At 71.3% G+C, this 57,101-nt stretch carries 49 protein-coding genes (1 of these 49 running past the window's edge); 31 read left to right on the top strand and 18 right to left on the bottom strand.

Annotated elements, in window-relative coordinates; translation table 11 throughout:
- Positions 1–5: 5 nt before the first annotated feature.
- The 4 genes from GTY96_RS02235 to GTY96_RS02220 are packed head-to-tail and all read left to right on the top strand — an operon-like array spanning position 6 to position 1,862.
- Entirely contained in the window at positions 6–608 is a 603-nt protein-coding gene (locus GTY96_RS02235) for an RNA polymerase sigma factor (protein WP_143898039.1), read from the top strand.
- Complete coding sequence (locus tag GTY96_RS02230; protein ID WP_143898038.1) at positions 605–1,084, top strand: anti-sigma factor family protein; 480 nt, start codon at positions 605–607, stop codon at positions 1,082–1,084. The genes GTY96_RS02235 and GTY96_RS02230 overlap by 4 nt, the downstream gene beginning before the upstream one ends.
- Positions 1,084–1,587: a DUF3106 domain-containing protein gene (locus tag GTY96_RS02225; RefSeq protein WP_161663718.1), complete on the top strand. Its 504-nt coding sequence runs from the start codon at positions 1,084–1,086 to the stop codon at positions 1,585–1,587. Before GTY96_RS02230 ends, GTY96_RS02225 begins: the two co-directional genes overlap by 1 nt.
- Positions 1,584–1,862, top strand: a complete 279-nt coding sequence (locus tag GTY96_RS02220) for a hypothetical protein (protein ID WP_328700754.1) — start codon at positions 1,584–1,586, stop codon at positions 1,860–1,862. Before GTY96_RS02225 ends, GTY96_RS02220 begins: the two co-directional genes overlap by 4 nt.
- Positions 1,863–1,949: 87 nt before the next feature.
- On the opposite strand, the gene glmS is transcribed toward GTY96_RS02220, so the two are convergent.
- Positions 1,950–3,785, bottom strand: coding sequence for a glutamine--fructose-6-phosphate transaminase (isomerizing) (glmS, locus tag GTY96_RS02215; RefSeq protein ID WP_143898036.1), 1,836 nt, complete (start codon positions 3,783–3,785; stop codon positions 1,950–1,952).
- 105 nt (positions 3,786–3,890) lie between these two features.
- Complete coding sequence (gene glmU, locus GTY96_RS02210; protein ID WP_143898035.1) at positions 3,891–5,291, bottom strand: bifunctional UDP-N-acetylglucosamine diphosphorylase/glucosamine-1-phosphate N-acetyltransferase GlmU; 1,401 nt, start codon at positions 5,289–5,291, stop codon at positions 3,891–3,893.
- Positions 5,292–5,679: 388 nt separating this feature from the next.
- Here glmU and ggt point away from each other — a divergent pair, with 388 nt between their 5' ends.
- Both ggt and GTY96_RS02200 read left to right on the top strand, forming a co-directional pair.
- Positions 5,680–7,443: a gamma-glutamyltransferase gene (gene ggt / locus GTY96_RS02205; RefSeq protein ID WP_161664117.1), complete on the top strand. Its 1,764-nt coding sequence runs from the start codon at positions 5,680–5,682 to the stop codon at positions 7,441–7,443.
- 20 nt (positions 7,444–7,463) lie between these two features.
- Complete coding sequence (locus tag GTY96_RS02200) at positions 7,464–8,246, top strand: TatD family hydrolase (RefSeq protein WP_143898033.1); 783 nt, start codon at positions 7,464–7,466, stop codon at positions 8,244–8,246.
- Positions 8,247–8,401: 155 nt separating this feature from the next.
- Here the strand turns inward: GTY96_RS02200 and GTY96_RS02195 are convergent, their stop codons facing one another.
- Positions 8,402–8,677: a hypothetical protein gene (locus GTY96_RS02195; protein ID WP_143898032.1), complete on the bottom strand. Its 276-nt coding sequence runs from the start codon at positions 8,675–8,677 to the stop codon at positions 8,402–8,404.
- Positions 8,678–9,001: 324 nt separating this feature from the next.
- On the opposite strand from GTY96_RS02195, the gene GTY96_RS02190 reads away from it, so the two are divergent.
- The 5 genes from GTY96_RS02190 (at position 9,002) to GTY96_RS02170 (ending at position 13,283) form a co-directional block, all read left to right on the top strand.
- Positions 9,002–9,241: a hypothetical protein gene (locus GTY96_RS02190; protein WP_143898031.1), complete on the top strand. Its 240-nt coding sequence runs from the start codon at positions 9,002–9,004 to the stop codon at positions 9,239–9,241.
- 38 nt (positions 9,242–9,279) lie between these two features.
- Positions 9,280–10,230: an amidohydrolase family protein gene (locus GTY96_RS02185; RefSeq protein WP_161663717.1), complete on the top strand. Its 951-nt coding sequence runs from the start codon at positions 9,280–9,282 to the stop codon at positions 10,228–10,230.
- 102 nt (positions 10,231–10,332) lie between these two features.
- On the top strand, positions 10,333–10,713 hold the full coding sequence (locus GTY96_RS02180) for a response regulator (protein WP_014394116.1): 381 nt from the start codon (positions 10,333–10,335) through the stop codon (positions 10,711–10,713).
- An 84-nt stretch (positions 10,714–10,797) separates the two neighbouring features.
- The gene (locus GTY96_RS02175) at positions 10,798–11,631 is read left to right on the top strand and encodes an ABC transporter ATP-binding protein (protein ID WP_143898029.1); all 834 of its coding nucleotides are present in this window, start codon (positions 10,798–10,800) and stop codon (positions 11,629–11,631) included.
- Positions 11,628–13,283, top strand: coding sequence for a hypothetical protein (locus GTY96_RS02170; RefSeq protein ID WP_161663716.1), 1,656 nt, complete (start codon positions 11,628–11,630; stop codon positions 13,281–13,283). Before GTY96_RS02175 ends, GTY96_RS02170 begins: the two co-directional genes overlap by 4 nt.
- 49 nt (positions 13,284–13,332) lie before the next feature.
- On the opposite strand, the gene GTY96_RS02165 is transcribed toward GTY96_RS02170, so the two are convergent.
- A complete protein-coding gene (locus tag GTY96_RS02165; protein WP_201755759.1) occupies positions 13,333–14,751 on the bottom strand; it encodes a vWA domain-containing protein in 1,419 nt (472 codons plus the stop codon).
- Positions 14,752–14,879: 128 nt separating this feature from the next.
- On the opposite strand from GTY96_RS02165, the gene GTY96_RS02160 reads away from it, so the two are divergent.
- Both GTY96_RS02160 and GTY96_RS02155 read left to right on the top strand, forming a co-directional pair.
- Positions 14,880–15,779 (top strand): histone deacetylase family protein, encoded by a 900-nt coding sequence (locus GTY96_RS02160; protein ID WP_143898027.1) that lies wholly within the window; start codon positions 14,880–14,882, stop codon positions 15,777–15,779.
- An 83-nt stretch (positions 15,780–15,862) separates the two neighbouring features.
- Complete coding sequence (locus GTY96_RS02155) at positions 15,863–16,570, top strand: hypothetical protein (RefSeq protein ID WP_161663715.1); 708 nt, start codon at positions 15,863–15,865, stop codon at positions 16,568–16,570.
- A 17-nt stretch (positions 16,571–16,587) separates the two neighbouring features.
- On the opposite strand, the gene GTY96_RS02150 is transcribed toward GTY96_RS02155, so the two are convergent.
- Positions 16,588–17,283 carry a pirin family protein gene (locus GTY96_RS02150; protein WP_143898023.1) on the bottom strand — a complete coding sequence of 232 codons (696 nt, stop codon included), beginning with the start codon at positions 17,281–17,283 and terminating at the stop codon, positions 16,588–16,590.
- A 68-nt stretch (positions 17,284–17,351) separates the two neighbouring features.
- Positions 17,352–17,906 carry a YceI family protein gene (locus GTY96_RS02145; protein ID WP_143898021.1) on the bottom strand — a complete coding sequence of 185 codons (555 nt, stop codon included), beginning with the start codon at positions 17,904–17,906 and terminating at the stop codon, positions 17,352–17,354.
- 252 nt (positions 17,907–18,158) lie between these two features.
- Here GTY96_RS02145 and GTY96_RS02140 point away from each other — a divergent pair, with 252 nt between their 5' ends.
- The 6 genes from GTY96_RS02140 to GTY96_RS02115 all read left to right on the top strand — a co-directional run bounded on the left by GTY96_RS02140 (position 18,159) and on the right by GTY96_RS02115 (position 25,775).
- On the top strand, positions 18,159–18,548 hold the full coding sequence (locus GTY96_RS02140) for a peptide chain release factor-like protein (RefSeq protein WP_143898019.1): 390 nt from the start codon (positions 18,159–18,161) through the stop codon (positions 18,546–18,548).
- Positions 18,549–18,789: 241 nt separating this feature from the next.
- The gene (locus GTY96_RS02135; RefSeq protein WP_235685287.1) at positions 18,790–22,983 is read left to right on the top strand and encodes a pilus assembly protein; all 4,194 of its coding nucleotides are present in this window, start codon (positions 18,790–18,792) and stop codon (positions 22,981–22,983) included.
- Positions 22,980–23,579: a type IV pilus modification PilV family protein gene (locus GTY96_RS02130; RefSeq protein WP_143898015.1), complete on the top strand. Its 600-nt coding sequence runs from the start codon at positions 22,980–22,982 to the stop codon at positions 23,577–23,579. Before GTY96_RS02135 ends, GTY96_RS02130 begins: the two co-directional genes overlap by 4 nt.
- Positions 23,576–24,673: a PilW family protein gene (locus GTY96_RS02125; protein WP_143898012.1), complete on the top strand. Its 1,098-nt coding sequence runs from the start codon at positions 23,576–23,578 to the stop codon at positions 24,671–24,673. The genes GTY96_RS02130 and GTY96_RS02125 overlap by 4 nt, the downstream gene beginning before the upstream one ends.
- A gap of 8 nt (positions 24,674–24,681) precedes the next feature.
- The gene (locus tag GTY96_RS02120) at positions 24,682–25,308 is read left to right on the top strand and encodes a hypothetical protein (RefSeq protein WP_161663714.1); all 627 of its coding nucleotides are present in this window, start codon (positions 24,682–24,684) and stop codon (positions 25,306–25,308) included.
- Positions 25,309–25,343: 35 nt separating this feature from the next.
- Complete coding sequence (locus GTY96_RS02115; protein WP_143898008.1) at positions 25,344–25,775, top strand: HD domain-containing protein; 432 nt, start codon at positions 25,344–25,346, stop codon at positions 25,773–25,775.
- Between the two features lie 73 nt (positions 25,776–25,848).
- Here GTY96_RS02115 and acnA read toward each other — a convergent pair whose 3' ends face one another.
- The 5 genes from acnA to GTY96_RS02090 all read right to left on the bottom strand — a co-directional run bounded on the left by acnA (position 25,849) and on the right by GTY96_RS02090 (position 33,666).
- Positions 25,849–28,584, bottom strand: a complete 2,736-nt coding sequence (acnA, locus tag GTY96_RS02110; protein ID WP_143898006.1) for an aconitate hydratase AcnA — start codon at positions 28,582–28,584, stop codon at positions 25,849–25,851.
- A 128-nt stretch (positions 28,585–28,712) separates the two neighbouring features.
- Entirely contained in the window at positions 28,713–29,990 is a 1,278-nt protein-coding gene (locus tag GTY96_RS02105) for a phospholipase D-like domain-containing protein (RefSeq protein WP_143898004.1), read from the bottom strand.
- Positions 29,991–30,097: 107 nt separating this feature from the next.
- A complete protein-coding gene (locus GTY96_RS02100; protein WP_143898002.1) occupies positions 30,098–31,708 on the bottom strand; it encodes an FHA domain-containing protein in 1,611 nt (536 codons plus the stop codon).
- 6 nt (positions 31,709–31,714) lie between these two features.
- Positions 31,715–32,644, bottom strand: coding sequence for a helix-turn-helix transcriptional regulator (locus GTY96_RS02095; protein ID WP_143898000.1), 930 nt, complete (start codon positions 32,642–32,644; stop codon positions 31,715–31,717).
- The gene (locus GTY96_RS02090; RefSeq protein WP_143897999.1) at positions 32,641–33,666 is read right to left on the bottom strand and encodes a helix-turn-helix transcriptional regulator; all 1,026 of its coding nucleotides are present in this window, start codon (positions 33,664–33,666) and stop codon (positions 32,641–32,643) included. The genes GTY96_RS02095 and GTY96_RS02090 overlap by 4 nt, the downstream gene beginning before the upstream one ends.
- A gap of 360 nt (positions 33,667–34,026) precedes the next feature.
- Here GTY96_RS02090 and GTY96_RS02085 point away from each other — a divergent pair, with 360 nt between their 5' ends.
- Positions 34,027–34,500 (top strand): hypothetical protein, encoded by a 474-nt coding sequence (locus tag GTY96_RS02085; RefSeq protein ID WP_161663713.1) that lies wholly within the window; start codon positions 34,027–34,029, stop codon positions 34,498–34,500.
- Between the two features lie 20 nt (positions 34,501–34,520).
- Here the strand turns inward: GTY96_RS02085 and proB are convergent, their stop codons facing one another.
- The gene (gene proB / locus GTY96_RS02080; RefSeq protein ID WP_161663712.1) at positions 34,521–35,645 is read right to left on the bottom strand and encodes a glutamate 5-kinase; all 1,125 of its coding nucleotides are present in this window, start codon (positions 35,643–35,645) and stop codon (positions 34,521–34,523) included.
- Positions 35,646–35,812: 167 nt separating this feature from the next.
- On the opposite strand from proB, the gene hflX reads away from it, so the two are divergent.
- Both hflX and GTY96_RS02070 read left to right on the top strand, forming a co-directional pair.
- Positions 35,813–37,468 carry a GTPase HflX gene (gene hflX, locus GTY96_RS02075; RefSeq protein WP_143897994.1) on the top strand — a complete coding sequence of 552 codons (1,656 nt, stop codon included), beginning with the start codon at positions 35,813–35,815 and terminating at the stop codon, positions 37,466–37,468.
- 50 nt (positions 37,469–37,518) lie between these two features.
- Positions 37,519–37,980, top strand: a complete 462-nt coding sequence (locus GTY96_RS02070) for a hypothetical protein (RefSeq protein ID WP_235685285.1) — start codon at positions 37,519–37,521, stop codon at positions 37,978–37,980.
- Between the two features lie 15 nt (positions 37,981–37,995).
- Here GTY96_RS02070 and GTY96_RS02065 read toward each other — a convergent pair whose 3' ends face one another.
- Together GTY96_RS02065 and GTY96_RS02060 are read right to left on the bottom strand one after the other, a co-directional pair.
- Entirely contained in the window at positions 37,996–39,003 is a 1,008-nt protein-coding gene (locus GTY96_RS02065; RefSeq protein WP_161663711.1) for an NAD(P)H-dependent glycerol-3-phosphate dehydrogenase, read from the bottom strand.
- Positions 39,004–39,032: 29 nt separating this feature from the next.
- Complete coding sequence (locus GTY96_RS02060) at positions 39,033–40,109, bottom strand: hypothetical protein (RefSeq protein WP_161663710.1); 1,077 nt, start codon at positions 40,107–40,109, stop codon at positions 39,033–39,035.
- A 185-nt stretch (positions 40,110–40,294) separates the two neighbouring features.
- On the opposite strand from GTY96_RS02060, the gene GTY96_RS37090 reads away from it, so the two are divergent.
- Positions 40,295–41,221 carry a hypothetical protein gene (locus GTY96_RS37090; RefSeq protein ID WP_186001722.1) on the top strand — a complete coding sequence of 309 codons (927 nt, stop codon included), beginning with the start codon at positions 40,295–40,297 and terminating at the stop codon, positions 41,219–41,221.
- A gap of 126 nt (positions 41,222–41,347) precedes the next feature.
- Here GTY96_RS37090 and GTY96_RS02050 read toward each other — a convergent pair whose 3' ends face one another.
- On the bottom strand, positions 41,348–43,387 hold the full coding sequence (locus GTY96_RS02050) for a c-type cytochrome (protein WP_161663709.1): 2,040 nt from the start codon (positions 43,385–43,387) through the stop codon (positions 41,348–41,350).
- Positions 43,388–43,638: 251 nt separating this feature from the next.
- Here GTY96_RS02050 and GTY96_RS02045 point away from each other — a divergent pair, with 251 nt between their 5' ends.
- Positions 43,639–45,171, top strand: coding sequence for a sensor histidine kinase (locus GTY96_RS02045; RefSeq protein WP_143897986.1), 1,533 nt, complete (start codon positions 43,639–43,641; stop codon positions 45,169–45,171).
- A complete protein-coding gene (locus GTY96_RS02040) occupies positions 45,168–45,872 on the top strand; it encodes a response regulator transcription factor (RefSeq protein ID WP_143897985.1) in 705 nt (234 codons plus the stop codon). The genes GTY96_RS02045 and GTY96_RS02040 overlap by 4 nt, the downstream gene beginning before the upstream one ends.
- Positions 45,873–45,885: 13 nt before the next feature.
- Here the strand turns inward: GTY96_RS02040 and GTY96_RS02035 are convergent, their stop codons facing one another.
- Complete coding sequence (locus tag GTY96_RS02035) at positions 45,886–46,584, bottom strand: class I SAM-dependent methyltransferase (RefSeq protein WP_143897983.1); 699 nt, start codon at positions 46,582–46,584, stop codon at positions 45,886–45,888.
- 255 nt (positions 46,585–46,839) lie between these two features.
- On the opposite strand from GTY96_RS02035, the gene GTY96_RS02030 reads away from it, so the two are divergent.
- The 4 genes from GTY96_RS02030 (at position 46,840) to GTY96_RS02015 (ending at position 53,757) form a co-directional block, all read left to right on the top strand.
- On the top strand, positions 46,840–48,459 hold the full coding sequence (locus tag GTY96_RS02030; protein WP_235685284.1) for a ligand-binding sensor domain-containing protein: 1,620 nt from the start codon (positions 46,840–46,842) through the stop codon (positions 48,457–48,459).
- Positions 48,460–48,777: 318 nt separating this feature from the next.
- Entirely contained in the window at positions 48,778–51,597 is a 2,820-nt protein-coding gene (locus tag GTY96_RS02025; RefSeq protein ID WP_161663707.1) for a right-handed parallel beta-helix repeat-containing protein, read from the top strand.
- A 90-nt stretch (positions 51,598–51,687) separates the two neighbouring features.
- Positions 51,688–53,052, top strand: a complete 1,365-nt coding sequence (locus tag GTY96_RS02020; RefSeq protein WP_143897977.1) for a sigma 54-interacting transcriptional regulator — start codon at positions 51,688–51,690, stop codon at positions 53,050–53,052.
- Positions 53,053–53,160: 108 nt separating this feature from the next.
- Positions 53,161–53,757, top strand: coding sequence for a DUF3332 domain-containing protein (locus GTY96_RS02015; RefSeq protein ID WP_370456538.1), 597 nt, complete (start codon positions 53,161–53,163; stop codon positions 53,755–53,757).
- Positions 53,758–53,811: 54 nt separating this feature from the next.
- On the opposite strand, the gene GTY96_RS02010 is transcribed toward GTY96_RS02015, so the two are convergent.
- Together GTY96_RS02010 and GTY96_RS02005 are read right to left on the bottom strand one after the other, a co-directional pair.
- Positions 53,812–54,363, bottom strand: coding sequence for a hypothetical protein (locus tag GTY96_RS02010; RefSeq protein ID WP_161663706.1), 552 nt, complete (start codon positions 54,361–54,363; stop codon positions 53,812–53,814).
- Positions 54,360–55,676 carry a hypothetical protein gene (locus tag GTY96_RS02005; protein ID WP_143897971.1) on the bottom strand — a complete coding sequence of 439 codons (1,317 nt, stop codon included), beginning with the start codon at positions 55,674–55,676 and terminating at the stop codon, positions 54,360–54,362. Before GTY96_RS02005 ends, GTY96_RS02010 begins: the two co-directional genes overlap by 4 nt.
- A 187-nt stretch (positions 55,677–55,863) precedes the next feature.
- Between GTY96_RS02005 and GTY96_RS02000 the strand changes: the two genes are divergently transcribed.
- The gene (locus GTY96_RS02000; protein WP_161663705.1) at positions 55,864–56,511 is read left to right on the top strand and encodes a gluconate 2-dehydrogenase subunit 3 family protein; all 648 of its coding nucleotides are present in this window, start codon (positions 55,864–55,866) and stop codon (positions 56,509–56,511) included.
- Positions 56,508–57,101: the 5' end (the start) of a GMC family oxidoreductase gene (locus GTY96_RS01995; protein WP_143897967.1), read on the top strand. The gene runs 1,059 nt beyond the window's last position; only the first 594 of its 1,653 coding nucleotides appear in the window; it begins with the start codon at positions 56,508–56,510; its stop codon lies beyond the right edge, outside the window. The genes GTY96_RS02000 and GTY96_RS01995 overlap by 4 nt, the downstream gene beginning before the upstream one ends.

Genomic DNA, 57,101 nt, shown 5'->3' with positions numbered 1-57,101 from the left:
CTCGGATGGATTGGGACCCGGACACGCAGGCGATGCTGAAGGTGGCGGCGGGCGACAAGCAGGCGTTCGCCTGGCTCTTCGACCAGCACCACGCGAGCGTGGCGCGCTTCGCGTTCCGCTTCGTGGGGGACCGGGCGCGGGCGGAGGAGCTGACGCAGGACATCTTCGTGAAGCTCTACCGCCACGCGCGCTCCTACAAGCCCACGGCGAAGTTCAAGACCTTCCTCTTCCGGGTGGCCACCAACCACTGCCTCAATGAGATGCGGCGCGGCGAGTACCGCGTGGCGCGCCTCACGGCGGAGGCCCCGGCGGAGGACGACGCGGGAGCGGTGGAGATGCCAGGGCCCGACGGAGAGCGGCCCGACCAGGCGTTGAGCGGCCGGGAGTTGGAAGCGGCGGTGGGCGCGGCGCTGGGGGACTTGAGCGACCGCGAGCGCGCGGCCTTCACCATGTGCCGGTTCGAGGGCATGGCGTACCGGGACATCGCCGAGGCGCTGGAGGCGAGCGAGGCCGCCGTGAAGAGCCTCATCCACCGGGCCACCCTGGCGGTGGCGCGCAGGATTGAAGCGTTGCAGGCGGGCGCGGTACCCGCGAGGAGTCGGGCATGAGCTGTGCGTTCGAAGAAGACCTGACGGCCTACGTGGACGGGGAGCTGCCCCCCCCGCACCGCGCGCGGGTGGAGGCCCACCTGGGCACCTGCGCGGCGTGCCAGGGGACGGAGCGGCTGTTGCGCGTCACCGTGGCGCGGATGGCGGAGCTGCCCGCCTTCACGCCCTCGCCCTCCGCCCGCCGCGAGCTGCTGGCGCGGGTGGACGCGCTGCCGCCCACCTGGCGCGAGCGGCTGGCCCACCTGCTGAAGCCCGGCGTGCTGGTGCCCTCCGCGGGCCTGGCCACCGCGGCGGTGCTGGCGCTGCTCGTCGCCGGCCGCGCACGCGTGGAGGCCCCCGGGCTGGAGGAGTGGGACGCGGGCGCGCTGGAAGTGGCGGCGAACCTGGAGCTGGTCGAGGACTACGAAGTCCTGGGACTCGACAGCTCCGATGACCTGGAGGTCGTCGAGAACCTCCATGAACTGGGAGTGCAGTGATGCTGGGAAGAACGACCGTGGGGGCCCTGGCCCTGGCCGCGACGGTGGCCGTCCTCATGGGCACGCCCGCCCGCGCCGCCAACGCCCCCACGCCCACGGCGGCGGAGCGCTTCGAGAAGCTCCCTCCAGAGCAGAAGGAGGCGCTGCGCGCGAAGCTGCGCGAGTTCAAGGCCCTGTCTCCCGACGAGCAGGCCCGCGTGCGCGGCAACCTCCAGCGCTGGCGACAGCTGCCTCCGGAGGAGCGCGAACGGCTGCGCGGCAACCTGCGCGACTTCCAGCGCCTGTCCCCCCAGGAGCGGCAGGCGGTGCGCGAGCAGGTGCGCGAGCTGCGGGGCCTCACCCCGGAGCGCCGCGCGGAGCTGCGCCAGCGGATGCGGGCCTACCTCCGGGAGCACCCGGAGCGGCGCGAGCAGATGATGGAGAACATGCGCCGCTGGCGGCAGATGTCCGCCGAGCAGCGACAGGAGGCACGCGAGCGGCTGCGTGAGAGGCGGCGCAAGTGAGGCCCTTCCCCTCGTGGCTGCTGATGCTCGCGCTCGCCGGCGCCCTGCCCGCCGCGGCCCAGCAGCCCACGCCTCCCCGGGAGCCGCCGCCTCCTGCTCCCGCCTCCGTTGAATCCTCGCACCCGGAGGCCCGACCGCCGCCTCCCGACAGCCGCCGGGCCCCGCCGCAGCTCACCGACGAGGACCGGGAGGTGGTGGAGAACCTGGAGCTGCTCGAGTCGCTGGATGCCGCGGCGGACCTGGAGGTCCTGCTGGAGCTGTCGGACGAGAAGTAGCGCCGCGCCGTCATCGCCCCTGGAAACGAAGAAGCCCGGGCCCCCTCGGAAGGGGAGCCCGGGCGCTTGTGTCTCAGGCGCGCGGCGCTATTCGACGGTGACGCTCTTGGCCAGGTTGCGGGGCTGGTCCACGTCGTTCCCGCGCATCTCCGCCACGTGGTACGCGAGCAGCTGGAGCGGGATGGTGGCCACCACCGGCGCGAGCAGCGCGCAGGCCGCGGGGATGCGGATGACGTGGTCGGCCAGGCTGTCCGCCTGGGTGTCGTCCTCGTCGATGACGGCGATGACCTTGCCGCCGCGCGCACGGACCTCCTCGATGTTGCCGATGATCTTCTCGTACGCCACGTGCGGCTGCTTCGGCGCGATGACCACGACGGGCATCTTCTCGTCGATGAGCGCGATGGGGCCGTGCTTCATCTCACCGCCCGCGTAGCCCTCCGCGTGGATGTACGAGATCTCCTTCAGCTTCAGCGCGCCCTCCAGCGCCACCGGGTGCATGGGGCCGCGGCCCAGGAAGAGGAAGTCCTGCGCGTTCATGAACTCGCGCGCCACGCGCTTCACCTGCGGCTCGCACTTGAGCACGTCTTCAATCATCTTCGGAACCTGGGTCAGGTGCGTCAGGTGCTCCTGCGCGCCCTCCACCGACAGCGTGCCGCGCATGCGCCCCAGCTTCACCGCCAGCAGGTAGAGCGTCACGAGCTGCGTGGTGAACGCCTTGGTGGACGCGACGCCAATCTCCGGGCCCGCGTTGGTGAGGACGTGCAGGTTCGCCTCGCGCGTCATCGCGCTGCCAATGACGTTGCAGATGGCCATGGTGTGCGCGCCCAGCCGCTTGGCCTCCTTGAAGGCCGCGAGCGTGTCCGCCGTCTCACCCGACTGGCTGATGGCGATGACCAGGTGCGACGTCTCCACGATGGGGTCGCGGTAGCGGAACTCGCTGGCCAGCTCCACCTCCACCGGCAGCCGCGCCAGCGACTCAATCATGTGCTTGCCGGCCACGCCCGAGTGCCACGACGTGCCGCACGCCAGGATGGTGACCTTGGTGAAGGTCTTCACCTGCTCGGTGGACAGGTTCCACGTCTCGAAGTGGACGTCGCCCTCGGTGAGGAGCATCCGGCCGCGCAGCGTGTCCGCGATGGCGCGGGGCTGCTCCCAGATCTCCTTGTGCATGAAGTGCTTGTAGCCGCCCTTCTCCGCCATCATCGGCGTCCAGTCGATGCGGCGCGTGGGGCGGTTCACCAGCTGCCCCTGGCGGCTGAAGATGTCGATCTTCGCGGCGGTGATGACCGCGAGGTCGCCCTCCTCCATGTAGACGAAGTCGCGCGTGTGCTCGAGCAGCGCCGGCACGTCGCTGGCCACGAAGTTCTGGCCCTCGCCCAGGCCCAGCACCATGGGCGACGCGTCCTTCGTGCACACGATGCGGCCCGGGTCGTTGGCGCACACCACCACCAGGCCGTAGGTGCCCTTCACCTGCTTGATGGCCGCGCGGACGGCGTCCGGCAGGTCCACGCCGCGGTCCACCTCATCGGAGATGAGGTGCGCGAACACCTCCGAGTCCGTCTCCGACGCGAAGGCGTGGCCGCGCTTGCGCAGCTCCGCCTTCAGCGCCAGGTGGTTCTCGATGATGCCGTTGTGCACCACCGCCACGTTCTTGTACGTGTGCGGGTGGGCGTTCTCGTCGGAGGGGCGGCCGTGCGTCGCCCAGCGCGTGTGGCCGATGCCGGTGGTGCCCTTGGGCAGGTCCTGCACCACGCGGTTCTCCAGGTTGCGCAGCTTGCCCGTGGCGCGCACCACGTTCAGCTGGTTGCCGCTCACCACCGCGACGCCCGCGGAGTCGTACCCCCGGTACTCGAGCTTCTTCAGCCCCGACACCAGGATGGGAGCCGATTCCTTGTCACCGACGTAGCCAACAATCCCGCACATGTTCGTCCTGCCTCTTTCTCGTCCCGCGGCCGCCGGAGCAAACCACGGGAATCCCGTTCACGCCCAACCCCGCCCCGCCGTCCGAACAGCAGGCGAGCGCCACCCTCAGCCAGTCTTCGCCTTCGCCTGCCGCGCCTTCTTCGCCGCCACCCACCCCTCCTTCACCACCTGTGGCGCGCGTGACACAGCGAGGCTCCCAGGAGGCACATTTTTCGTCACCGTGGAGCCCGCCCCAACGTAGCCGCCATCCCCCACCTTCACCGGAGCCACCAGCTGCGAGTCCGAGCCGATGAAGACCCCGTCCCCCAGCTCCGTCAGGTGCTTGTTCACCCCGTCATAGTTACAGGTGATGGTGCCCGCGCCGATGTTGCACCCGGCGCCGATGTTCGCGTCCCCCAGGTACGTCAGGTGGTTGGCCTTGCTGCCCTTGCCGATGCGGGTCTTCTTCGTCTCCACGAAGTTCCCCAGATGCACTTCTTCTGCCAACTCCGTGGCGGGGCGCAGCCGGGAGAACGGGCCAATGATGCACCGCTCGCCCACACGCGCCTCCTCCAGCACGGAGTAGGGCTTGATGTGGGTGCCATCCGCCACATGGGAGGCGGTGAGCACGCTGCCCTGCCCGACGATGACGTTCTTCCCGATGACGGTGCCGGCCATGAGGGACACCATCGGGCCGATGTCCGTGTCGGCGCCAATGGTGATGCCCTCTTCGATGTACGCGGTGGCGGGGTCCTGGATGGACACGCCCGCGCGCATGTGGGCTTCGTTGATGCGCTGCTGGAGCACGCGCGCGCGCGCCGCCAGCTCCACCTTGTCGTTCACGCCCGCGGTCTCCGTGGCGTCCGCGTCCACCGCGGCCACGGGGCCGCGCTTCGCGGCCATCTCCACCAGGTCCGTGAGGTAGTACTCGCCCTGCGCGTTGACGGGCTTGATCTCCGCCAGCGCCTTCCAGAGGAAGGCCGCGTCCACGGAGTAGATGCCCGCGTTGCACTCCTTCACCGCGCGCTCTTCCGGGGTGCAGTCCTTGTGCTCCACGATGCGGGCCACCTTGCCGCCCTCGCGGATGACGCGGCCATAGCCGGTGGGGTCATCCAGCGTGGTGGAGACGAGCGCCAGCACCCCGCCCGCGGCGTCGTGCGCGGCGAGCAGCGACTGGAGCGTCTCCCGGCGCAGCAGCGGCACGTCCCCGTAGAGGATGAGCACGCGGCCGTCATGGCCCTTCAGCGCGTCCTGGGCCGCCTTCACCGCGTCCGCGGTGCCCCGCTGCTCCTTCTGGAGCGCGAAGCGCAGCGGCGCGTCCGGAAACTGGCTCCGGATGGACTTCTCCACGTCCGCGGCCTGGTGGCCCACCACCGGCACCACGGAGGTCGCACCCAGTTCCAGGGCTCGCTTCAAGGGATAGGCACACAGGGGCCGGCCGAGGATGGGGTGAAGGACCTTGGCCTTCTCCGACTTCATCCGCGTGCCCTTGCCCGCGCAAAGCACCACCGCCGCCAGAGCTGTCATATGCGGCGGAGAATTAGGGACCGCCGATCAACTCGTCAACCGCGTCCGGGCGTCAAAACCGGCCGGGGACCTTCCGGGGGGGGCCGGGCGCTGACTGCCACACACAACGTGTTGCATTGGACCGTGATGCCGAAGCGGGGCTTCAGGAACGTCGTCAGGCGCCCGCTCGACGACACCGGAGCCGACGCCGACGCCGGGCTTTCCACGGGGTTCGGAGGACTCATAGGCACCGCCAGTTGCCGCACATGGAGCAAGATTGCCCCGCTTACGCTCACAATCCAAGGAAAAAAATGCTGTCCTGTTGAAACCCTGGTCCAGGCGCGGCGCATGGTGCATTAGGGAACGGCCGGAAATCACAAGGAAAGGCGTCCAGGTGGGGCACACACACATTGGAGCAGCGGGACGGAGCCTGTTCCGCGCGGTAGGACTCTCGGTGTTGGTGGTGGCGGGGGCGGCGCAGGCGGCGCGCCCCTACCGGGGAGGTGCGGTGGCCACGGCGTATCCCGCCGCGAGCGAGGCCGCGCTCCAGATGTTGGAGAAGGGCGGCAACGCCGTGGACGCGGCGGTGGCGGCGGCGTTCGTGGCGGCGGTGGTGGGGCCCTACCACTCCGGTGTGGGCGGGGGCGGGTTCGCGCTGGTGCACGACGCGAAGTCCGGCGGCACGGAGGCGCTGGACTTCCGGGAGGTGGCGCCGAAGGCCGCCTCCCACGACATGTACTTGAAGGACGGCGCGCTGGTGCCGGGGCTGTCCACGGACGGGGCCCTGAGCGTGGCGGTGCCGGGCGCGGTGGCGGGCTATCTGGAGCTGCTGGGGCGGCACGGCAGGCTGAAGCCCGCCGTGGTGCTGGCCCCGGCCATCCGGCTGGCGAAGCAGGGCTTCTGGGTGACGCCCAAGTACCAGCAGATGGCGACGGGACGCACGAAGTGCCTGAACAAGGACCCGGAGGCCGCGCGCATCTTCCTGACGCCCAACGCCTCCGGCACCCCGGACGTGCCGCCCCTGGGCCACCTCATCCGGCAGCCGGACCTGGCCCGCACGCTGAGCCTCATCGCGAAGGGCGGCGCGAAGGCCTTCTACGCGGGCCCGGTGGCGCAGGCGCTGGTGAGGTCGGTGAAGGACGCGGGCGGGGTGCTCACGCAAGAGGACCTGGCGGCGTACCGGACGCGCCAGCCCGCGCCGCTGGAGACCACCTACCGCGGCCACCGCATCCTCACCATGCCGCCGCCCAGCGCGGGCGGGCTCGCGGTGGTCCAGGTGCTGGGCATGCTCCAGCAGCTGCGTCCGCAGGGCGTGCCGTACCGCGACCCGGACACGCTGCACCTCTATGTGGAGGCCGTGCGGCGCGCGTACGTGGACCGCGCGAAGTACCTGGGCGACCCGGCCTTCGTGCAGGTGCCGCTGGAGCGGCTGGCGTCTCCCGGCCATATCGCGGACCTAGCGGGCGGCATCGACCCCCAGAAGGCCACGCCCAGCGCGTCGCTGCTGGCGCCAGTGAAGGGCGGCCCCGCGTCCACGCTGCGGGAGGACGCGGGCCCCCTCACGCCGGAGCCGGAGCGCAAGAACACCACGCACATCTCCGTCATCGACAAGGACGGCAACGCGGTGGCGATGACGACCACGGTCAACTACAGCTTCGGCTCGTGCCTCGTCGCCAAGGGCACCGGCGTGCTCCTCAATGATCAGATGGACGACTTCGCCGCGCAGCCGGGCGTGCCCAACGCGTACGGGCTCGTCACCGGGGAGCCCAACGCCATCCAGCCCGGCAAGGTGCCCCTGTCCTCCATGTCGCCCACGCTGGTGTTCGCGAAGGACGACCCGAAGCGGGTGATGCTCGCGGTGGGCAGCCCCGGCGGCTCCACCATCCCCACCACCGTCATCCAGGCCATCAGCAACGTGGTGGACCAGGGCATGGACGTGGCGCGCGCGGTGGGCACTGGCCGGCTGCACCACCAGTACCTGCCGGACGAGGTGTGGGTGGACAAGTGGGGCCTGGAGCCGGCGACGTTGTCCACGCTGGAGGCGAAGGGCCACAAGATCCGCCGGATGGACGCCTGGGGCGACGCGGAAGCCGTCTACAGCGACCCGCGCACGAACCTGCGCTATTCCTCCAGTGACCCGCGCAACGAGGGCGCCGCGCTGGGCCAGGACTGACGCCAGGAGGACGAAAGCCCGTGCCCGAGCCGCTGCCGCTCTTCGACGCGCACCTCCACCCGGAGGCGCTCACCGACCAGGACCTGGAGTCCATGCGCTTCTTCGGCGTGGAGCAGGCCCTGGTGGTGGCGCATCACTTCCCGGAGCCCACCGCCAAGGCGCTGCGCCAGCACTTCGACCAGCTGGTCGAACGGCAGCTGCCGCGCCTGGAGCGGCTGGGCATCCGCGCGTGGGCCGCCCTGGGCGTGCACCCGCGCTGCATCCCAAGGCGGGGCCTGTCGGAGGTCCTGAGCCACCTGCCGGACTACTTCGAGGGCGGCCGCGTGGTGGCCCTGGGAGAGACGGGCCTGCACGCGGGCGGCGAGGAGGAGGAGGAGGCCTTCCTGGAGCAGCTCGCCCTGGCCCGCCAGCTCAAGCTGCGCGTGGTGGTCCACACGCCCCTCAAGGACAAGGAGCGCCACACCCGGCGCATCCTCACGCTGCTGCGCCAGTCCGGGCTGCTGCCCTCGCGCGCGCTGGTGGACCACGCCAACGCGCGCACGGTGCGCACCATCCTGGAGGTGGGCCACTGGGCGGGGCTCACCCTGCACCCAGAGGCCCTCCAGGCGGACCGGGCGGTGGCCCTGGTGCGGAGGCTGGGCAGCGAGCGGCTGGTGCTGGACTCGGACGCGGGCGACGGCGCGGGCGACATCCTGGGGCTCGCCCGCACGGCGAACCTGCTGGGCAAGGCGAAGCTGTCCGAGCGCATCGTGCGGCGTGTCACCCGGGACAACGCGGTGCGCTTCTTCCAGATCCACGACTGAGCGCGCCATTCGCGCGCCGTGCGGGTGGGCCGCGCCGCGTTGAAAAGCCGACGGGGTGGCCCAGAGGCAGGGGCTGTAAATGGAGCGGGCCCCGCGCGGTGAAGCGCGAGGCCCGGCGATTTACAACCCTTGGGAGGCAGGCCCCCGGGAGGGGGCTAGTTGACCGCGACGGAGGCCGGGGCTTCCGGGTGCAGGGTGAGGCCCCGCGCATCCGGCGCCAGCCGCACCTGCACGGGCACGCCCTGGGAGCGGTACTCCGCCAGGGAGTCCGCCGCCTCGTCGAGCAGCTGCTGGTAGCGCTCCTCCAGCTCCACCGCGATCAGCAGCATGGTCTCGCCGGCATCCGCCACGCCCGGCCGGTACACCTGGCACCGCTGGAACCGCGCCCAGCGACCATTCTGCATCTTCACAAGCTCGCCGTCGTAAGCCATGCGCAGCACCTCGTGAGTGAAATCCGACGGACGCAATCTAGAAGCGAAACGGCGCGCTGTCATCCCCCTGCTTGAAAATTCGTAAACCCTCCATGATTCCAATGACTTGGCGACACTCGAATGGACCTGCGGAGGGTCCCCGGGGGCCGGGCCGTCACAAAATGTAAAGTGGCGCACTGTCAACGCGGTTAATCCCGCGCCGGGGCGGATGCCGCGTCGCGCTGTCAACACTTCGTGGAGCGGGCGGCGCGCGAGGGGGCGGTCGGGGGCCGGGGCGGGACTGACGCGTGGCACCCGGTTGGGGCATCCCTTAGATTCCACGGGATGAAGTTGCCACTGCCGTTCCGACGCGACCGCCCCATCATTCCGTCCGCCAACGCGCAGGATCACGCGGAGCGGCTGATCGCCGAGTCCCTGCGCATGCTCGGGCAGGTGTGTTCGAAGGTCGCGGACGCCATCGAGGCGCAGCGGCTGGAGCGCAACGGTTACGCGCACAACAGCTACCTGCGGCGCATGGACGAGCCCGACACCGCGAAGAAGCCCGGGCCGGACACGGACGGATGACGCGGCCCGCGGCGTCTTGCGTGGCGCCCGAGCCCGTCATGGGCCCGGAAGACGACGCCCCGGCGCCCTGCCTGGCGTCGTCCCCCACGTGGCGGGAGCAGGGCATCGCCATGCCCATGCCCGCGCTGGCGGACGAGGAAGGGCCCCGCGTGGACCCCGGCCTGCCGCCCGTCGTCGACGCGCACGTGCACCTGTTCCCCGACCGCGTCTTCGAGGCGGTGTGGCGCTGGTTCGACCGGTACGGCTGGCCCATCCGCTACAAACTGCACACGCCCCGCGTGCTGTCGTTCCTGCTGTCCCGCGGGGTCGAGCGCGTGGTCGCCCTGCACTACGCCCACAAGCCGGGCATGGCGCGCGCCCTCAACGCCTACGTGGCGGAGATGGCCAGGGCCGAGCCCCGCGTCATCGGCCTGGGCACCGTGTTCCCGGGCGAGCCCGACGCCGTCGCCATCCTGGAGGAGGCCTTCGCCCTGGGCCTGAAGGGCGTGAAGCTGCACTGCCACGTCCAGTGCTTCGCCCCGGACGCGCCCGCGCTGCACGAAATCTACGAAGCGTGCGCCCGGGCGGGGAAGCCGCTCGTGATGCACTCAGGGCGGGAGCCGTCCAGTCCCCAGTACCCGTGTGATCCGCACTCGCTCTGCGCCGCGGAGCGGGTGGAGCGCGTGCTGAAGGACCACCCCACGCTGAAGCTGTGCGTGCCCCACCTGGGGGCGGATGAGTTCGACGCGTACGCGCGCCTGCTGGAGCGGTACGACACGCTCTGGCTGGACACCACCATGGCGGTGGGCGGCTACTTCCCCGTGCCCCTCCCCCGCAAGGCGCTGGAGGCGCGGCCCGAGCGCATCCTCTACGGGACGGACTTCCCCAACATCCCCTACGCCTGGGACCGGGAGCTGCGGGCGCTGGCGGGCCTGGGGCTGGACGAGGTCGTGCTCGCGGGGGTGCTGGGAGGCAACACACTGAGGCTCTACGACGCGGGAGGATGTTGAAAAGAAACGAAGGCCCTTCCGCAATGAGGGGGGCATTCCCATCTTCGTCCCCATAGAATCGCGGTCCCCAAGAAGACGCCGCCACTCCAGAGGCTCCTGCCCATGTCGAACTTCATCCTGGTCGTCGACGACGACGCGAGTCACCGCACGCTCATCTGCGATGCCCTCCAGGAGATGGGCTACGCCACCATCGAGGCCAAGAACGGCCGCGAGGCGTTGGATCTGCTGGAGGACGACATCCCGGGCGCCGTGCTGCTGGACCTGCGGATGCCCGTCATGAGCGGCTGGGGGCTGCTGGACGCGCTCAAGAAGATGCCGCGGGCGCGCAACCTGCCCATCATCATCATCTCCGGCTACGGCTTTGAGTGGGAGGCGGAGCTGGTGGGCGCCGCCGGCTACATCTCCAAGCCGGTGGACCTGGACAAGGTGCGCACCACCGTGCAGCAGATCGTCGGGCCGCCGGAGGTGGCCATGGTGCACTGAGCCGCGAGCAACCAGCGGAGCGAGGCATCCGTCAACCCGAGGATTGTCGGCGACCCCTGGGGACGTGGTGTGATGGCGTCCTTCATGACGCCCCCCTCTTCCGAACCCGCCGGCCCCGAGCTGGCCATCGACGCGCGCGGCCTGGTCAAGCGCTTCGGCACCTTCACCGCGCTGGATGGCCTGGAGCTGCGGATCCCCAAGGGCGCCTTCTACGCGTACCTGGGCCCCAACGGCGCCGGCAAGTCCACCTCCATCGCCCTGCTCACCGGCGTGTACGGGCCCGACCAGGGCACCATCCGCATGCTCGGCGTGGACGCGGTGGCCCGGCCGCTGGAGGTGAAGCAGCGCGTGGGCGTGGTGCCAGAGGAGCTGAGCCTCTTCGAGCGGCTCACCGGCCGGCAATACCTCACCTTCTGCGCGCGCATGTACGGACTGGACGGCGCGGAGGCCGCGGCGCGCGCGGTGGAGCTGCTGGAGCTGACGGAGCTCACGTACAAGGCCGGCGCGCTGGTGGCGGAGTACTCCAAGGGCATGCGCCGCCGGCTCGCCATCGCCGCGGCGCTCATCCACGCGCCGGAGCTGGTGCTGCTGGATGAGCCCTTCGAAGGCATCGACGTGCTCGCCGCGGGCGTGATCCGCGACCTGCTGCGGGAGCTGAGCCGCCGGGGCGTGACGCTGCTGCTGACCACGCACGTGCTGGAGATCGCGGAGCGGCTGGCCACGCACGCGGGCGTCATCCGGGGCGGACGGATGTTGGACCAGGGCCCGGTGGAGGAGCTGCGCCAGCGCCACGGCGCGCCCACGCTGGAGGCGGTGTTCGAGAAGCTGGTCGCCGTGCCGGCCGCGCGCAACGCGAAGCTGTCGTTCTACTCGGGGCCCACGGACAACGTGCTGCCGCTGCGCCGGGAGTCCGCGTGAGCCGCCCGAAGGTCCCCGGCTTCTTCCAGCACCTGCTGCTGCTCTGGGGCCTGCGTCTGCACCTGGGGCTCAACCAGGGCCCGGGCAAGAGCCGCCTGCTCGCGGTGGCGGCGTTCCTGGGCTCCAGCGCGCCGGGCGTGCTGCTGGGCCTGTCCTTCTTCAAGCTGATGCGCCTGCCGCTCATCGTGCACAGCAACGTGTGGCCCTACTTCATCCTCAACCTGCTGTGCTTCGTCACCGCGGCCACGTGGGTGACGTGGCCGCTGTTGTCCGCGGGCGTGGATGACCACTCGGAGCTGTCGCGCTACGCGGCGTTCCCCATCTCCCCGTTCCGGCTCTTGATGGGCTCCACGGTGGCGAGCCTCTTCGAGCCCCGAGCGCTCGTGTTCTACGCGCCCCTCACCGGCGCGGCGGTGGGCTATGCGTCGCGCCACCGGCTGGCGGCGCCGTGGCTGGCGGTGGTGCTCTATGTGCTGTTCGCGCTCCTGTGCGCGGCGTGGAGCCGGGTGGGCCTCTACACGGTCATCAACGTGCTCCGGGAGAAGCACAGCGCGCGCATCATGGGCGGCGGCATGGTGGCCTTCCTGGTGGCCGCGTCGTTCATCCCGCCCATCGACACGTCCTGGCTGACGAGCGTGGGCGACGCGGGCGTGAGCGCGCTGGACATGAGCCTCATCATCAACGCGGCGGTGGCGCTCAGCCAGGTGCCGCCGGGCTTCTTCGGGGATGGGCTGGGACAGCTGGCCCACGGGCGCGTGGGCATCGCGCTCCTGGAGGCCCTGGGCCTGCTGTTCTTCACCTGCGTGGGCATGGCGGTGGCGTACTCGCTGCTCCTGCGCTTCCACCGGCAGGCGGGCCGCTCCGGCGGCGCGCGGGCGGACGGCAGGGACGCGGATCCGTTCGCCACCACGGGCTCGCGCTTCGACACGCTGGTGCGGCGCGAGGTGCTGGACCTGTGGCGCAACCCGCGCGCGCGGCTGCTGGCGGCGGTGCCCTTCATCCTGGCCATCCTGCTGAAGCTGCTCTCCGGCCGGGACCTCTTCGTGTACCTGCTGGGCCACAGCGCGGACGCGTGGGTGATGGGCGGCCTGAGCATCTATGGCGCGGTGGTCATCGCCTCCACGTTCTCGCAGAACACCTTCGCGTATGACGGTCACGGCTTCGCGGTGTTCCTCGCGGCGCCCATGACCCTGGCGGACGTGCTGCGCGCGAAGAACCGGGTGCAGGGCGTGGCGGCGCTGGGGATGGCGGTGCTGGTGGGCGTCTTCTACCGGGTGTACTTCGGCGCGGGCACGTGGGTGGACTTCCTGTGCGCCATGGCCTCGGTGGCGGCGGTGGTGCCCATGCTGCTGGCCGCGGGCAACTTCCTGTCGCTGTACTTCCCGGTGAAGTTCCACGCGAGCCTCAAGCGGCGGGACAAGGTGCCGCTCACCGCGTCCATGCTGGGCATCCTCGCCGCCAGCGTGGGCTGCATGCCCTTTGGCCACGCGCTGAGGATGGCGGGGAAGGACGGGCCGGGCTGGCACTCGGTGGCCTTCATCGCCGCCTTCGCGGTGTTCAACTTCGGCGTCTACCGCCTCGCGCGGCCCCTGGCGATGCGCCTGTTGGACCAGCGCCGGGAGGTGGTGCTCCGGGCGGTGACGCGCGAATAGCGACGGAAGCGGGGCACGCACGGGCCCCGCTCCCGCCGCTGCGAGCCGCTCAGTAGGCGACGCCGAACTTCGCCGCCTGGGTCTTCACGCTCTTCATCACGTTGGCGTCGAAGGCGTCCTCCTTGGCGGGCGCGTTCTTCACGAGCCACTGGTCGCGTTCGGTGGCGAGCTTCGCGACCTTCTCCTCCAGCACCTTGCGCTCGGCGGACAGCTGCTTCACCTTCGCGGCCTGCTCCTCCTTCTTGAGGCCCTGCAGCTCCGTGGGCAGCTCGTCGTCCTTGAGGGTGTCGAGCGCGGCGGGCTTCTCCAGCAGGTCCACCGCGCCGCCCACCGCCATGGGCGCGCTGCTGACCGCCGCGGCGCTGGGGGCGCTCATGCCCACGCCCCGGCTCTTCTTCATGTAGCTGATGCGGTCCGCGACGGCCTCCGCGGCCATGCCCTTGGTGGCCTCCGCGCGGGCCCGGTTGGCGAGCTGCGCCTCCTTGCGCCCGCCGTAGAGCGTCTTCGACGCCAGCTCCGCGTTCACGCGGGACAGCTCCGCGTCATAGGGCGTGGCCACCGCCACCATGCCGCCCGACGCGTCGATGGAGTCGAACGTCCCGTCCGTCAGCTTCGCCACGTAGCGCCAGGACTCCTCGGTGCTGGAGTCCACTCCGCAGCGCACCGTGTTCACCACGATGTGGCGCTCCTTCGCGCGCTTGGACCACAGCTTGAAGTCCCAGGCGGCCTCGCGCTCCGCGGGGGGCGCGTCACCCACCAGGAAGATGACCTTCATCACCTCGCGGTTCTGGTTCCACTTGAGCAGCGACACCGCCTCGCCCAGCCCGCGGCCCACGTGCTCGGGGAAGTCCCCGCCCCCGTCCGCCTGGAGCTTGCGCAGCTCCGCGAACATGGAGTCCATGTCGTCGCTCAGGTCGAAGCGCTTCGTCACATAGGCGTCCCCCACGTCGCGGTAGGCCACCAGCGCCACCTTCAGGTGCGGCGTGGGCGTGCCCTTCGCGATGCGCGACGCGATGGAGAAGATCTTCTGCTTCGCGCCCTCCAGCAGGCCGCTCATGGACCCGGTGGTGTCCAGCACGAAGGCCACCTCGATTTCCGGCTGGGCCCCCTGCTGCGCTCCGCCTTGAGCCTGCGCGCCCTGGCCCGTGGGGGCCGCCGCCTGCGGAGGAGGCATCGCGGACGTCCCGGCTCCATCGGCCTTCGGGGGCGTCCCCTTTTCGGCGGGCTTCGCGGACGTCCCTTTTCCATCGGCCTTCGGGGGCGTCCCCTTTTCGGCGGGCTTCGAGAAGGCATCCGGCGCGACCGGCTTGGGGCCCGGCGTCACGGGGGCCGCGGACCGCGGCTCGGGGGGCGGGGGCACACTCTCGTGGACGGGGACGACGGGCGTGGAGGCCAGGGCGGAGGCAGCGGACAGACCGGTGGCGAGCGCGGCCGTCAAGACGGCCCGCGAGAGGGGCTTCAGGTTCATGGGTGGGCTCCAGGAAACGGGCGGCGGGGCGGGCATCGCGTGCCGCTTGTCCCTGTAACGAACGGGCCCGCCGGAAGATCTACGCGCCCGGTTGCACCCCTCCGGAACGGGCGTTACGCCCCGGGTCCGTGCGCGTCTTCCACCTGGACCGGTACAGCGTCCCCCTGCCTGAAGGGCACCGCTTTCCCATGGAGAAGTACCGCCTGCTGCGGGAGCTGCTGCTCGCGCGCGGCATCCTGTCCCCGGCCTCCCTCTTCGAGGCGCCCCGAGCGGAGCGGGCCGACCTGGAGCGCGTGCACACCCCGCGCTATCTGGACGCCTTCTTCGGCGGCACCCTCACCGACGCGGAGCTGCGCCGGCTGGGCTTTCCCTGGTCGCCCCTGCTCGTGGACAACGCCCGCGCCTCCGTGGGAGGCACGCTGGCCGCCGCCCGCGCCGCCCTGGAGGATGGCTTCGGCGCGCACCTGGCCGGCGGCACGCATCACGCCTTCCCCGACCACGGGGAGGGCTTCTGTGTCTTCAACGACATCGCCGTGGCCATCCGCGTCCTCCAGGCCGAGGGCGCCATCCGCCGCGCGGTGGTGGTGGACCTGGACGTGCACCAGGGCAACGGCACCGCGGCCACCTTCGCGGGGGACCCGTCCGTCTTCACCTTCTCCATGCACGGAGAGCACAACTTCCCCTTCCGCAAGCAGCCCTCGCACCTGGACCTGGGGCTGGAGGACGGCACGGGTGACGCGGAGTACCTGGCCACGCTCGACGCCCACCTGCCCCACGTCCTGGAGTCCGCGCACGCCGACCTGCTCTTCTTCCAGGCCGGAGTGGATCCCCTGGCGGAGGACACCCTGGGCCGGCTGTCCCTCACCCATGCCGGACTGCGCGAACGGGACCTGCGCGTCCTGGGCGCCGCGCGCGAGCGCGGCGTGCCGGTGGTCCTCACGCTGGGTGGGGGCTACTCGAGGCCGCTGACGCCATCGCTGGAGGCCCACGTCGGGACTTATCTGGCGGCCTGTTCGTTGTTTCGCTGACGCCGCCCTTCCCCCCGGCCGCTTGCGGGCACGCGTGCCCCGGCCCCATGCTCATCCCTGCCTCGCCACCCCTGGAGCCCTCCATGTCGCGTCCCCTCCCCCGTCTCGCCATCCTCGCCTGCGCGCTGGCCCTGGGCTGCGGCAGCGGGGGGCCGTACTACCGTCTGGACTGGGCGGGCCTGGACACCGTCACCGTGGCGCCCGGCGACAGCGTCCCCTATGAGATCGCCGTCCAGCGCATCGCGGACAACCTGGGGGAGGTGAAGATCCGCACGGCGGCCGCCCCCCAGGGCGTCACCTTTGGCCCGGACTTCTCCATTCCGGAGGGAGAGACCCTCGTCAGGACCACGGCCACCCTCACCGTGTCGCCCAGCACCCGGGACTACGGCGTGCGCGCGCTGCAGCTCGTCGCGGAGGACCCGGCCAACAACGTCACCGCCACCGGCGGCATCTCCGTGGCCCTCCTGGAGCCGCCCGAGCCCAATCCGGACTTCTCCATCGCCGTGGAGCCCCGCCAGGTGAACCTCATCCCGGGCCAGCGCGGCGTGACGACCGTGACCGTGACCCGCGCGGAGGGCTTCACCGGCCCGCTCGTCATCACGCTCGAGACGCCCAGCAAGCGCCTCACGGCCGACGCGCTCACCCTGGAGGAAGGTCAGACGACCGCGCAGATCCGCGTCCTGCCGGATCGCTCGCTCACCGGCCTGCCCTACATCGTGAAGTTCGTGGCCACCGCGCCGGACGGCCGCGTCGCCAAGACGGGCTTCACGTTCAACGTGAACCAGAGCTGAGCGCCTTCAAGCGGGCCTCACGCCAGGTCGAAGAGCAGCGCCTCCGTGGGCGCCTTCGCGGCGAAGGCCAGCGCCGTCTCCTCCGACACGGCGGCGCCGTCACCGGCCTGGAGCGCCACCCCGTTGAGGGTGGCCTCGCCCCGGATGATCTGGAGCCACGCGTGGCGGCCGGGCGCGAGCGCGTACTCCACGCGCTCGCCAGCCCCCAGCTCCGTGGCGGACAGCACCACGTCCTGGTGCACCGTGAGCGACCCCTCCCGCCCATCGCGCGACGCCACCACGCGGAAGCGGCCCCGCCGCTCCTCGGTCGCGAAGCGCTTCTGCTCGTAGCCGGGCGGCAGGCCCTGGCGCTCCGGCAGCAGCCAGATCTGCAGCAGATGCAGGGGCTCATCCAGCGGGTTCATCTCGCTGTGCAGCACGCCCGTGCCCGCGCTCATGCGCTGCACCTCGCCCGGCCGGATGACCGACTGCGTGCCCATGCTGTCGCGGTGCTCCACCGCGCCGCTCACCACGTACGTGAGGATCTCCATGTCCCGGTGCGGGTGCTTGCCAAAGCCCCGGCGCGCCGCGACGGTGTCCTCGTTGATGACGCGCAGCGAGCGGAACCCCATGAAGTCCGGGTCGTAGTAGTCCGCGAAGGAGAAGGTGTGGTGGGTGTCGAGCCAGCCGTGGTGGGCATGGCCCCGGGCTTCCGAGGTCCGGACGTAGATCATGGGTGTTCCCTCCTGCTTGTTTCACTGCACGCCGCGCGCTCCCGCCGCACGCATGGAGCGCGCCGCCGTCACGCCGCCTTGTCCGCCGGCTGCGTGGCGGGGACGGCCTGCACGTCCAGGTGGATGTCCACGCGCTCGCCCACCAGCACGCCGCCCGCCTCCATCGCCTGGTTCCAGGTGAGCCCGAACCGCTTGCGGTCCAGGTGTGTCGTCGCCTGGAACGCGATGCGCTCGGTGCCGAACGGGTCCTTCGCGCGGCCCAGCAGCTCCGCGTCCAACGTCACCTCGTGCGTCTGGTCGCGCACCGTCAGGTCGCCCACCACGCGGTAGTGGCCGTCCTTCACGGCCTCCACGCGCCGGCTGCGAAAGATGAGCTTCGGGAACGCCGCCACGTCGAAGAAGTCCGGCGAGCGCAGGTGGTTGTCACGCGCCTCCACGCCGGTGTCGATGCTCGCCGCATCCAGCTTCACCTCCACCGACGCCTTCGTGAAGTCGTCGCCGTTGAGCGTGAGCTTGCCCTCGAAGCGCGTGAAGCGGCCGTGCACCTTCGCGACCACCATGTGCCGCACCGTGAAGCCAACGGTGCTGTGGGTCGTGTCGAGCTGCCAGGTCTGGTAGGCCATGGGGAAGTCCTCCGGGAGGGGTCCAGCGAGTGGATACCCCCCTCCAGAGCAACCCTCAGGCCACCCGCAACCCACGGGAATTCCTGAAGCGAATCCCAGCTCCGGCGCCAAGCACTCTCAAATCGATAATCCTCCCACTCATTTGGAGAGGCCCCCGGACCACGCGCGGAGGGACCGGGGCGAGGTGTGGGCGCGCGGGTGTCAGGTGGGCGGTACCGGAGGCGTCCCCCGGGCGCTACCTTGAGGACTGCCATGACGCCGACCGCACCCATCGCTCCCGCACGACGCCAGGCCGCCCGGGCGGCCCTCGCCCTGGATGACGAGGCCCTGCTGAAGGTGTGCGACGTGGAGTTCTTCATCGCCTCCGGGCCCGGCGGCCAGCACCGCAACACCACGGCCAGCGGCGTGCGCCTCTCCCACCCGCCCACCGAGCTGTCCGTCACCGCCACCGAGCGCCGCAGCCAGTCCCAGAACAAGGACACCGCCGTGCGCCGCCTGCGCGCGGGACTCCAGGCCCTCACGTTCGTCCCCAAGGTGCGAAAGGCCACCCGTCCCACGCTGGGCTCCAAGCGGCGCCGCCTGGAGGAGAAGAAGCGCACCTCCGAGAAGAAGGCCGGCCGCGGCGGCAAGCTGGGCGACTAAGTAGTTCGCGCTATGCAGCCCGTGCGGACCCCGCAAGCTTTGCGTAGCCGCTGACGTCGCTTGCCCACAACGCCACGGTTTCTTTCCAGGTCTTCCCCTGGAGACGGACCTCTCCATGCCGGGGCACACCGTGTGCACACGCCATGGGGTGGCCCCTGACCCGAGGGGTCCACAGGCCCTCACCCCCGGTGGAACCTTGGCACCCTCCTCCCTTGGAGCCTCTTCGTCGCGTCGAGTCCTGTTGGGGCTGGCGTTGCTGGCATCCCTGCCCGCATCGGCGACGGACATCGTCACCTTCAGCCAGGGCGCGCTCATCATCCCGGAGCAGGCCACGTTCCAGCAGGGCTGCGGAACCCTGTCCGCCTACGGTCTGGTGTGGCGCCTGCTTCAGGCCAATGAAGCGGGCGGCTTCAACGCCAACCACCCGGTGACGGTGTACCTGGCCATCGACGACACGAAGCAGTCCCCCAACCGGTGCGTGCCCACCAACAAGCACCTGCCTCCCGCGCCGAACAACGGGCGGTGGGACGACCCCAGTTGGAATGACGGCTGCGACTTCCACATCTCGCGCGCGGACAGGGCGCCCGTCGTCCCGGTGCCGCCCCTCCAGCCGCTGCCCCCAGGGGGCCTGTTCCCGGAAGGGAGCCTGGACAACTTCACCACCACCACGAACGAGGCGCGGCCGAACTTCGCGAGCACGACGCTCAACACGGCCAGCAACTTCCGCGACGTCCAGTACATGGGCGGCGCGTTCATCATCGACGCGCAGGACGCGAAGAACGCGCTCGACTTCCTCAACTCCAGCGCCGGGCCGGACGCGCCGAACAAGTTCCGCACGACGTGCAGCTGCGACACCTTCCGCAACAACAGCGGCTGCTTCTACGTGCGCATGCACCAGGCCACCATTGAGTTCAACGCCCCCATTGGCCGGCGCCTCAACCGCGTGCCCCCGAAGATCGCCCTGCTGGACCGCCACGACCACGACGCCCGCGACAGCTCGTACGTGAAGGGCGGCATGCTGGACGACTACCTGCGCAACGCCGGCCTGGACTTCGAGGGCGCGGGCGGATGCCCCCAGGGCACCACCACCACGTGCAACCTCAACCGGGGACGGCCCGGCCTCATCTACGACGCGCTCCACGCCAACGCGGACCTCATCTCCACCGCGAGCTTCCCCCACGGCCTGCTCAACGCCGTGGACGCCACCACGCAGCGCCCGCGCTACCGCGTGTTCTGGGCGCCGCACTGGGAGATTGGCGACAGCACCCGCTCCGAGTACAGCCGCAACGGGGATGGCGCTACCAACCAGGCGGAGAACGTCCTCAACAACATCGCGTTCTTCACCAACCAGCGCGGCAACGGCCTCTTCGCGGAGTGCGCCAGCATCTGGTCCTACGAGCGCACCTACCGTCCGGACGGCGCCCTGGTGCAGTCCTCGCGCTTCCAGGGCGACGGCGTCTTCGAGAGGAACCTGCTCACCAATGGCGCGACCTGGAACGGCCGCAACTGCACGGACCCGGACTACCGCACCGAGTCCTCGCCCCGGCCCGCGTGCGTCCTCTACCCCAACCCGGGCGACCCCTTCTCCCAGATGGGCGACTTCCGCTTCAACAACGTGGCGGGCCACACGGAGAACTACAAGACGCCCTACAAGGATGGCGTGCGGCGGCTGGCGGTGAGCTGGACGCAGTACGCGCCCGGGGACCGCTACGACAACGCGACGCAGGTGGCCGCGAACGCCCAGCGCGGCCACGACTTCTTCTCCTTCAACCAGAAGGACAATGATCCGCAGAAGGCGACCATCGTCTATCTGGCGGGCCACGACTTCAAGGGAAGCGTCGCGGGCACGCGCGTCGTGCTCAACACGCTGCTCAACCTGGGCTCCGAACCGCTGCAGAGCGAGCGCACCGTGTCCGCCCCGGTGGCGCTGGACGACACCAACGGCAGCGACACCAACGGGTCGCGCGCCGTGCTGTTCAAGACCTCGTACAACGCGGTGACGGGCTATCCCCCCGGCGCGGACACGTACACCCCCGCGCAGGGCTCGCACTGGGTGTTCCCCTACTACCCGGGCACGCTGCGCGCGCACTCCCTCATCGGCGGGGATGCGCTCTCCGTGGGGGACAACTCGCTGTCGGACGGCACCCTGTGGAACGCGGACGCGCGCATGCCCGCGCCAGGGGAGCGCAACCTCTTCACGTACTTCGGCGGCGAGGTGACGGTGAACCCGCCGCTGGGGGCCAACCGCTCCGCGCCGCACGGGGTCCTGCAGGTGGGCTGGGTGCCAGAGGAGGTCTCCGGCACGCGCATCAACAAGAACTTCGGCGCCTCCCCCAACCCCGGCTGCGTGGACGTGCTCAAGCTCAGCCGCGCCACGTCGCGCGACGGCACCTTCCGCTTCGACTTCGTGAGGGGCAGCGACGGCATCTGCGACCTGCAGCAGGCGACGCAGTACTCGCCCCAGCTGGGCGGCACGGACTTCGGCCTGACCAATGAGGTGGTCAACAAGATCCAGCTCACCACCGACTTCAACGCGGTGGCGATGATGCTCCAGCGGGTGCGCGGCTACTGCTACGCCACGGTGTCCGGCCGGGACGGCGCCGGCGAGACGCCCATCCTCGAGCCCAGCAACTCGCAGTGCAACAACGACGCCGCGGACAACCGGGCGCACCTGGGCGGCTTCATCCACTCGTCGCCCGTGGTGGTGCCCGCCAGCGCCCACGTCCTGGACCGCGACAATCCCAGGCCCACCGTGGCCTACGCGGCGGGCCTGGACGGCCAGCTGCACGCCTTCTACGTGTCCGGCGGCGCGCGCTACAACGGCCCCCTGGAGAACCTCCAGTTCCCCAACCCGGACGCCACCCTGCGCTTCAAGACGGACTTCGCCCAGCGCTTCCGCTCCGGCACTCCGCCCGCGCCCGGCACGGAGCTGTGGAGCTTCCTGCCCGCCACGCAGCTGGTGGGGCTGCGCAACAACACCGCGCGGGTGAACAGCGCGCCCGCCGTGTTCGACGTGTTCGCGGACTTCGTGGGCACGGGCCGCCGCGAGTGGCACACCGTGCTGGTGGCCAACGTGGGCCAGACGGGCCGGGACCTGTTCGCCCTGGACGTCACCAACCCGCTCAAGCCGGTGCTGCTGTGGCACCTGGTGGGCAGCCACTACGCGACGTCCAGCGCGCCGCACTCGGCGGTGGCGCTCGCGGACCGGGGCCAGGGCGGAATGGACTGGACGTACACCTGGGACGAGGACACCAGCGCCTTCCAGCTGCCGCCCCGCGCCGACGCCGGCCGGCAGCCGAGCGGCCTCTATGACTACAGCGGCCTGGGCGGCTCCCGGGGCCTGTCCGTGGGCGTGGGCCGGCTGGGCATGGAGCCCGTCTACGCGGTCTTCGTCGCCTCCAGCAGCTCCGGCGCGCCGCCCGTGGCGGGCTCGCCGGGTTCGGCCGCCAAGGGCGTGCAGGTGTTCGCCATCGACGTGGCCACCGGTCAGAAGCTCTGGCAGTGGCAGAAGCCCTACTCCACCTCCGTGGACAACAGCGCGCCCGCCGCGCCCACCGTGGCGCAGGACCTGAACGGCGCCGCGCGCCTCTACGTGGGCGACATGGAGGGCCGGCTCTGGGAGCTGGACGCGTCCACCGGCATCAACGTCAACGTGGCGCGCATGGGCCCCGCGTGCAGTGAGGCCGCGCCCTGCAAGTACGCCGCGATGAACATCGGCGGGCTGCCCGCCACCAGCCAGCCCATCAGCACCAACGTGGGGCTGGCGCGCATCCCCCGCGACGCGACGAACGCCTCCGCCTTCGGCCCGTACAAGGGCAAGACCGTGGCGCTGGTGGGCACCGCCGGCATGGACTGGGTGCCGGATTCGGTGGCGGGCCGCTTCCACGCCCTGCTGTTGGATCCGGAGCTGCGGCTGCCGCTGGGCATGGACGGCAGGCGGCTGGACGGCGCGCCCCTCTCCGCGGGCCTGGCCCACTCGGAGGCGACCAGCTACGGCGTGCTCCAGGAGCCCTCGCCCTTCCCGCTCATCTTCTCCGCCCCGGAGCACGTCTACGGCAACATCACCATCGCCGGGCGCACCGCGTACTTCAGCACCGCGGAGGAGTCCATCAACGACCCCATGCTGCTCAGCGCCTCCGTCCGGGGCCGCACGTACAGCATCGACCTGGGCAACACCGGGACGTCCCAGCGGGCCATCACCCCCATGAGCGGATCATCGCTGGCCAACTACGGCGGCGTGGCCGTCTACCACCGCGACAACGGCGGCACGTCCCAGGACTACGTGGTTGGCGCGGAGGTCAGCGCCCTGCGCGTCACGCGCATCGACAACACCACCAACGCGGGCGCCTCCAGCCCCAACGCGAAGGACTCCGTGAACGGCGAGAACGGCGTGCTCTACCAGCTCCTCAACTGGAGCCAGAGGTTCTTCGAATGAGGCCCCCTCCCCCATCCGCCTCGCGGCGGGGCAGCGGCATCCTGGAGGTCCTCATCTCCATGAGCGTCCTGGCGCTGGCCGCCGTGGGCGCCGTGATGGGCATGGTGGCCGCCACGCGCGACGTGAAGGACGGCCAGGTGCTCCAGGGCCGGCGCATGCTGCTGGAGGCACGCGTGCAGCGGCTGTGGCTCGCGTCCAAGGCGGACCTCGCGAACCAGGCCGTCACCGCGCCCGCGCTCTTCCCTCCGCAGCTGGCCCTGGGCACGGCGCCCTGGCAGCTGGACCCCAGCCTGCCGCAGGCCGGCGACGTGGGCACCGGCGCCTACTTCCGCGTGCGGCCCACGGGACAGGTGGAGCCGGCCCTGGACGTGGCGGCCGGCACGCCCTGCGCCGCCACCACCCCGGACGCGGTCCTCCCCCGCGACGTCTACTGCCGGGAGGTGCTGGTGACGAAGGGGCTGCCTCGCGACCTGCCCCCCGCGGCCCAGGCGATGGTGCCCGCGGGCGCGCTGCCCTTCACCTTCTGGACGCGCGCGTACCGCAAGGGCGACAGCGTGGAGCGCGCCATCGTCCACAGCGAGGTGTTCGTCCAATGAGGACCCCGAACGGAGCCCGGACGCGAGGCATGACCCTGCTGGAGACGATGGTGGCCGCGGCGCTCGCCGCCATCGTGCTCGCGGCCGCCGCGGCCCTGCTGCTCGCGGGCGGGCGCGTGGTGCACAACACGGAGCACGTGGCGGACAGCCACGACAACGCGCGCCTCGCGGGTGAGACGCTGCTGTCCGCGGTGCGTCAGGCCGGGGCGGGCATGTCCGAGGGCCTCTGGGTGGTGTCCGGGGGCATTCCCCAGCGCATCAACCCCGTCTTCGGCGGGGACGGCGCCGGCGCGGGCGTGCTCGCCGCCACCACCTCCGGCAACGCGCCGGGCATGGACGGCAGCGACGACCTGTGGCTGGTGGTGCCGGACCGCAACTACCTGGGCCGCGACTGCGCGCCCGGCGCGGCGATGACGGTGGTGCAGCCGGGCACCGGGGCCCTGCAGGTCAACTGCGTGGGCGCCCCCAGCGGCGCCGCGCCCGCCAACCCGATGATGGTGGCCAGCAACATGAAGAGCGCCGCGCTGCTCACCCAGGCGGCGGTGAGCAGCACCCCTCCCACGGCCACGGTGAACTACGCGGAGACCGGCGTGCCGGGCTTCTCCAACGCGCCCCACAAGGGCGGCTTCCAGCGCGGCGACCTGGTGTACCCGGTGCGGCTGCTGCACTTCTTCATCGGGCGCAACCCCGTCAACGGCCGCAAGGCGCTGATGCGCGCGGAGGGCAGGCCCGGCACCGACGTGGCGGGGCGGCCCTTCACGGACATGAGCGACCCGGTGGTGGTGCAGGACTTCGTGGAGGACTTCCAGGTGGCCTTCGGCATCGACGCCTCGAACACGGGCGACCCCGTCCGCTACGACTTCCAGAACGGCCTCAAGCCCGAGTACACGCCGGGCCTGCGCTCCGTGCGCATCAGCGTGGTGGCCACCGGCCGCACGCCCCGCCGCGACACGCAGAACCAGGCGGTGCTCTCCGAGGACCTGCCCATCGCGGTGGAGAACCACACCCCCGCCCTGGCTCCCGCGGATGGCTACTTCCGCAGCCTCTTCTCGCGCCGGGCCGAGCTGCCCAACCTGGCCTCGGCCAGCCTGTGAGCCCCTTCATGTCCCCGCGCCCCCACTCCCGTTCCCCCCGCGGCGCCACGCTGCTGCTCGTCGTGCTGCTCGTCACCGTGCTGCTGGGCCTGGTGGCCGGCGTCATGGCCTACGCCGGCAGCGAGCGCACCCGCGCCGTCTCCTACAGCCGCACCGGCCAGCGGCAGGGCTGCGCGGAGAGCGGCCTGCAACTGGCGCGCGGCTACTTCGGCCGCAACTACGCCCAGTGGAACACCTTCCTGAGCATGCCGTCCGTCTACGACCCGGTCGCCTCGCCCACCAACCCGGCGCCCGCGGATCCGCGCACACCAGGCGGGCGCGCGGCCATCAAGACGGCCAACCCCGCGCTGTTCGCGGACCTGGACGGCGACGGCAAGGACGACGTGTACCTCTACATCCGGGACAACGAGGACGAGTTCAAGCCGCTCCCGCCCGAGTGGAACCGCGACAATGATCAGCAGGTGGTGGTGGGCGCGCTGTGCATCAGCGAGACGCTGATTCCGCGCCGGGGCAACGCCAACACGCTGGACCCCACCGGCCTCGCCGTGGAGGGCATCCTCCAGTACAACGGCGGCGGTCAGGCCTACACGGCGCAGACGGCGGGCGGCACGGGCTCCGGCAACCTGAACCGCTGAAGCCCCCGCCCTCCAGGCGTGCGAAGCTGGGGCCCATGCCCACGCTCGAAGACGCCATCGCCCTGGCGGTGGCCGCGCACCAGGGTCAGCGCGACAAGGCCGGACAACCCTACATCCTCCACCCGCTGCGGGTGATGCTGCGCCTGGCTTCGGACGCGGAGCGCACCGTGGCCGTCCTCCACGACGTGGTGGAGGACACGCCCTACACGCTGGAGCGCCTGCGCGGCATGGGCTACGCGGAGGACGTGCTGTCCGCGCTGGACTGCCTCACGAAGCGCGACGGCGAAAGCTACGAGGCCTTCATCGAACGGCTGCGTCCCCACCCCCTGGCCCGCCGCGTGAAGCTGGCGGACCTGGAGGACAACATGGACGTGCGCCGGCTGAAGGACGTCACGCCCAAGGACGCGGAGCGCCTGTCGCGCTACGTGGCCGCCTGGACGCGCCTGCGCGCGGAAGGCGCGCCGTAGGAACGACGACGGCCCGGCGACCCTCCGGATGCGAGGGCGGCCGGGCCGCGAACCACCGACTCCGTGTCGCGCGCTACGCCTTGGCGAGCTGGCGGAGCACGAACTGGAGGATGCCGCCGTTGCGGTAGTAGTCGAGCTCGTTCGGCGTATCGATGCGGCACAGCGCCGTGAACTCGCGGGTGCCGTTCTCACCGGTGGCCTTCACGGTGAGCTTCTTCTGCGGCGCCAGCCCGTCCGCGATGCCGGTGATTTCGAACGTCTCGTGGCCGGTGAGGCCCAGCGACTGCGCGTCCTGGCCCGCCTCGAACTGCAGGGGCAGCACGCCCATGCCCACGAGGTTGGAGCGGTGGATGCGCTCGAAGCTCTTGGCGATGACGGCCTTCACGCCCAGCAGCTGCGTGCCCTTGGCCGCCCAGTCGCGGCTGGAGCCGGTGCCGTACTCGGCGCCCGCCAGCACCACCAGGGGCGTGCCGTCCGCCTGGTACTTCATGGACGCGTCGTAGATGCTCATCCGCTCGCGGGTGGGGATGTGCACCGTGACGCCGCCCTCCACGCCGGGGACCAGCAGGTTCTTCAGGCGGATGTTGGCGAAGGTGCCGCGCACCATCACCTCGTGGTTGCCGCGGCGGGCGCCGTAGGAGTTGAAGTCCTTGGGCTCCACGCCCTCCGCCATCAGGTACTTCGCCGCCGGGCTCGTCTTGGCGATGTTGCCCGCGGGGGAGATGTGGTCCGTGGTGACGGAGTCACCCAGCAGCGCCAGCACGCGCGCGCCCTTGATGTCCTGGACGGCCTTGGGCTCCTTCGGGAGGTTCTCGAAGAAGGGCGGCTTGCGCACGTAGGTGGACTTGGCGTCCCACTGGAACGTGGAGCCCTTGCTCACCTGGAGCTGCTGCCAGAGCGTGTCGCCTTCCATGGCGTTGGCGTACTGGCTGCGGAACTGCTCCGGCTTCACCGCGGTGCGGATGGTCTCCTTGATCTGCTCGTTGGACGGCCAGATGTCCTTGAGGAACACCGGGCGGCCGTTGGGGTCCGTGCCCAGCGGCTCCGTGTCCAGGTCGCGGCCCACTTCACCGGCCAGCGCGTACGCCACCACGAGCGGGGGGCTGGCCAGGTAGTTCATGCGCACGTGCGGGTTGATGCGGCCCTCGAAGTTGCGGTTGCCGGACAGCACCGCGGCCACCACGAGGTCGCCCTCCACCACCGCGTTGGACACCGGCTCCGGCAGCGGGCCGGAGTTGCCGATGCAGGTGGTGCAGCCGTAGCCCACGACGTGGAAGCCCACGGCCTCCAGGTAGGGCAGCAGGCCCGCGTCACGCAGGTACTCGGTGACGACGCGGCTGCCCGGGGCCAGCGACGTCTTCACCCAGGGCTGCGGCTTGAGGCCCTTCTCCACCGCGTTCTTCGCCAGGATGCCCGCGGCCACCAGCACCGCCGGGTTGGACGTGTTGGTGCAGGAGGTGATGGACGCGATGACCACCGCGCCGTGGCCCACCTGGTAGCTCTGCTTGCCCGCCTTCACGGTGACGGTCTGGGCCAGCCGCTCCGGGGGCACCGGGGCCGCGGGGGCCTTGGCGCCGCCCTTGGGGCCCTCGTCGTCCTCGCCCTTGCTCTTGCCGGCGGACAGCATCTCCACGAGCGACGACTCGTAGCCGGCCTTCATGTCCTTCAGGGGCACGCGGTCCTGCGGGCGCTTGGGGCCCGCGAGGCTGGGCACCACGGCGGCCAGGTCCAGCGCCAGCGTGTCGCTGAAGAGGGGCTCCTCGGCGCCGGCGTTGAACCACAGGCCCTGCTCCTTCGCGTACGCCTCCGTCAGCGCGACGACGTCATCCGGGCGGCCGGTGAAGCGCAGGTAGTTGCAGCTCTCCTCGTCCACGGGGAAGAAGCCGATGGTGGCGCCGTACTCCGGGGCCATGTTCGCGATGGTGGCGCGGTCCGGCAGGGACAGGTTCTTCAGGCCCTCGCCGTAGAACTCCACGAACTTGCCGACCACGCCCTTCTTGCGGAGCATCTGCGTGACCGTGAGCACCAGGTCCGTGGCGGTGGCGCCCGCGGGCAGCTTGCCGGTGAGCTTGAAGCCCACCACCTGCGGAATCAGCATCGTGATGGGCTGGCCCAGCAGCGCGGCCTCCGCCTCGATGCCGCCCACGCCCCAGCCCACCACGCCCAGGCCGTTGATCATCGTCGTGTGGCTGTCGGTGCCCACGAGCGTGTCCGGGTACACGGTGCTGCCCTGGCGGAACGTCACCTGCGCCAGGAACTCCAGGTTCACCTGGTGGCAGATGCCGATGTCCGGCGGCACCACGCCAAAGCCCTTGAACGCGCTCTGGCCCCAGCGCAGGAAGGCGTAGCGCTCGCGGTTGCGCTCGAACTCCAGCTCCGCGTTCTCCTTGAAGGCCGCGGTGGTGGCGAAGGAGTCGATCTGCACCGAGTGGTCGATGACCAGGTCCGCCGGGTTGCGCGGGTTGATCTTCGCCGGGTCACCGCCCATGGCGGCGAGCGCCTCGCGCATGGCTGCCATGTCCACGACGGCGGGCACGCCGGTGAAGTCCTGGAGCAGCACGCGCGCGGGGTGGAACGAGATTTCGGTCTCCGGGGCGGCCTTGGGGTCCCAGGCGAGCATCTTCTCGATGTGCTCGCGCTTGACGACGCGGCCGTCCTCGTTGCGCAGCAGGTTCTCCAGCAGCACCTTCAGCGAGAACGGGAGGCGGTTGACCGCCGGGTGGGCCTTCGCCAGCGTGGCCAGGCTGAAGAATTCATAGGAGGCCGAGCCCACCTTGAGCTTGGCCTTGGTGCCGAAACTGTCCGTCATGTGCGTTGCCGTCCTTCCGTGCCGGAATGAGGCAACTTCTAGGCGTGTCACCCCCGGCATGCAAAGGGTTCCTGCACTGCGTTGAAGGCGGCGGACGCTTGGCTCGGACCCCGGGCTTACGGCCCCGCTCAGAGGACCTTCCGGAAGAAGTACAGCACGCGCTCCACGGCCTTCTGCCAGAGGGGCCGGCGGCGGAACTCGGCCAGGTCCACCTCGCGACAGTGGCCGCAATCCAGGCGGAACGAGTCCTCCAGGGTGGCCCCCAGCCGGGGATCCGCGAACACCGCGTTGACCTCGTGGTTGAAGGCCAGCGACAGCCGTTCCAGGTTGAAGGAACCGATGGTGCCCCAAACGCCGTCCACCACCGCTGTCTTCGCGTGGAGCACGCCCCGGCGCCACTCGAAGATGCGGATGCCGGCGTCCATCAGGGGCTCGTAGAAGGCGCGCGTGGCGTGCTCCAGGAAGGGGTGGTCGCTCTTGCCGCCGTTGAGCAGCAGGCGCACCTCCACGCCCCGCTTCGCCGCGTCCTTGAGCGCGGCCACCATGCGCCGGTCCGGCACGAAGTAGCCCGCGGCGATGAGCACGCTCGCCCGGGCGCGCTGGATGGCGTGCAGATAGGCGCGGTGGATGCTGCGGCGGCTGGACAGCACCGCCAGCCCCACGTCACCTTTTCGAGACACGGGCGCCGCCGCGGGGGCCCCGCCGCGGATCCGCCGGCGAAGGCGGCTCAGGCGGTCGCGGAACATCATCCGCCACGTGGCGAGGAAGCGGCGCTCCAATTCGTGCACCGCGGGGCCTTCGATCCTCAGCACGTCGTCGCGCCAGGCGACGCCCTGCCCCTCCGGCGCCCAGTGCGCGGCGATGTTCACCCCGCCCGTGAAGGCCACCGTGCCGTCCACCACGAGGATCTTCCGGTGGTCGCGACGCAGCAGGTAGCGCAGCCCGCGCTGGAGGCTGAAGGGCTTGAAGGCGCGCACGTCCACGCCGCGCTGGCGCAGGGACTCGAAGAAGCTGCGGCGGCTGGCCCAGGACCCCACCGCGTCGTAGAGCACCTTCACGTGCACGCCGCGCTCGGCGGCCTCCGCCAGCGCCTGGCCGAACAGCTCGCCCACCGCGTCGGTGACGAACATGTACGTCTCCAGGCGGATGGAGCGGCGCGCGCGGCGGATGGCCTCCAGCATCTCCGGGTAGGCCTCCACGCCGTCGCGCAGGAGCCGGCACGCGTTGCCCTGGAGGGTGGTGTGCCGCAGGGGCAGGTAGTAGCGGGCGAGCAGCCTGCGGGACACCCCGGCGCTCCACACCGGGCCGTGCTCCGGCACCGGCTCCGGCGAACGCGCCAGGCCGGGCGCCGCCGGGGCCCCCCATCCTTCTGACTGCCCGTCCTCCCCTACCCGCTCGCGCCTCACGCGATTGAGGGTGGGAACGGAGGGAGGGACCGGCAACCCGGACAGGCCCTGCTCGCCTCCCTGGCGGGCTCGCGGCGTCCGCTCCCGGACACCGCGAGCGACGGCGTCTACAGGTTGTACTCGGCGCGCTTGTTCTCCGCGCGCGTGGCGCACGGCTGGTCGTACTCGGGGAAGTACTCGCGCATGTGGTCCAGGGTGGAGGCGGCCTGCTTGTAGTGGCCCTGGTTGTAGTAGCCCTCCACCTCCAGCAGCAGCTTGGAGCAGGTGCGGTCCAGCTCCTGCTGGGCGCGCTTCATCTGCTCCTGCGCCTCGAAGTAGAGGTCCGGCTTGGGGTCCGGGTGGGCCTCCAGCATCAGCCACGCCTCGCGGAAGGCCTTCCAGGCCTCGTAGCGGTTGCGCGCGCCGATGTCCGGCGTCTCGAAGTTCTTGCGGCCCTTCTTGAAGGAGTCCCCGGCCTGCTGCAGCAGCTGCTGCGTGGAGAGCTGCTCCGGAAGCAGCGCGCGCTCCACCCAGACGTTCCAGATGCGCCAGGGGTCCTCGCCGGGCGGGTTGCGGGTGTTGTCGAAGATGATCCGGTTGGGTTCGCCCTTGCGCAGCTGCTGTGGCGGGATCATCAGCTCCAACGAGCGCTCCTGGCTGGCCAGCGTGTCCGGGGGCACCTTGCCCACGTCCACGCCGTTGACGCTCACCACCACTTCATCCTTGGAGATGCCCTGGGCCTGGTAGTGGAGGATGACCACCGCGCGCGTCGCGGCGACGAACTCCCACTCGAAGACCTTCATGTCCGGCCGGTACCAGGTGACGCCGTCGCCCAGGCCGAACGAGTCGGTGATGGGCTGGTTGGAGAGGCGCACCGGCTCCTCGCCCTTCTGCACCTGGTCGTTGCCGCCCAGCACCAGCCAGTACACGAGCGCGAAGAGGCCCAGCACCACCACGCCGCCGCCGGTCATCACGCCCGCGCGGACCTTGGAGTTCGCCTCCGCCCAGAACAGGCGCAGGTTGGCCATCAGCCCCGGCGTCTCACGGCGGATGCGGGCGCGCTCGGCCGCGGACAAGCCACCGCCGCCGGCGCCCGCGCGGGGGGAAGGCGCCCGAGCCACCGCGCGGGACGACTGGGACCCGGTGCGGCGCGCGGGCGGGGGCGCGGGGGCGGGCTTCTCCAGGGCCGCGGGAGCCTCTTCGTCCGGAGGCGGCTGCTGCGGCGCCGCGCGCTGCGCGTTGGAGGAGGTGGGCCGGCGGATGGCGCGCATGTTCATGCGCGTGGACTCCGCGCGGATGCCCTGCAGATCCTCCTCGTCGGCGCCTTCCGGCATGAGCGCGGCGGCCTTCTTGTTGCGCTGCTTGCGCACGGAGTCGATGGAGACGATGCGCGTGCTGTTGGCGCCGTCCTCCGCGGGCTTCTCGTCCTCGCCGGTGGTCGCCTCGTCCGCCGCCAGCGCGAAGAGGAACGTCACCGGGCCCAGCGTCAGCGTGTCGCCGTCGGTGAGCGCCTGCTTCTGCACCGCCGCGCCGTTGAGGAGCGTGCCGTTGGCGCTCTTCTGGTCCTCCACCGCGTAGCCGCCTCCGTCCTGGAAGATGCGGCAGTGGCGGCGGGAGACACCGGGGTCATACAGCACCACATCGCACTCGGAGGTGCGCCCGATGAGCACGGAGTCTTGGTCGAAGACGAACTCCTTGCCTGCGTCTTTTCCCTCGGAGATCGTCAGTTGGAAGGCCATGTCGTCCTAGGAGCCTATCGAGGCATGCACGGCTCGGGCAACGGCGGCGCGCGCGCTCGCCGGCTCCAGCACCTCCGCCTCGCCGCCGAAGGATAGCACCCACTGTGTGAGCCAGCGCTCACTGTCTCCGGCCACCCGCACCTCCACCCCGCCGTCAGCGAGCGGGCGGGCGTCCTGGCCGAAGCGCTCCTTCACGTAAGGGGCCGCCGTGGGCGTGAAGCGCACCCGGACGGAGGCCTCGCTGGTGCCGCGCGCCGGGTTGGGCACGTCCGCGCGGGCATCCGGAGGGGGCTGGAAGGCGGTGGGGGTGACGGCCAGCTCCTCCATCCGGTCCAGCCGGAACAGGCGCGCGTCCTGGCGGGTATGGCAGAAGCCCTGGAGGTACCACTGCCCCCGGTGGCTGAGCAGCTCGTAGGGGCGCACCCGGCGCGGCTCCGGAGGGCGGCCGGGGCTGGCGTAGCCGAACGTGACCTCCAGCCGCTCCAGGATGGCCCGGGTGAGCGGCCCCAGGGCCGGGGGCGCGTCCGCGGAGGCGTCGATCTTCCGGAACATGTCCCGGAAGCGCTCGCGCGCGGCGGGCGGGATGATGCCCTCCAGCTTGGTGAGGGCGCTCTGGAGGGCGTCCCCGGTGGACGGGCGCAGGAGCTCCGCCGCGGCGGCCAGGGCCGCGGCCTCTCCCGCCGTCAGCCGGGGCGGCGCGAACAGGCGCTGATCCAGGTCCACATAGACGCGGTCGTTGGCCACGTAGATGTCGATGTAGTCGTCCGGGTTGAAGGGGGGCCGGCCCACGCAGGTGAGCAGGTCCAGCTCCTCCAGCAGGTCCTCCCGGCTGATGTTGAGCGCCTTCGCCAGGGCCTCCACGGTGACGCCCGGGTGCTTGGAGACGTAGGGGACGAGGAACAGCAGGCGGCGCAGCCGCTCGTGGACGTTGCTCATGCGCTCACCCGCGGACCTTCCACCGGCGCGTGCTTCGCCAGGATGTTCGCCGCCATCTGCTCCAGGCGCGCACGGGCCTCCGGAGGCCCCTCCACGCGGCAATCCGCCCCCAGGGAGAGGACGAACCGCACCAGCCCGTCCAGGAACGTCACGGGGAAGCGGGCCCGCGCGACGCCCTCCGCCACCGGCTCCAGCGCCGCGCCGGGGAAGAGGGAGCCCGCGCGCGAGGCCTGCGGCCCGGTGAGCTGGAGCGTCACCTCCATGGGCGCGTGGAAGCGGTACTGCCAGGGGAAGTACGCCACGTGCGCGTCCAGGGAGAAGTCAGCGGGGACCTCGAAGTCCGGCGTGCGCGGCCGCGCGGTGTTCACCTTCAGCTCGCGGATGCGGTGCACGTGGAAGGTGCGCAGGCCCTGGCGCAGGTGGCAGTAGCCCACCAGCGTCCAGACGCCGCGCCGGAGCGCCAGCCCATACGGGTCCACGCGCCGCTCCGTCACCCCGTCCTTCCGGGGGCTGCCATAGGTGAGCTGCACCCACTTGTGCGCGGAGCACGCATCCCACAGCTGCTCCAGGCGGGCGGAGACCTCCTTCTCCTGGCCCTCCTGCCCGGTGCCCAGCTCCATGCGCACGCGCGGGGTGGGCAGGGACTCGCCGGCGAAGAAGCCAATCTTGCGCAGGGCGTGCGCCAGGTCGTCGCGGCCCGGGAACGCGCCCGAGGCCAGCGCGGCGGACCCGGCGGCGTAGAGCACGGCCAGCTCCTCCTTCGTCAGGTCCGCCTCCGGCAGGTAGTAGACGTCGCGGTCGACGAGGTAGCCGTCGCGCCGCTCGTCGTCGCCCTGCACGTAGCTCAGCGGGAAGCCCAGCTCGACGAGCTCCGCCTTGTCGCGCTCGAACTTGCGCTCGGCGGCGTCGTCCGAGCCGCCGTAGTCCGCGGGGAAATGCTCACGCAGTTCGGCCCAGGAGATGGGTTCCCGCGCGTCGAGCAACAGTGCCACGAGATCAAGGATGCGTTCCGTGCGGTCCATTCAGGAGATCGGTGACGATGGCGGACAGGACCCGGGAGATCAAGAGACCGGGGACTTCCGGGGTGGGGGAAGGGGGGTCCGGGGAAGGGACGAGGGGGGAACAGCGGAGATGGCTGGCGCCGTCCAGGACGGGATAGCTGCCCCGACCTGAACAGGCAAGCAGGTATTGCCATGTACCCCCTGTTTCGTCCGCGAGGCAGCAGACAACCGGGGGCGTGGGGCTCGCGCTTGGGGCGCGCCTGGGTTATTCCTTGGGCCCTGTCGATTTTTGAGTGCGAAGTGACAGCGGGTCCTCTTGGAGGCCCCGTTGGCTGCCGTGGGGCCGACACGGCGGACCGAGGCTTTGACGAGGGCACACCCATGAACCGCACCTCCCTGCTGAAGACGTGGCTGCCCGGGCTGGCGCTGGTGCTGCTGGCCCTGGTCTCCGCCCCGGCGCACGCGCGCTCGGAGCCGCTCTACTTCGCGCTGGAGGTCCGGCGCGACGGGCGGCTCATCGCCCAGCCCAAGCTGCTCGGGGAAGCGGGCCGCACCCTGCGCGCCGAGCGCCGCCGCCCGGGCGCGACGGTGCCGGACTACCGGCTGGTGCTCACGCCGAAGGGCGAGGGCGACTCGTTCCAGCTCCAGGTGGACCTGTCCCTGCCGGAGGGCGAAGGCCACTCCCAGCTCGCCCTGCTGCACGGCCAGGAGCGCAAGCTCCAGCTTGGCCGGGTGCCGGGGGAGCTGGAGGTCTCGCTGCTCCTGATGAAGGTGGACTCCCCTGAGTTCCGCGCGCTGATGCGGCTCACGGAGGAGACGCCCGGCACGGTGAAGTCCGTCTCCAGCTCCATCTAGGCGGCTTGCGCCCACGGCCGCTACAGCACCGCCAGGTCGTCGCGGTGCACCGCCTCATCCAGATAGCGGTAGCCCAGCACCGCCTCGATGTCCGCGCTCCGCCGTCCGGCGATGCGCCGGAGCTCGTTGGCGTCGTACGTGGACAGGCCCCGGGCGAACACCTCCCCGTCCGCGTCCGACAGGTCCACCGGGTCCCCCCGGCCGAACTCCCCCTCCACGGCCGTCACGCCGCTGGGCAGCAGGCTCCGCTTGCCGGTGACGATGGCCTGCTTCGCGCCCGCGTCCACCACCAGCCGGCCCCGGGGCCGCAGGGCGTGGGCGATCCACGCGGTGCGCGCGCTCCTGCGTCCGGCGGGCTCGAAGAGCGTGCCCACCGCCTCGCCCTGGAGCACGCCCCTCAGGCGGCCGGGCACCGCGCCGGAGGTGATGACGCAGGGGATGCCCAGCTCCGCGGCGCGGGCGGCGGCGCGCACCTTGGAGGCCATGCCTCCGGTGCCCACGGCGCTGGTGGCGTCGCCGGCCAGGGCCAGCACGTCGGCGGTGACGCGCGGCACGGAGGCCATGAGGCGCGCGTCCGCGTCCTTGCGCGGGTCGGCGGTGTGCAGGCCCTCCACGTCCGACAGGAGGACCAGCGCGTCCGCCTCCACCACGCCGGCCACCAGGCTGGCCAGCGTGTCGTTGTCTCCGAACTTGAGCTCGTCCACCGACACGGTGTCGTTCTCGTTGATGACCGGCACCACGCCCGCGGCCAGCAGCCGGTCCAGGGCGTGCTTCACGTTGAGGTAGCGCCGGCGCTCCTGCACGTCCTCGTGGGTGAGCAGCACCTGGGCCACCGTCCGGGACGCGTGGCTGAAGGCCTCTTCGTACGCCTGCATCAGGCGGCTCTGCCCCACCGCCGCGCACGCCTGCTTGCCCGGGATGTCCCGGGGGCGCGAGGGCAGGCCCAGCCGCTCCATGCCCAGCGCGATGGCGCCGCTGGACACCACCACCAGCTCCCGTCCCTGGGCGGCCCACAGCAGGTCCTGGCCCAGCGAGTCGAAGTGGGCGCGGTTGAAGCGGCCCGTGGCGCTGGTCAGCGCGTTGGTCCCAATCTTCACCACCACGCGGCGAGCCCCGCGCAGGGCGTTGCGTGCGGAATCAGTCACGGTGGGCAGCGTAGGCTGGAAACGGAAAGGACGCGCGCGGCCCGGCTGTTCACCAGGCTTCGTGGCGGGCGGGACGGTGGCTTTGTCATGAAACGCGGGGGCCTCCAGTCCATCCAACGCCTTGAAAGCAGCGCGGACCCTTCGATGCCCGCGCCAGGAGAAACGGTTTGAAGGAAATCTTCGGCAACACCCTGGGCCTGAAGTCGAGCGAGCAGCAGCGGCTGCGCAACACCTTCCGCCGCCGCGTGGATCCGCGCGAAATCGTGTCCGTGGAGCTTGCCCGCCACCTCACCGAGCTCTCGCACGAGCTCAACCGGCAGGTGGGCGTCCTCATCAACCGCAAGGGCGACATCGAACACGTCGTGGTGGGCAACGCGCACAAGCTGGAGCTGCCGGACATCGGCCGTGCGCGCGCCGGGCAGATCCGCCTGCGCGGCCTGCGGCTGGTCCACACGCACCTGAAGAGCGAGCCCCTGACGAAGGACGACCTCACGGACCTCGCGCTCCTGCGCCTGGACTGCGTGGCCGCCGTGGGCGTGGGGAACGAAGGCCTGCCGGGCGTGCTGCACTGGGCCTACCTGGTGCCGGAGAACGGCTCGGGGGAGTTCTGGCACCTGTCCACCCTGCCCTCCGTGCACGTCGAACAGCCGGACCTGCTGGCGACGCTGGACGCGCTGGAGGAGGAGTTCAACCGCAAGGCGGCCGCGCGCACGGTGTCCGGACGCGAGCGCGCCATCCTGGTGGCGGTGTGCCTGGACGGCAACCGCGCGCGGGCGGAGTCCTCGCTGGCGGAGCTGAAGGAGCTGGCGCGCACCGCGGGCGTGGAGGTGGTGGACAGCGTGCTCCAGATGAAGCGGGAAGCGGATCCGCGCTACCTCATCGGCCGGGGCAAGCTGGAGGACCTGAACCTGCGCTCCATGCAGTCCATGGTCGACCTGCTCATCTTCGACAAGGACCTCACCCCGTCGCAGGGCCGCCACATCGGGGACGCGACGAGCCTGAAGATCCTGGACCGCACGCAGCTCATCCTGGACATCTTCGCGCAGCGCGCGCAGACGGCGGAGGGCAAGCTCCAGGTGGAGCTGGCGCAGCTGAAGTACCGCCTGCCCCGGCTGGTGCAGGGGGATGACTCGCTCAGCCGGCTCATGGGTGGTGGCGTGGGCGGCCGCGGCCCGGGTGAGACGAAGCTTGAAATCGACCGCCGCCGCGTGCGCGAGCGCATCACGAACCTGGAGCGCCGCATCGACGTCATCAGCCGCGAGCGCGGCGTCCGGCGGGCCCAGCGCAACCGGCGCGAGGTGCCGGTCATCTCCATCGTGGGCTACACCAACGCGGGCAAGTCCACGCTGCTCAACGCCATCACCAACGCGGAGGTGCTGGCCGAGGACAAGCTGTTCGCCACGTTGGACCCCACCAGCCGGCGGCTGCGCTTCCCGCAGGAGCGCGAGGTCATCATCACCGACACGGTGGGCTTCATCCGGGACCTGCCCAAGGACCTGGTGGCCGCCTTCCGCGCGACGCTGGAGGAGCTCTACGACGCCAGCCTGCTCCTGCACGTGGTGGACGCGGGCGACCCCGCGCGCGACGACCAGGTGGAGGCGGTGGAGACCATCCTGAATTCGCTGGGCCTGATGGAGAAGCCGCGCCTGATGGTGTGGAACAAGGCGGACCTGCTGCCCGCGGACGAGGTGGAGACGCTGCTGCGCTCGCGGGGCGGCGTGGCCATCAGCGCGGCGAAGCGCGAGGGGCTGGCGACGCTCCTGGCCAAGGCGGACACCACCCTGTTCGCCGAAGGGGCGTCCGAGTCCATCGGCGTCGTGTGACGGTGGGCGGGTTGCCGGCGCGGGGGCCGTCCCCGTAGACTCAGGGGGCCTTGGCTCCCGCGCTGAACCTGCTCATCCCCTTGTTGACGGCCCAGATCGAAGGCCTGCCCGGACAGGACTCCGGGCCGGACTACGACAAGCCCGTCTCGTCCATCACCACCGGCTACATCGACCTGCTCGAGAAGAACAGCCACATCGTCTACCCGGTCATCGCCGTGGTGACGCTGCTGCTCATCGGCTGGGGCATCCTGTCCGCGTGGCGCACGCAGGACATGGACGGTCTGCAGAAGAACGAGTTCAAGCGCGCCATCATCAACCAGCTGCGCAGCAACGTGAGCGGCATGCCCGGCGACCTGCTGGGCCGCAGCATCGGGCTGGACCGGCTCAAGACGAACCGCCTGCTGGAGGAGATGCAGACGGAAGGCCTGGTGCTGAGCCACACCAATTCGGAGCGGCTCACCGTGTGGCGCGTGCGCGGCGCGAGCCCGGAAGCCAAGCCGCGCCGCTACTGAGCACCGCGGCGCGACTCAGCCGCCGGACAGCTCCGACTTCGGCTGGCGCGTCATCAGGTCCACCACCGCGTTCCGGGCGTTCTTGCCCTCGTAGGCGATGAGGTAGACCTGCTCGCAGATGGGCAGCTCCACCCCCGTCTTGAGCGACAGGTCGCGCGCGCTCTTCGCCGTCTTCACGCCCTCGGCGACCTCCTTCATGTCCGCGAGGATGTCCGGCAGCGTGCGGCCCTTGCCCAGCTCCATGCCCACGTGGCGGTTGCGGCTGAGCTCGCCCGTGCACGTGAGCACCAGGTCGCCCATGCCGGACAGGCCGGACAGCGTCAGCGGGTTGGCGCCCTTGCGCACCGCGAGCCGCGTGATCTCCGCCAGGCCGCGCGTGATGATGGCCGCCCGCGCGTTGTGGCCCATGCCCAGGCCATCCGCCATGCCCGCCGCGATGGCGATGACGTTCTTCAGCGCGCCGCCGTACTGCACGCCCACGACGTCCGTGGACGTGTACGAGCGGAAGGTGTCCGTCTGGAGCGCCTTCTGACAGCGCTGGGCCACCTTGTCCCAGTGCGACGCGATGGTCACCACCGTGGGCATGCGCCGCGCCAGCTCCTTCGCGAAGCTGGGGCCGGAGAGCACCGCGACGTACGGGTGGAACTCCTCCGGCAGGCAGTCCTCCATCAGCTCCGTCATGGTGAGGAGCGTCCCGTTCTCGATGCCCTTGGACACCGTGATCAACGGCACGCCCTTGGGCAGGAAGGACTTCGCGCGCGCGAGCACCTCGCGCGTGGCGTGGCTGGGCGTGGCGAGCACCACCATCTCCGAGCCCGCCAGCGCCTCCTCCAGGCCCGTGGTGGCGCGCACGCGCTCGGAGAGGGGGATGCCCTTGAGGTAGGTGGCGTTCTCGTGGCGGGTGTTGATGGCCTCCACGGCGCCGGGTTCGCGGCCCCAGAGCCGGACCTCGTCGCAATTCACCGCGAGCACGTTGGCGAGCGCCGTACCGAACGAGCCTGCACCGATGACACTGCCACGCATGAGATGACCTCTGTTCGAATGGGGGGATTTCAGAACACCGTGGACACGACACCCACGGACAGGGTGGGCATGAACTCCGCTTCGCCCGGACGGTCGCGGAAGTCTCCGCCAAAGGAGACAGCGTAGGACGTCTTCTCGCCGACCGGAAACTCCGCGCCCACCCGGACGAGCACCGACACATCCAGCTCCCACGAGGGCGGCACCCCGCCCAGGGGATCGCGCAGGACGGGGTGTGTATCGAAGGCCAGCAGGCAGCGCACGTCCAGGTACGGCCGCCACGCGCGGGGGCTGGACCCCTGGAAGGAGCCCACGAGCCCCGGGGCCACGTTCCAGTCGCGCCGGCCGCTCAGGTAGCGCGCGCCGTGCTCCTCCGTATCCGGAGGGCGCAGGAAGAACGCATGGCCGCCGTCCGTGACGAAGGCCAGGCTGGCGTTCTGGCCGTCCAGGAGGGTGAGGCGCGCGCTCGCGCGCACCTCGGTCATCAGGCCGTAGACGGTGTCCACGCCCAGTCCCAGGTCCAGGCGCTCCAGGACCCCGTACACGCCGCGCGCGGACACGAAGGGGAAGCCCAGCTCCATGCCCACGCCCAGGTGCCCCGCGCCCAGCGACCGTCCGCCGTAGAGCCCGTACCGGTTGGGCGTCAGGAGGGGCCGAGGGGGACGCGGGGGCCTGCCACGGCGCGCGGGAGGCGGTGGCTCGCCGAGCGGCGGCGCTTCCCCACTGGGACGCGGAGGGGCATCGCGGGGCGTGGCGGGAAGCGGCGTGTCGACGGGGGCGGAGGCCCCGGGGAAGGCATCCCAGCCCTCGTCGCCAGCGGGCGGCTCCTGGCCCTGGGAGGCGTCCGCGGCGTCGGCCTCGGGAGGAGGGGAGCGGGAGGGGCCGCTGCCCGGCGGGGTCCGGGACTTGGGAGCTTCGGGACGGGAGGAGCTGCCCGGCGCGGGCCGGGGCTCGGGGGCTTCGGGAGGGGAGAGGCTGCTCGGCTCACTCCAGGACTCGTCGGGCGTCGTGGCCCGGGAGGACGGCGGAGGCGCGGGGGTCTGGGCCCGCACGGAAGCGACCGGCGCCAGGGCCAGGAGCGACAGGGTGAGGAGACAGGGATGGCGCATGGGGACAGGGAGCGGGCAGCCTAGCCCACGCTCTGGCCCTGAACGAGGTCGGCCTGCCCGACCTCTCCTCCGCCATCCGGTCGCGTCCGGAAAGTGGCAGCCCCTCCACAATGGTGATGACGCGGGCCGGGCCCGGTCTACCATCCGCGCCCGCGCGCATGGCGTCGGTGAGGAGAGCAGACGGGATGAGGGTCGGACGGGGTGCATTGCTGATGGCGCTCGCACTGGGCGCATGCAGCAGGCCCGGCGCCAGCACGGAGACGACGGACGCGGGGACCAACGGACTGCCAGGGCGGCCGTCCCTGTTGCTCCTCCCCGCGTGCGAGGAGTTGCTGCCCGCGGACCTGCGCGACATCACCCTCAACGGCTTCACGATGAAGGAGCAGCGGGCCTGCCCCACGTGCGGGCCCGTCTGTGAACTGCGTTCGGCGGCGCTGCCGGACGTGTCCGTGTCGGTGGCGTATGACTGCCAGCCGGGCTACGCGACCGCGGACGTGCGCGCGCTGCTCGCGCCCACGCTGAACGCGGGCGGCGAGGAGGTGCCCGCGCTGGGCCGGGCCGCCGCGCGCCGCAACCCCGTGCAGGGCATGACCCAGGTGGTGGCGTGGGATGACGACTCGCCCTGCGTCGTCGTCGTCACCTGGCTGGGGGAGGATCCCGACCGCGCGCTGGACGTGGCCCGCCTCGCGGTGACGTCGCACCACGGAACGGAACAGGCCGCGGACGGGGGCGAGCTGCTCCCCGGCGACGCGGGGGACAGCCCCTTCAGGGACGCTCCGCTGGAACCGCTGGACAGCCTCACCTCGCCGCGCGCGGGAACGACGGACGTGCTCTCCGCCCCGCCGGGCGCGGGCTCCATGGCACCGCGCCCCGCCGCCCCGGTCGTCACGCCGGTCAAGCCGAAGCCCGCGCCGAAGCCCGTGACACCCGCGCCTCCGGTACCCGCTCCCGCGCCGAAGCCCGTGCACCCGGCCCCCGAGCATGCCGCGCCCGCGCCGAAGCCCGTGACGCCGGTGCCCGAGCATGCCGCGCCCGCGCCGAAGCCCGTGACGCCGGTGCCCGAGCATGCCGCGCCCCCGCATGCCGCGCCGGGCGCCCCTGACGCGGGATAGACAGCCGCCGTTTGACGGGCCTTGTCCGCCCGGCGGGCCTCCAGCCCCTGACGCCCCTCTCCAATCACAGACAGAGGGGCGCCCAGGGCCCACGACGGGTCGTGGCTGAGGCGACCGTCCGACCCGCTACAGCGTCTCCAGATACGCGACGAGGTCGTCCACGTCCGAGTCGGACAGCTGCGCCGTCAGGCCGTGCTGGTTCGACTCGCGTCCGTTCAGCAGGCGGGCCTTGAGCGTGGGCGCGCTGCCGTCGTGCAGGTATGGCGCGGTGCGGCCCACGCCCAGCAATGACGGCGTGTTGAGCCCCGCCGTGATGACCGCCGCCGCGTCCTGCAGCACGCCCGAGCGCACGAACGTGCCCACGTCCACGTTGGTGTTGTTCGTGAACGCCACGCCCGAGTGGCACGTGTCACACGCCGCCTGCTTGAAGAGCACCGCGCCGCGCGCCTGCGAGGCCGTCAGCGGCTCTCCCCGGGCTGCGTTGTCCGGCGCGGGAATCGCGTCGATGAAGGCCGCCAGCTTCGCCACCGTGTCGGCATCCAGCGACTCGCCGCCCATGCGGTCCTTCACCGTGGCGTTCATGAAGGCCCCCAGCTCGGAGAACTCACCGCTCCAGTGGAAGGGCGCCGTGGACGTCGTCATGCGGCCCGCCAGGCTGGGCGTCTGGCGAGGCCCGTCCGGGAAGCCCCACACGTGTCCGTCCTCGCGGCCCTCCAGGTGGCACGACGCACAGGAGATGACCACCGCGGGGCTCGTCATCCGTTCATCCAGCGCGGTGAAGAACAGCCGCCGCCCCTGCGCCGCCAGGGGCGCCAGCGTGTCGCCCGCGAGCGTCAGCCGGGGCATCTGCTCGCGCACGAGCCCCTCGGCCCCATCCGCGCCGCTCACCAGCGTGGTGAGCGTGTGGTCGAACGCGTTGTAGACGTACGCCTTGCGCCCATCGCGCGTGAGGGCGATGCCGTTGGGCCCCGCCCCCACGGACAGCACCTGCCGCACCGAACTCCCCGCGCTCATCAGGTCCCCCCCGGAGCGGCGCCACGCGGGCACGATGGCCACGTTGTTCGTCTCCTGGTTCACCAGGAAGAGCCACGCGCCCGTGGGGTCCACCACCGCCGCCGCCGGCCCCTGCAGGGGCGCCTCCGACGACGGGCTGGCGATGAGCGACGTGGGGTAGTCCGGCGTCTCCTCCGGCGGCGGCTTGCACTCATCCAGGTCGTCCACCACCGGCCGGGGCGCCTCCCCCGTCGCGTCGAAGGCGACCAGGCCCACCGCCACCACACCCCCACCTCCAGCCGCGCCACACGGCGTCCCGCCGCCATACATCTGCTCCCCCGGGCCGGGGTTGTTCCCATCCACGGGCCCCCCCAGCGGATCCTCGCGCGACCAGAGCACCGGCGCGAAGAGGCGCTGTCCGTCCGGCGTGCCCAGCAGGTCCACCATGCCGCGCGCCCGGAACGCCCGCGGGCCCCGCGCGGCGCCAGGCTGGGACGAGGTCCCCGTGGAAGGCGACGGGGCGAAGGCGGACGGCGGGCGGTTGGCCAGCGTGTTCAGGGCCGTGCCGTCGCGCATCACCCGGGGACGGTCCACGTTCGACAGGTCCACCGTCATCACGTCGCCCTGACGGAACAGCGACACCGCCGCCTTGCGGCCGTCCTCCAGGAGCGCGATGCCGCGCGGCTCCTGGCCCAGCGGCAGCTCCCAGCGCGCCGTGAGAGAGCCCGTGTCGATGGCGGTGAGGCTGCCCCGCGCGGCGGATTCGCGCGTGGCGCTGTTCACCACGTACAGCGTGCTGCCGTCCGGGGACACGGCCAGCCCCGTGGGCTCCACGCCCACCGGAATGCGCGCGGCCTCCACCGCGTCCCCCCGGCGGATGACGGACACGCTCCGCCCGCCCCGGTTCGTCACGTACACCGTGTCGTCCGGCCCCACCGTCACGCGCTCCGGACGCGGCCCCACCCGCACCTCGCCCACCTTCTCCCGGCGGACGGTGTCCACCACGGCGAGGATGCCGTTGTCCGCGTCCACCACGTAGAGCAGCGAGTCATCCCGGCTGAGCGCCACGGACCCGGAGGCATTGCTCCAGGTGCCCGCCACCTCGCGCTCCTTGCAGCCCGAAAGCACCAGCGTCGTCACCGCGCACAGCGCGGCCCATCCCTGCCGTCGCATCGGAATCGCCATCCCCTTCCGCGAAGGCCCGCGCGTCCCTCCGGCCCCATGCGCGCGCGCCCCACGGCCTGTCGGGAGCGTGCCGGCCCTGCTCACACGCCGTCCCGAAGGCCTCATGCTCGCCCACCCGCCCACTGGAAGTCGATGCCCCTCCACACCCACCGTATGTCCTCGAACGATGTCGGGAACCCTCCCCCCTTCACCAAAACGCCCGAGCACGGGGCCGCCGTCGCGTGTAGACACCAGGGGTCGTGTCACGTCCCGCGCCCGTCATCCTCAGCTTCCGGCGCACCTTCGCGCTGCTCATCCTGCTGGTCGTGCTGCCGTCAGCCGGCCTGTCCGGCTTCGGCGTCGTGGCCATCATCAACGAGCGCGCCGCGGTGGAGAAACGCCTGGAGGCCGCGTGGCGAGGCACGCTCGCGGACCTGTCCGCGGAGGTGCCCCGCGCGTTGACCCGCGGACGGCTGGAGCCGCGCGACAACGGCCGGCTGGCGTTCCTCCTGCCGGATGATCAGGAGCTGTCCGACCCGGACGGCACCTTCCGCGTGGAGAACGGCGTGGTGCGGACACAGGACCCGCAGCTGGCGGAGTCCCTGGCGGCGCTGGTGCCGGAGGCCGCCTCCCTGCCCACGGTGCCCACCGTCTTCTCGCTCGCCACCGGGAACCGCGCGGTGCTGGTGGCCGCCGAGCGCCAGGGCGCCTCCGTGCGGGGCGTGCGGCTGTCGAGCGTCGCGCTGGACGCGCTCCTGGCGGAGAAGGCGCAGGGACGGGCCACGTCGGAGCCGGTGCGCTTCACGCTGCTCCCCGTGCCGCGCGACACGTCCAGCGACGGCGGGCTCGTCAACCGGCTGATGTCGGAGGTGGCCCAGGCCCGGCAGAACGCCCTGGGGCCGCCGGTGCTCGCGGAGCGCGTGCTGTCCGCGCCGCTCCAGGACTTCCGCCTGGTGGTGCTGCCCACCGGCGAGGACCCCGTGGCGAGCGCCTCCACGCGCAACCGCGCCGTGTACGGCGTGCTGCTGGGCCTGTTCTACCTGACGCTCACGTTTGGCGTGGCGTACACCGGCCGGGTGCTCTACCGCGAAGCGCGCCTGTCGCGGATGAAGACGGACTTCGTGTCGCTGGTGAGCCATGAGCTGCGCACGCCGCTCACCTCCATCCGCATGTTCATCGAGACGCTGGCCCTGGGCCGGTTGAAGGACCCCGCGCAGACCCAGGAGGTGCTGGACCTGCTGACGCGCGAGACGGAGCGCCTGTCGGACCTCATCGAGCGGGTGCTGGACTGGGCGCGCATCGAGAGCGGCCGCAAGGTGTACCAGCGCGAAGCCCTGCCGGTGGCGAACGTGGTGGACTCGGCGGTGGCGGCCTTCCGCGCGCAGCGGCTGGGCGACGGCATGGAGCTCACCGTGCAGGTGGATGACGGACTGCCCCCGGTGGAGATGGACCGCGTCGCGGTGGCGGGCGCGCTGCTCAACTTGTTGCAGAATGCCTACAAGTACAGTGGGCCCACGAACCGCAGGATCGCCCTCCGGGCGCGGAGGGACGGCAGACACGTGAACCTGTCGGTGGAGGACAACGGGGTGGGAATCGCCAGGAAGGACCGCAAGCGCATCTTCGAGCGCTTCTACCGCGTGGACAACCTGCTCACGCGCAAGACGGAGGGCAGCGGACTGGGGCTCGCCATCAGCAAGCGCATCGTGGAGGCGCACGGCGGCCGCATCACGGTGCAGAGCGAGCCCGGCCAGGGCAGCCGCTTCACCATCCAGCTCCCGGTAGGCCGCGCATGAGCACGCCCGAGGAGAAGCCCCGGCGCATCCTCGTCGTGGAGGACGACCTGTCCATCCTCACCGGCGTGTCCATGAACCTGCGCTTCGAGGGCTACGAAGTCCTCCAGGCCCAGGACGGCCGGACGGGCCTGGCGCGCGCGCTGGATGACTCGCCGGACCTGCTGGTGCTGGACCTGATGCTCCCGGAGCTGAACGGCTACGAGGTGATTCGCGAGCTGCGCCAGCGCGGCCGCGACACGCCCGTGGTGGTGCTGTCCGCCCGGGGCCAGGAGTCGGACAAGATATTGGGCCTCAACCTGGGCGCGGACGACTACGTGGTGAAGCCCTTCGGGCTGCAGGAGCTGCTCGCGCGCATCAAGGCGGTGCTGCGCCGCAGGTTCGGGGCCACCGGCACCACCCCGCCACCGGTGTCGTTTGGAGACGTGAAGGTGGACCTGTCCCAGCGCACGGTGGCGCGCGACGGGCAGCCGGTGGAGCTGACGGCGCAGGAGTTCAAGCTGCTGGCGCACTTCCTGGCCCACCCGGGCCGCACCTTCACCCGCGAGGAGCTGCTGTCCGGCGCGTGGGGCTACCACTACGAAGGCAGCGCGCGCACGGTGGACAACTTCATGCGCCAGCTGCGGCTGAAGTTCGAAGCGGACCCCGAGGCGCCCCGGCACTTCCTCACGGTGCGCGGCCTGGGCTACCGCTTCGAGCGCTGATGCACGCGCCGCCTCACGTCCCGGCGACGCCAATCTGGCGCAGGTCCTCCAGGTCGAAGGGCTTGCCGTCGAAGCGGCCGTAGCGCTCGCGCAGCGTGAGGCCGCTGGCGGTGAGGGCGGCCTCCAGCTCCTCCGGCGGGAAGTGGCGCAGCTTGAGGCGGCGGATGGGACTGGCGCCCCCCGCCTGACGCCGCTCGCGCAGGTGCAGGGCGAACAACGGGCGGCGGGGCTCCACCGCGGCGCCGGGCTCGTCGTCGTCGCGCGGCAGCACGGGCTCGCGCGGGGCGTTGAGCACGTCGTAGATGAAGGTGCCGCCAGGGGCCAGGTGGTGGCGGACGGTGGCGAGGAACGCCTCCACGTCATCGCGTCCGGTCATCAGCCCCAACGCGTGCTGCGGGGCGAGCACCAGCGGGAACTTCTCCGGCAGCCGCAGCGTTCGCGGATCCGCGGCCAGCAGGCGCGTGCGCCCGGAGACGTCCGGGGACTCGGAGGCGCGGCGCTCCTCGGCGGAGCGGATCATCGCTTCGGAGGGGTCCACCCCCACGGTGGTGAAGCCGTGGCCCGCCAGCGCCCAGGGCACCCGGCCGTTGGCCGCCCCCAGCACCAGCACGGGCTCGCCGTGCTCCGACGCCTGCCGTGTGTAGAAAACAAGGTCCGGCTCCTGTCCCACCAGGGACAGGGGGGTGCGGCCGCGTGCGTCGTTCCCAGCCATTGCCCAGGCCCTAGCACGGTTGGGGGGCGCTCCGGGACCCCGGTGTTCACAGCCTGGGCAATCCCTTGCCCACCTCCTGTCACTCAACCAACGGCCGCATGGGCCTTCCGGCGCTTGTCGGCCCCGCGGGGCTGGCACCCTCCTTGCCTTGGATGCTTCAGACGAGGGAGGGCCACCATTGGCCCCTCCGCTCCGCGAGTGTGAGGTGGTCCGCATATGAGGCACGGGTGGTGGTGGACGGGAACGGTCCTGCTGATGGGAGCACTGGGGTGGGCGGGCTGCGGCGACGGTGCCGCGCGCCACGGGGATGATCCGATGGTGCCGGCGGCGCCCGAGCAGGACCCCCAATCCCCAGACGCGGGCCCGGGCGGCACGGGCATCACGGACGCGGGCACCGACGCGGGCACCGGCGGCACGGACGCGGGCACCGACGCGGGCACCGGCGGCACGGACGCGGGCACCGACGCGGGCACGCCGGAGACGGTGCAGACCTATCCCCTGCCCTCCGCGCCGGGCTGGACGTTCTACAACCAGCAGCGGGGCGCGCCGCGCTACGTGTATGGCATCACCGCCGACCAGGGCGGCAACGTGTGGGTCGCGGGCGGCGAGGAGGGGCTCTTCCTGCTCAAGAAGGGCGACACCACCTTCCAGCGCTTCACGATGTCCGAGGGCCTGCGCCCCTTTGGCCGCATGCGCGACGGCGTGGGCGGCCCGCCGCCGGGCATGCCGTACCTCAAGGTCATCTCCGTGGCGGGCGGTCGCGACGGCACGGTGTTCGTGGGCTACGCCGGCAAGCCGCCCCAGCCGGGCAAGCCCACCTGCGAGGACGAGTGGGACCAGGCGGAGAACGCCCACCGCGAGCCGGACGCGAGCGTCTACAAGAGCGGTGACGCGGACAAGGTGACGCTGAAGGCGAACGGCACGCTGGAGGTCGTGCACTACGACATCCACACCGGCCCCACCAAGGTGGCGGCCGAGATGCGCGGGCGCGAGAAGCTCTGCACCATCTACCGCATCGCCTACGACCCGGTGAAGGAGGTCGTCTGGTTTGGCGGCAACCACGGCTTCGCCATGGGCAACGCGAAGTTCGACGGCAACGTCCCGTCCTACTGCTGGGATCCGCGCCCCTGGAACACGCAGCAGAGCCCTCAGTTCAAGTGGGAGTTCCAGTGCGCGGGCCTCTACGAGCACGTGCACCCCGCCATCACGGGCGCCGGCGGCGAGCTGCTGTCGGACCGCTACTACGGCATCGCCATCACCGAGAACCACGACGTCTTCTTCGGCGGGCAGATCCGCTCCACGCGCTTCTATTACGGCTCGAACGGCGACAACTACTGGTCGGGCCAATCCCAGACAGAGGACGCGGCGTATGAAGGGAACCGCATCGACATCTGGCCGGATCAGGTGGCGAACTACCCCACCGCGGCGCAGCGCGTGGACGACAACGTCTCCGGCATGGCGCTGGCCAGCAACGGCGGCGTGTGGGCCAGCTCGTTCTATTACGGCCTCGCGCGCCTGAGCGCCAACGGCACCGTGGAGACGCGCGTGATGCAGGACCTGGTCAACTACACGCCCGCCAAGGGCGGCAACGCCGCGATGGCGCCCACCTCCGCGGTGGCCACGGATCCACGGGATGGCAGCCTCTGGGTGGGCGCCAACTGGTGGGGGGGCATCACCCGCCTGAAGGACGGCGCCACCGTGAAGTACAGCGGTGACGTCTTCGGCAACACGCTCACGTCCGTCAGCAGCGTGTCCGACATCCAGTTCGACCGCTCCGGCAGCCGGCGCCGCGTCCTCGTCTCCTTCGAGGGCACCAAGAACGCGAAGACAGGGGTCGTCACGCCGGGCCTCATCGGCATCTACGACGGCGACTGACGCGCCACCTCCACGGCGAGGTCACTCACGGCCGTCCTCCCGGACATGGGGAGGGCGGCCGCGGTGTTTGACGCGCGCATCACTGCTCCTCGCTTGCGCGAGACGCATCGCGCGTCCCCGGAAGTGCCTCCCCTGGGCACCCGTGGAGCCTGGCGGTGGAGGCGGCTTTCCTCCGGCCTCCAAGACGGCCGGCCTCGCGCCTCGCGCCACCGCACTCAAGGCGGGCCTCGTTTTCCGGAGCACGACAGCCGCTGGGCGGCGTGGCTTTCGCAGAGCGGCGACAGCCACCGACCGCATGCCTGCCCTGGAGCTCCATCCGTGAAGTGTGCCCCCCTCTGTCTCTCTTTGTTCGCCGCCGTGCTCCTCCAACCGCTCCAGGCCCGGGCCGGGTTGGAGCGGGACATCCCCGCTGGCTCGGAGCCCTTCTCCGTCTTCCACACCCTCCCCCAGCCGCCCCCGGAGGACGCCGTGCGCTACGTGGATGCGGCCAGCACGGAGCCTGGGGATGGCAGTCAGGCCCGCCCGTGGCGGCACATCCAGGAGGCCCTCCGCCAGCTGCGTCCGGGTCAGCTCGCCTACGTGGCCGGGGGCGTCTACGAGGAGAACCTCCTCTGGGACCAGGCGGTGGATGGCACCGAGGAGGCGCCCATCGTCCTGCGGGCCCTGCCGGGCACCCGCCCCGTCCTGCGCAACCGGGGGAAACGGCCGCTGCTGGAGGTGACGAAGAGCTATTGGATCATCGACGGGTTCAACCTGGACGGCGCGGGCGTGCGCAGTCCCCAGGTCCGGTTCACCGGCGACGGCGCGCACCACGTGCTGCTGCGCCGCGGCTCGCTGGTCGGCGCGGGCGGCGGCGCGGCGCTCTTCATCGGGAAGGGGGCCCACCACATCCAGGTGGACCACACGAGCCTGTCCGGCACCTCCAACTGGAGCGACCTGCGCGAGGACGCGGTCTGCCAGACGACGGCGGACTGCGCCGCCTACGAGCCCACCCCGGCCGTGGGCCTGGTGTGCGTCACCGGCGGACGCTGCGCCACGCGGCAGGACGGCCACGGCGTCAGCATCTATCCGGACACCCATCACGTGCTGCTCACGTCCAACTTCTTCTGGAACAACTCCGGGGACGGCGTGCAGTGCGTGGGCCCCGCCTACGCGGAGCCGGGAGTGGGGACGCGGCGCCCCCATGACGTGTTGATGCAAGGCAATACCTTCACCAACAGCCCCAGCTTCGACGGCAACACGGAGAACGCCGTCGACATCAAGGATTGCGACCGCGTCACCTTGAGCGGCGGGCGGATGCAGCACTTCCGCCCCACGCGCAACGTCCGGGGCAACTCCAGCCAGGGCGAGGCCATCCTCATCCACTTCGACGCGCAGGGGGTGCTCGTGGAAGGGCTGGACCTGTCCGACGCGTGCCGGGCCGTGGGCCTGGGGCGCTCGGTCGAGGGCGAGCAGCTGGCCAACGTCGTGATCCGCCGCAACGTCTTCCACGACCCGCCGCCCCGGAGCGCGCGGTGCGCTTCCGACGGCGTGTGGATGACCCAGGTGAAGGGCGTGGACCTGTACCACAACACCTTCGATGGCTTCGAAGGCGCGGCCGTGTCGGTGGGCGAGGACGTCGCCAGGCCCGCCGTCATCGACGTCGACATCTGGAACAACATCTTCAAGGGAGACCGGGGCTACTACCTGGGCGCGCACCGCGCGGGCGTCGTCGGCCTGGAGAGCGGCTACAACCTCTTCGCCAGCGACACCGGCAAGCAGCTGCGCTGCAACTTCAACCCCGTCTACCTGGAGGGCTGGAGTGCCTGTCCTGGCTTCGACCCGCCCCTGGACTCCGGAGGCACCAGCCGCGTCGGGGAGCCGCTGTTCTCCTCGCCCGCGCGGGACACCGAGCCCGGCTCGCCCGCGCGCGACATGGCGCTCGACGACGGGGACGGCGCCGCCTACTGCGGGGACGGGCCGGACGTAGGCGCCAGGGAGAGCTGCTCCACCGGTCCCCAGAGTCCCACCATCCTGCCCCCGTCCGCGGCGTGGGGGCTCCAGCAGGGCACGCCCGAGGATGACCTGTTCGCGGCCATCGCGGTGGGCAGCGAGGGCGAGCTGTTCTACGCGGGGGCCACGCGGGGCGCCTTCAGCGACGTCCCACAGGGAGGCTGGGACGCCACCCTCGGCCGCGTCTCCGCGGACGGACACCCTGGCTGGTCCCGCGCGCTGGGGGGGCCGGGGGACGAACAGGCCTGGGCGCTCGCCGTGGACGCGCGCGGACAGGTGTTCATGGCGGGCGCCACCACGAGCGACCTCTCGGAGCCGCTCGCCGGCGAGAGCGACGGCTTCATCGCGAAATTCACTCCGGACGGAGAGCGGCTGTGGGTGCGCCAGTTCGGCTCGGAAGGGATGGACGTCTTCTACGGCCTCGCCACCGACGGCGCGTCCGTGTACGCCGCCGGCACCACGACGGGCAGCTTCCCCGGCCAGCCCCACCACCCGTCACCGGGAGGCGACGCGCTGCTGGTGAAGGCGGACGCGGACGGGAACACCGTCTGGACGCGCGTGTGGGGCATCCACAAGAACGAGGTCCTCAAGGCCGTGGCGTACGCCCAGGACAGCGTCTACGTGCTGGGCGAGGTCACCAACCAATACCTCTTCGTGACGAAGCTCACCGCCGACGGGACGCTCCTCTGGCAACGCCAGTACACGCTGAACCGCGCGCAGGGCACGGCCCTCGCCACGGACGCGGCGGGCCACGTCTACGCCCTGGGCGCCTTCGTGCCCGCCACGAACCGCTTCACGCCCTGGCTGCTCAAGCTGGACTCCACGGGCCACGAGGTGTGGACGCGCACCACGTTCGCGGAGAGCGCCGTCGCCTTCGCGGGGATGGCGTGCGACGCCCAGGGGAGCGTGCTGATGGCGGGGCGCGACAGCCACAACCGGGGCCTGTGGAAGGTGTCCCCCGACGGCGCCCTGAGCTGGCTGGCGGACCACCCTGGAAACAGCGACCTGACCAGCCTCACCCGGGCGGTGGCGGTGGACGCGCGGGGCGGCGTCTTCCTCGCCGGAGAGACCGGGAGCAGCCTCTTCGCCCCCCTCCAGGGAGGGCTGGATGCTTGGCTGGTGAAGTACCCCGCCCCACAGCCATGACGCACCCAGCCCGGTCGGGGACCGGGCGAGCCCCGCGCGTTGACAGAAGGCCCACGCGGACCGGAAGCCGTCTAGGATGTCGGCCCGCTCATGCCCTCCGTGCCTCCAGTCCCCATCCCCACGCACACCGTCGTCGCCGCGCGGGCGCAGGGGGAGCGGCTGTCCGCGCAGCGCTTCCACCTGGTGCTGCTGGACACCGAACGCGCGGGCACGGTGTACCCGCTGGCCACCGAGGACCTGCGCGTCGGCAAGTCCACCGACAACGACGTCGTCATCGACCACCCCACGGTGAGCCGCAACCACCTGGTGGTGCGCCGGCGGGGCGACCGGTTCCTCGTGCAGGACCTGGACTCCACCAACGGCACCTTCCTGGACGGAGCCCAGGTGCGCGAAGCGTACCTGCGGCCCGGCGCCCTGCTGGAGGTGGGCGACGTGCGCCTGCGCTTCAGCCCGCAGATGGCGCCGGTGCAGGTGGAGCCCACCCTCGAGGACCGGCTGGGCGACCTCGTGGGCCGCAGCGTGCCCATGCGGCAGATCTTCGCGCTCCTGCAGCGCATCGCCCCCACGGACTCCACCGTGCTGCTGGTGGGCGAGACGGGCTCCGGCAAGGGCGCGGGCGCCAAGGCCATCCACAAGCTGAGCCCCCGCACGGCCGGCCCGCTGGTGGTCTTCGACTGCGCCAGCGTGTCCGACTCCCTCATCGAGAGCGAGCTGTTCGGCCACGAGAAGGGCGCCTTCACCGGCGCGGTGGGCCAGCGCATCGGCTGCCTGGAGCGCGCGCACGGCGGCACGCTCTTCCTGGATGAAATCGACGACCTCGCCCTGGACTTGCAGCCCAAGCTGCTGCGCGCCATCGAGGACCGCGAGTTCCGCCGCCTGGGCTCCTCGACGCCCATCTCCTTCGACGCGCGCATCGTGGTGGCCAGCAAGAAGGACCTGTGGGCGGAGACGCAGGCGGGCCGCTTCCGCGAGGACCTCTACTTCCGTCTGTCTGTCTTCACCGTCAGCCTGCCGCCCCTGCGCGACCGCAAGGAGGACATCCCGCTGCTGGTGGAGGCCTTCGCGGGCGAGGGCCTCTGGCCCCGGCTGCCGGAGAAGATCCAGGAGCAGTTCCTGGGGCACACGTGGCCGGGCAACGTGCGTGAACTGCGCAACGCCCTGGAGCGCGCCCGCCACATGGTGGACATCCCGGGGCTCACCGGGGACAACCTCCTGCGCGAATTCACGCGCGACGTCCCCACTCCCGCCGGGGACTTCCTGCCGGTGGAGTTCACCGGACCGTTCAAAGTGTGCAAGGACGAACTCGTGCGTGCCTTCGAGCGCGAGTACCTGACGCGCCTGCTGGGCCGCGCCCGGGGGAACATCGCCCGCGCCGCCCGGGAGGCGGAGCTGGACCGGAAGCATCTCTATTCGCTGTTGCACAAGTACGGACTGGTGCAGAGCGAGGCGGATTGACCCCCGTGCGATGGTGGCATCCGCTTTCGCGGTCCACCGGTTTCATGGAGGGGTGAAATGAAGATGCGTCCGTCTCGTTGGCTTGGCGCTTTGTGCGCCGGTGTCTTGATGATGCATGCAACGGGTTGCTTCGGCTCGTTCACGCTCACGCAGAAGATCTGGCAGTTCAACAAGGGCGTCTCCGGGAACAAGTTCGTGCAGTGGTTGGTGTTCCTGGTCTTCGTCATCGTGCCTGTCTATGAGATCGGCACGCTGGTGGACGCGCTGGTCATCAACAGCATCGAGTTCTGGAGCGGCAACAACCCGGTGGGCAGCGTGCAGGGGGAGGACCCGAACACGCGCATCGTGAAGCTGAGCCCCACGGACACGCTGAAGATGACCCGCGACGTGGAGTCCGGCGTCATGCGTCTGGAGTTGCAGCGCGAGGGCCAGGCCCCGGTGGTGCGCTACTTCGAGCCGCTGGAGGACGGGCTGGTCGCGCGCGACGAAGCGGGCGCCCTGCTCATCCGCGCGCAGGGACAGCACGACGGCGCCGTGAAGGTGACGGATGCCACCGGCAGCACGGTGACGGTGCATGCCCGGGACGCGGTGGACACCGCGCGGCAGCTCTTCCTGGACGGCGGCGCGCCGGCGCTGGCGCAGTTCGCCACGCACCAGGGCCAGCTCGACCAGGGCATGGCCTCGCTCAACACCTGCGCGCCGTAGCACCGCCGCGCCAGGGGCTTCCGGTGCCGCCCACCGGAAGCCCTCGGTGCGGCCTCAAGGCGCGGGCGTTTCGCCCACCACGTCGCCCAGGTCCGGGCCGAAGCCCGCATCGAGCGCCACGGAGGAGAACGTCCCCTCCATGCTGCGCCCCGCGCCGTAGCCGGCGCCCTTCTTGAACGACAGGGAGAAGTCCCCGCGCGTGGCCTCGCCCGGGTTGCCGCCCGCCTCCAGCACCAGGTCGCCGCGCTCCACCTGGGTGAAGACGCGCGCGGGCTCGCCCGCGGCCACGTGCACCACCGACGCGCGGTCGCGGCCAGACGGCGTGGTGCCGCCCAGCTGCACCTTGGTGCCCGGCTTCAGGTCCACGCCCTCGGTGTCCACCGTGAGCCGCGCGACCAGGTCCACGTCCAGGCCGTTGTTGCGGAAGTAGCTGACCTGGAGCGCCTCCGCGTTGCGGCGGATCTCCACCTTGGCCACGTCCGTGACCGGGAACAGCTCCGACACGCTCCCGGACAGCTCATTGTCTCCCCGGCACGCGACGATGCCCGCGCCACACAGCAGCCCCGCGAGCCCCAGCGCCGCCGCGGCGCGCCCCACGAGGCTCACCGCTCCACCGCCAGCGTCAGGGCCTGGGTCGTCGCCGCGCGGTAGAGCACCACGCGCTGCCCGGAGGACAGGAACGCCAGCTTCGGCGACCACGCGCCATCCGTGTCCACCGTCACCTCGCGCCACTGCCCCTCCACGCGCGTGGCGATGACCAGCGCGTCGTCCGACGGCGAGCAGCTGCCCTCGTTGCGCCCGGACTCCAGCGAGCAGATGTAGAACGCGATGGACGGGTCGTGCGTCGTCGGGTCGAACGCCAGCGACGGGTACCAGCCGCCGGAGCCCGCCTGGTACACCGGATCCGGCGTCGACCAGTCCCTCGCCGCCGCGCACTTCGTCCCCGTCGTGCCGTCGCAGGTGATGAGCGTGAGCCGGCTGTTGGAGCGATCCACCGCGGCGATGCCGAAGCCCTTCGTCGAGTCATACGCGAGCGACGCGCCCAGCATCGTGTTGCCCACCGCCTGCACCTGCACCGGAGGCGTCCACGAGACGCCGTCCGTGTTGCGGCGCTGGAAGTACACGTTCTGCCCGGGCGCATCCGCGGAGCCGAAGGCCTGGTCGAACACCAGCGCCGGCTGCCCGCCCGCCATCAGCATCTGAAGGTGCCCGCCGTACGCGCCCTTCTGGTCGCCGCCGGACGCCACCACCCTGTGCTGCCACGCCGTGGGGCCGCCGCTCGCCAGCTCCACGTCGCTGCCCGCCCAGTCCTGCTGCGGGAACTGCCCGTTGTGCCCGTCACGGTAGACGACCAGCGCCTCGTTGCCGCTGAAGACGATGGAGGGATTGAGCCCCACGAGGAAGCCCGTGTCGCTCACCGGATTGCCCGCGACCGCCTCGTCGCCCTTCGTCACCGCGATGCGCTCGGTCCAGGTGCCGTTCGCGTTGCGGTAGGACACCGCCAGGTCGCTCTGGAGCCAGAAGACGGACTGGTCGCTGCCGCCGCCCAGGTAGCTCACCGTGGGCTGCCCCGTCGGGCCGAACGCCAGCGACACGCCATACACGCGCTGCACGGTGGCGATCTTCTCCGACGTGGCCTGCACCTGGCCGTCGCGCACCTCGCGGTAGCGCAGCTCGGAGTCCTTGTCGTTCACCTTCACGAAGTACGCGATGCCGATGCGGTCCTCCGGGCCCACCGCCATCGCGATGGAGGAGATGGCGTGCAGCTCGCTGGGCTCCGTGTCCACCGTCAGCCGCACGAACGGCGTCTGCGTCGTTCCGCCGTCGTCGGGCTTCGTGCCTGCGTCGGGGTTGGCCGGCTTGCCGCCGCCACATCCCAGTGCGAGCACCGCTCCCAGTAGCCACGCGTGTCGTTTCATGCGGTTCCTCTCCTGGATTCAATCGGCCTGCTAGAGCGCGCCATCCTATGCCAGCCACGCGCGTTGTCGGTCACGCCTCGCCGTGCGGCCCCATGTCACGCACGCGGTGGGCGGCCAACCGACCCCGGCATCCTCGCATCAACCTGCGTGCCGTGAAGCACGCGCATCTGGGTTAGGCTCCGCCCTCATGGCCCGCGCGCGTTCGCTCCCCCGGAAGCTGTCCCGGCGCACCTTCATCCAACGGCTCACCTTCTTCGGCGGCGGCGTGGTGCTGCTGGGTGCCGCCTCCTGTAAACGTACGAAGGAGGCGGAAGCGCCCGCGGGGCCCACCGGCACCACCAGCGCCGGCCAGGCCCTGCGCACCTTCTCCGCCTTCGAGTACGCCGTCGTCGCCGCGGCCACGGAGCGGCTGCTGCCCCGCGATGAGGATCCGGGCGCCCAGGACGCGGACGTGGCGCTCTATATCGACCGCATCCTGGAGACGCAGGGGCTGGAGGCCATGCACCGCGACTTCCTCCAGGGGCTGGCCGCGCTGGAGCGCCGCGCGCAGCGCATGTTCCAGAAGAGCTTCGCCCAGGCCACGCCCGCGCAGCAGGACGAGCTGCTCGGCCTCTTCAAGGACAGCCCCGCCGGCAGCGGCGAGGCCCACTTCTTCGAGCTGCTGATGACGCTCAGCCTGGAGGGCTTCCTGGGCGACCCGTCCTACGGCGGCAACAAGGGCCGCGTGGGCTGGCGGCTCATGGGCTTCGACACCGTGGGGACGGTCGCCATGGCGCCCCCGGAGGGCTACGACGGCCCGAAGTGCCTGCGCGAGTGCGGAGGTCACCACCCGTGAGCCTCCCTTCCGTGGACGTCTGCATCGTGGGCAGTGGCGCGGGCGGGGCACCGCTGGCGCTGGAGCTGGGCCGCGCGGGCTTCAAGGTCGTGGTGCTGGAGAAGGGCCGCCACTACCAGCCGAAGGACTTCGTCCACGACGAGATCCTCAACAGCCGCCGCAACTTCTTCATGCCGCTGCCGTGGGAGGAGCCGCACCTGGTGCGCCACGGCGCCCAGGCCCGCTACGAGCGGAGCAACGCCGCGTGGACCGCCAACTGCGTGGGCGGCGGCACCGTGCACATGAGCGGCTTCTTCTACCGGCTCAAGCCGGTGGACTTCCGCCTGCGCTCCACGCTGGGCGCCGTCCCCGGCACCACCGTGGCGGACTGGCCCATCTCCTACGAGGAGCTGGCGCCCTTCTATGACAAGGCGGAGGCGGAGCTGGGCGTGTCCGGCCAGGCCGTCCCCCACCCCTTCGCGGAGCCCCGGAGCGGCCCCTACCCGCTGCCGCCGCTGGACGTGCACCCGGTCGCCTCTGAAATCGACAAGGCGTGCGGCGCGCTGGGCTGGCACGCGGTGCCCACCGCGCGCGGCATCATCAGCAAGCCC

The sequence above is a fragment of the Corallococcus silvisoli genome, assembly GCF_009909145.1.
In the GTDB taxonomy this organism is placed as follows: Bacteria; Myxococcota; Myxococcia; order Myxococcales; family Myxococcaceae; genus Corallococcus; species Corallococcus silvisoli.
This window is presented reverse-complemented; position numbering and strand designations above follow the sequence as displayed.

Coding starts and splice junctions, on each gene's coding strand:
- GTY96_RS02050 (WP_161663709.1), bottom strand. CDS start 43,387: ATGCGACGGCAGGGATGGGCCGCGCTGTGCGCGGTGACGACGCTGGTG.
- GTY96_RS02090 (WP_143897999.1), bottom strand. CDS start 33,666: ATGGACCGCACGGAACGCATCCTTGATCTCGTGGCACTGTTGCTCGAC.
- GTY96_RS02180 (WP_014394116.1), top strand. CDS start 10,333: ATGTCGAACTTCATCCTGGTCGTCGACGACGACGCGAGTCACCGCACG.
- GTY96_RS02145 (WP_143898021.1), bottom strand. CDS start 17,906: ATGGCCTACCAGACCTGGCAGCTCGACACGACCCACAGCACCGTTGGC.
- GTY96_RS02125 (WP_143898012.1), top strand. CDS start 23,576: ATGAGGACCCCGAACGGAGCCCGGACGCGAGGCATGACCCTGCTGGAG.
- glmU (WP_143898035.1), bottom strand. CDS start 5,291: ATGACAGCTCTGGCGGCGGTGGTGCTTTGCGCGGGCAAGGGCACGCGG.
- GTY96_RS02235 (WP_143898039.1), top strand. CDS start 6: ATGGATTGGGACCCGGACACGCAGGCGATGCTGAAGGTGGCGGCGGGC.
- GTY96_RS02085 (WP_161663713.1), top strand. CDS start 34,027: ATGAACCGCACCTCCCTGCTGAAGACGTGGCTGCCCGGGCTGGCGCTG.
- GTY96_RS02005 (WP_143897971.1), bottom strand. CDS start 55,676: ATGAAACGACACGCGTGGCTACTGGGAGCGGTGCTCGCACTGGGATGT.
- GTY96_RS02225 (WP_161663718.1), top strand. CDS start 1,084: ATGCTGGGAAGAACGACCGTGGGGGCCCTGGCCCTGGCCGCGACGGTG.
- GTY96_RS37090 (WP_186001722.1), top strand. CDS start 40,295: ATGAGGGTCGGACGGGGTGCATTGCTGATGGCGCTCGCACTGGGCGCA.
- glmS (WP_143898036.1), bottom strand. CDS start 3,785: ATGTGCGGGATTGTTGGCTACGTCGGTGACAAGGAATCGGCTCCCATC.
- GTY96_RS02185 (WP_161663717.1), top strand. CDS start 9,280: ATGGGCCCGGAAGACGACGCCCCGGCGCCCTGCCTGGCGTCGTCCCCC.
- GTY96_RS02065 (WP_161663711.1), bottom strand. CDS start 39,003: ATGCGTGGCAGTGTCATCGGTGCAGGCTCGTTCGGTACGGCGCTCGCC.
- GTY96_RS02040 (WP_143897985.1), top strand. CDS start 45,168: ATGAGCACGCCCGAGGAGAAGCCCCGGCGCATCCTCGTCGTGGAGGAC.
- GTY96_RS02130 (WP_143898015.1), top strand. CDS start 22,980: ATGAGGCCCCCTCCCCCATCCGCCTCGCGGCGGGGCAGCGGCATCCTG.
- GTY96_RS02155 (WP_161663715.1), top strand. CDS start 15,863: ATGTCGCGTCCCCTCCCCCGTCTCGCCATCCTCGCCTGCGCGCTGGCC.
- GTY96_RS02175 (WP_143898029.1), top strand. CDS start 10,798: ATGACGCCCCCCTCTTCCGAACCCGCCGGCCCCGAGCTGGCCATCGAC.
- GTY96_RS02030 (WP_235685284.1), top strand. CDS start 46,840: ATGGGAGCACTGGGGTGGGCGGGCTGCGGCGACGGTGCCGCGCGCCAC.
- GTY96_RS02100 (WP_143898002.1), bottom strand. CDS start 31,708: ATGGCCTTCCAACTGACGATCTCCGAGGGAAAAGACGCAGGCAAGGAG.
- GTY96_RS02015 (WP_370456538.1), top strand. CDS start 53,161: ATGATGCATGCAACGGGTTGCTTCGGCTCGTTCACGCTCACGCAGAAG.
- acnA (WP_143898006.1), bottom strand. CDS start 28,584: ATGACGGACAGTTTCGGCACCAAGGCCAAGCTCAAGGTGGGCTCGGCC.
- GTY96_RS02035 (WP_143897983.1), bottom strand. CDS start 46,584: ATGGCTGGGAACGACGCACGCGGCCGCACCCCCCTGTCCCTGGTGGGA.
- GTY96_RS02000 (WP_161663705.1), top strand. CDS start 55,864: ATGGCCCGCGCGCGTTCGCTCCCCCGGAAGCTGTCCCGGCGCACCTTC.
- GTY96_RS02230 (WP_143898038.1), top strand. CDS start 605: ATGAGCTGTGCGTTCGAAGAAGACCTGACGGCCTACGTGGACGGGGAG.
- GTY96_RS02120 (WP_161663714.1), top strand. CDS start 24,682: ATGTCCCCGCGCCCCCACTCCCGTTCCCCCCGCGGCGCCACGCTGCTG.
- GTY96_RS02165 (WP_201755759.1), bottom strand. CDS start 14,751: ATGAACCTGAAGCCCCTCTCGCGGGCCGTCTTGACGGCCGCGCTCGCC.
- GTY96_RS02020 (WP_143897977.1), top strand. CDS start 51,688: ATGCCCTCCGTGCCTCCAGTCCCCATCCCCACGCACACCGTCGTCGCC.
- GTY96_RS02150 (WP_143898023.1), bottom strand. CDS start 17,283: ATGATCTACGTCCGGACCTCGGAAGCCCGGGGCCATGCCCACCACGGC.
- GTY96_RS02095 (WP_143898000.1), bottom strand. CDS start 32,644: ATGAGCAACGTCCACGAGCGGCTGCGCCGCCTGCTGTTCCTCGTCCCC.
- GTY96_RS02060 (WP_161663710.1), bottom strand. CDS start 40,109: ATGCGCCATCCCTGTCTCCTCACCCTGTCGCTCCTGGCCCTGGCGCCG.
- GTY96_RS02190 (WP_143898031.1), top strand. CDS start 9,002: ATGAAGTTGCCACTGCCGTTCCGACGCGACCGCCCCATCATTCCGTCC.
- GTY96_RS02195 (WP_143898032.1), bottom strand. CDS start 8,677: ATGGCTTACGACGGCGAGCTTGTGAAGATGCAGAATGGTCGCTGGGCG.
- GTY96_RS02115 (WP_143898008.1), top strand. CDS start 25,344: ATGCCCACGCTCGAAGACGCCATCGCCCTGGCGGTGGCCGCGCACCAG.
- GTY96_RS02140 (WP_143898019.1), top strand. CDS start 18,159: ATGACGCCGACCGCACCCATCGCTCCCGCACGACGCCAGGCCGCCCGG.